Genomic DNA, 57671 nt, shown 5'->3' with positions numbered 1-57671 from the left:
TTCCCTTGCTTACATTCTTCAATCATTTCTTCGGGCCAGATACTTGTCTGAATCTCTCCAATATGTGCTTTTTTCAGGAAGAACATACATAGTCGGGATTGACCTATTCCACCTCCAATGGACAATGGAAGCTCATCATTAAGAAGCATTTTATGCCACATTAATTCTTTTCTATCCTCTGCACCTTCAATCGCTAATTGTTTATTTAAAGCATCTTTATCAACGCGAATTCCCATAGATGAAAGCTCTAAGGCTTCTTCAAGCATAGGGTTCCAAAGAAGGATATCTCCGTTTAGTCCCTTTAGACCATTTTCGGTTTCCGTACTCCAATCATCATAATCAGGAGCTCTTCCATCATGCTTTTTCCCCTCTGGGAGTACCCCTCCAATTCCTATTATAAATACGGCACCATATTTTTTAGCCGCTGCTGTTTCTCTTTCCTTGGAAGAAAGATCAGGATACTGCTCTGCCAATTCCTCTGTGTGAATAAAAGTAATTTCTGCAGGAAGTACAGGCTTTAAATGAGGGTAACGCTCGTAAACAACATATTCTACTCTTCTAAAAATGCTATAAATCTTGCGTACAATATATTTTAGGAAATCAACTGTTCTTTCTTCATTACTGACTACTCTTTCCCAATCCCACTGATCTACATAGATAGAGTGTATATTTGAAAAAACTTCGTCTGGACGCAATGCATTCATATCTGTATATACACCATATCCCGACTCAATTTTTAATTGTGCCAAAGCAAGCCTTTTCCATTTTGCAAGCGAATGAACAATTTCAGCTTCCGCATCATTCATGGACTTTATCGGGAAGGTAACAGGTCGTTCTATACCACTAAGATCATCATTAATTCCAGATCCTTTTTTTACGAATAAAGGAGCAGTGATTCTTCTTAACCTTAATTCTGAAGATAGGCTAAGCTCAAAAAAGTCTTTGATCAATTTAATCGCTTGTTCTGTCTCTTGTATATTCAATTGCGGACAATACCCTTCCGGAATTTGTAATTTATAACTCATTGTGTTAACATTTAATTAGGTGAATAGCACCTCTCTGTTTTTAATTGTAATCAAAAAACAAAAATGCGACAATTAGAAAGAATATCAAAACAGTGTTCAATGAGAAATTATTAAATATTAGACTGTTATAATGAGAATTACTGTCCTTACGATTTATTTTATAAATTTAAAATCCCGTCTTCAAAGGATTTTTTCAAACAATTCACACCACTAAGTACTGAACAACAACACCATACAGTGTTTTCCGATTTTCATTCCCAAAACGGATTTAGGTCAATCGACTGAGAAGGCACTAAAATTAAGTTGAAGCCAATTTGTTGTCAAAAAAGACAAAAAAAGTAAAAAGAAGAAGGCAGTCAATGGTAACAGAGGTATTGGCTTTGGCCAAAAAACAATTTTTAGGTTAGTATTGCCAACTTATAATTTGATAGCCAAGGTGTATGCCTGTTTTACATCTATTAATTCTCGGCATCATGGTTCATTTGCTATTAAAATTTTTCGGTTACAATATAGCTTTCATGAACCTGCAAATCCCTCAATTCCTTTTCCACGGCTTCCATCATCTTTGGAGGGCCGCAGACGTAGAAATATCCCTTTAGATCAGTGTTTTCCTTAATAAAATTGGCTGTAATATACCCGTGAGCGTATTTGTCCGATTCCTCTTCAGATAGGATATTCATGAAATTCTTACCCAACATTTTATTAAATTCTTCCTCCAATATAATATCCGAGGAGGTTTTATTGGCAAAGAGCAGTTTGTTGTTCCCTATTTTCCCATGGGCCTTCAAGTTCCTAAGGATAGCCACAAAAGGAGTGATCCCGGCTCCACCTGCAATAAAGGTGCCTTCGCCTTTATAATTTATTGCCCCAAAAATGTCATTGATAATCAGTTTGTCGCCCGCTTGTAATTTCAATAGCTCCTTGGTAACCCCATTGTGACTAGGATAGGTTTTTATCATAAATTCAAGATAATCCATGTTGGGAAGACAAGTAAAAGTAAATGGCTTTCCCTCGTTTTCCCACCCGCTCTTATCTATAAATATTTCTGTAGCCTGTCCAGGAACAAAATCCACTCCATCTGGTTTTCCGGTAACGATTCTCAACACATCATGTGTAGCGAAATCTATCGATTTAATGCTTACTGGCTTCTTTTCCATACTGAAATAGCTTTTTTAGTTACATTTTTTTACTAGCCCTTATGATTCTTTTAATTCAAGGATTTGCCGGATCATTTGATTGGTAAACCCCCATTCATTGTCGTACCATGTCATCACTTTTAACAAATCGCCATCCACTACCCGTGTCATACTTAGATCTACCGTGGAAGCGAAGGGACTTTTTACTATATCGGACGAGACTATAGGGTCTGTGGTAACAGCTAATACCTTGGCATACCGCTTTGTTTTCGCTTCCTCGCTAAGAATATTGTTTACCATTTCTGGGGTCACCGGTTTCTTGGTCAGAAAGGTAAGGTCCGATATGGATCCTACAGGAACTGGCGTCCTAATGGCCACTCCGTCGAATTTGCCCGATAAGGCAGGAAGGGCTTTTGTGGTGGCTATTGCGGCCCCAGTAGACGTGGGCACAAGGTTAGCGGCGCCGGCCCTGCCCATACGAAAGTTCTTTTTAGAGGGGCCGTCCACTATTCCTTGTGATGCCGTATAGGCATGCACCGTAGTCATAATGGCTTTTTTGATGCCTATCCTACGCTCTAGTATCTCTACTACCGGACCTATATTATTGGTAGTGCAACTGGCGCAGGAAAAAATAGAAACTTTCCCCTTGGCTGAATTAACACCGTGGACCACAGTGGGAGTATCCTGGCTTTTTGTTGGGGCAGAAATAACAACGGTCTTTGCCCCCGCTTTAATATGTTTTTCTGCGTCTTCCCTTAAAGTGAACAGGCCGGTGCTTTCGATAACCACATCAATACTATGGTCTCTCCACGGTAATTCGGCCGGGTTTTTAATCGTAGTATACTGTATCTTGGTATCACCTACTATAAGGGTCTGTCCCTCATGAGAGACTTCTTTCTCATAAATACCATAAACAGTGTCATATTTTATAAGATACACTAGGTTTTCGATAGAGATAATATCGTTCACGGCAATAAGCTTTAATCCTTTGGTATCCATGATTAGTTTAAGGGCGGCTCTTCCGATACGTCCCATTCCGTTGATAGCTATATTCATATTACATAATTTTTATTTTTATACAAAATAGTCCTCGGATAAAGGTTTGCTACTTTTTCTAAAACGTTACCTATGACTATTGGGGGCTTTCCCCGAGTTGGATTTTTTGTTGTCAACTTTTCTAAGCTGTGCCGCTATACGGGGATCAAAGGAATAGATCGTAGCGGAGATCTTATATGTGGGTGGGGGTGATTTTTTAAATATCCAATGGTTGGAAGTAAGCTTCTATTTTTTTAATCGGCTAACTAGCCAGTGTTAACCATAACTCCGATAAAACGGGTATGATACGAATTTACAAGAAGCTGAATTCCATCTTATGTAGGGAGTTCTGCCAAAGGATTCAATCTGCCGATTGTACTCCCACGGATCTCCAGTTAGAGATCTATATGGGAAAGGGTATGTTCATCTAGGGGAACAGTATATAAAATTACGGATTTTTATTTATTAAAGATAAGACTATCCTAAACAATTCATAGTTCCAGGATGGTCATTTAAAAAGAGTCCCTTTTCGAGACGAGAAAAAGCCTTATCTACATAGTGACCTCCTCTTTATTAAGTAGAATTATTTTATCTCAAAACTATAGGTTTTGTCCATTTCTGACTCCGAAATAGCCGAAATAAAGGGAGCCAGCCGAAGCGGAATCAAGCGCCTCAGCTGGTCCTTTTTTTTAAATGCAAATCGTTGCGAACTATAAAATAGTCAGGACTAAAACGAACGGAGTATGGAAACTATAGTACTGTAAAGGCATATACCAACTAGCCCAACACCGTATTTATATTTCTTAGTTCGGCCTCGGAAAATTTTATATTTTTCAATGCCTCTAAATTATCCAACAATTGCTCTTGCTTACTCACCCCTACTAGGACGGTAGAAATCCGTTCGTCTTTTAACAACCAAGCAATCGCCATTTGGGCTAAACTTTGGCCTCTATTTTTCGCAATGGCATTGAGTTGTTCAACCTTTTTCAGAACCTCAGGTGTTATTTGCGCTTCCTTTAAATAACGCCCATCTTTCAATGCGCGACTATCTTTTGGAATACCTCCCAGGTATTTATTGGTTAGGATTCCTTGTTCTAGTGGAGAAAATGCAATAGAACCCATTCCTTGCTTTTCCAATTCTCCCAACAAACCATCTTCAACCCATCTGTCTAGCATATTATACCTCGGCTGATGTATTAGCAAGGGCGTCCCTAGATCTCTCATTATTTTAGCCGCTTTGGCCGTCAAATCTGCCGGATATTGAGAAATACCCGCATACAGAGCCTTTCCTTGTTGTACCAAATGGTGCAGGGCGCCCATGGTTTCCTCCAACGGAGTGTCCGGATCAGGTCTGTGATGGTAAAAAATATCTACATAGTCTAGCCCCATGCGTTTAAGACTCTGGTTTAAGGAAGCCACCAAATATTTTCGAGATCCAAAATTACCGTAAGGTCCAGGCCACATATCCCATCCCGCTTTACTAGATATCAGGAGCTCGTCCCTATATGGCTGAAAATCGTCCTTAAAAATACGCCCGAAATTTTCTTCTGCAGCCCCATATGGAGGACCGTAGTTATTGGCCAGGTCAAAGTGGGTAATCCCATTATCAAAAGCACAACGCAATAATCCACGACCAGTTTCCAAGTCATTGGTATGCCCAAAATTATGCCATAACCCCAAGGAAATAAGCGGCATAAGAATACCACTATTGCCACAACGGCGGAATTGCATTGTATCGTATCGCCCGTCATTAGCCTTATAAGGCCCAGGTCCAAAAGAATCGTTTACTTTCATTATAGCTGTTTTTTCAATCTGTTCATCAACAAAATATTGCTCCTTACAATATCCTAGGAGGTCTCTAAGATAAAAAACTTTTAGGCAGTTGGCTACTAGATTTATGGGAAGATATTTATGAATGTATTCATTTTAAATACCCCGCTTAGCATACTTATTTGGGCGTTCCCTCCTAGGTCGGTCGGGCACTCCGCTATATCCCTTGCTCCGCTTCGGGGATGCCGCTGCGGTCCCTAACGCGGGTTACAACGCACAATTAACGATGCTCTACGTCCCTGATATAGGTTGACCATCAAGAAGTAAAAAACCATAAAGGAAAATGAACGGAGTATTCACAAGCGGCATAAATACTCAGAAGACCCCGTCACTCCAAAGGATCATCAACCAAAAATCATATAGGGGCAGCTATTCCATACGCCGACATAATCCACTAAACGAATATGCTTCGTTAGGACGTACTACCAAAGAACACTTTATTAAGAAAAGGCTTTCCGAGCCACGAATCGGGTTTTGTAGGTTTACATCACATGATTAGGATCATTGGTCAATTAGGATCTAACTACTACCTTAAACGGTTATTAATTTGGAAGTAGCATGCTAAGAATACTGGTATCCTCCTTAAACCTTGGGACTACCTTATTCCTTGTTGCTTATTATTAACCCTTAAAATACAGTATCATGAAAACATTTTTTAAAGTCATCCTATGTTTTCTTCTTCTTTTAGGTCCCGCTGTTATAACGGCACAGGAACAACTTGCAAAGCAATGGGAACTGGACCCACATCATACCTCCGTAAATTTTGGTGTAAAGCATTTCTTTAATACGGTAAACGGTATTTTCCAAGAGAAGGAAGGGACATTTAATTTTGATGAGAGCGATTTAGCAAACAGTAAATTCACCTTTAAAGTCGCCGTTGCCAGCATTGACACCAATAATGAGAAACGCGACAAACACCTTAGATCCGAGGATTTTTTTAATGCAGCCATGTATGAATACATCACCTTTAGTTCTAATAAGATCGAAAAAACGGAAGGCAATAACTATCAGGTGACCGGTGATTTAACCATCAAGGACGTAACAAAAACCGTTACTATACCTTTTCAGGTTACTGGGGAAATGGAACACCCCATGATGGAGGGGACTTTGATTAAAGGACTTTCCTTTAACACCTCTTTAAACCGGACCGATTATGGTGTTGGAACCGGAGATTGGGGTATGACAATGGTAGTCGGAGACAAGGTAAATATTGAAATCAATATGGAGCTTAACAGGAAGATGTAATACTTCCCTAAAGTTTTAAGCCCTGGGTTCAACTCATTAGTCTAGAAATTACCGATTTTAGCTATATAAATTATTCTTTAAAGGATACACCTTATTCTTTTGAAAGTCAACACCTCAACAGGCCTCTCACTCCTAGCAATGCTTCAAGAGGCCTTTTTAAATGAATCAGACAGGACTTTTGAAAATGATTTAGCGCATATGGCTATATATCCAAATTGATATAGTATACCATTGCCCTATTTACTCATTGTTATGCGTTAGGGACCGCAGCGGCATCCCCGCAGCGGAGCAAGGGATACAGCGGAGTGCCCGACCGACGTAGGAGGGAACGCCCACATTAGTATACCATCCAAAATAAATTAAAGAGGTCTCCTCTAAAGGATTATAACGCCTTGCTTTTTCCTTTGATCTTAAAACCCTTCCTGACCCTTGAAGTTGAATTTATTTATCGTTATCTTTAACTAGGGCATCCCCTTTTGCAGGAAATATGTGGAGTTTCTTTTGGCAGGGCAAACTTGGAAAAAATGTTGGTCCACACTCAACCCTTTTTGCTAACATACGAGGACTATTGACCATGAGAAAACATAAACGACTTTTGCTGCTGTTGCTTTCCAATGGCATGCTATTGCTTATACCACTAATTGCAATGAAATTTACTGATGAAGTTAACTGGGAACTATCGGATTTTATGGTAGCCGCAGGGCTTCTTTTTGGAACCAGCCTGCTGTGTGAGCTTGTAATGCGAACCATTCAACGAAAAAGGATGCGACTAGTTCTTTGTTTCTCCTTGGTACTGGTATTTCTAATTATATGGGCAGAACTTGCTGTCGGCATTTTTGGAACTCCCATCTCTGGACATTAGAATTTTATAATATTGATCTTTACCCATCACAACCTACCCTATGGGTAGAACCCAACGCAATAAATTTCTTGGAGAGAAACTCATATTTTTATAATATCGGTAGGGGTTTCGACTAAAATGGTCAGATCGCCTCGCAGGGCAATGGGTTGTTTCATGATTTCGGGATGGTGTCTAATCATCTTTATCCAATCATCCGTGGAAAAATTATGATGCTCAAATTGTGAACTGTAGGAAGAATGTTCCTGATTTACCAAATCGCATACCGGTATATTCAAACGAGTTGCCAGTTCTACTATTTGCGTTCCTGTGAGTGGCGTTTTTAGGATATCTATTTCTTGTATGGGCAATCCTTCTGCCTTGGCGTATGCCAATGTTTGTTTGGCCCTGGTTGATTTAGAGCTGTAATACAAGGTTATTTGTCTGTCCGATGTTGCGATCTCACCCATGCTATTAATAAATTAAGTTACCTATCTCCATCAGCCCTCTGATGCTATTCAGGCATGGACACTCAGAAAATATCATATGTTTTCATGTATAAATTTACGAACTACGCAGAGCAACCATAATGACCAATGTCAGCTGGAAAAAGAAAGTTTTAGGAAGTTAGCCAGCAAAAAGTCATTGCCGTGACCAGATTCTTTTTGAAGAAACAAACGAGGAAATAAGATCTATATCATTAAGAAATCCATCCTCTAGGTGCAATCGGATACACTCCTTGGTCCAATCCATTTTTCTAGTGTGGAATTTGTTCGCCCAATACAATTTATATCCTTGCAGTGGCTTGGGGTAGCTATAGATGAAAAAAGCGAGAGCATAATGTGCCCTCGCTTTTTCCACTCCCTGTAGGGCTATTTTTAAACTAACCATCCTAATGTTCGGAGCAACTTACCATTGGGCTTAAAACTTGCCTTTTACATTAGGAGAATGCATACTGTAAACTCCAATAATTATCAAAAGGTATAAAGCCTACTTAGAATACCTATAATCTATTACAACATCATCGGCATATAATTTACCGTCCACTTCCTTGATTTTTGCTGAGGCCGGAATTAAAACCAATAAAGCCGAAGACTCTGCTGCTACCTGAAAAGTAAAGTCGTATTTCGTCTTTTGAGAAATAAATTTACGTTCAATGGCATCATATATTTTTAAATCTTTGTCGCCTATAGAGATTACCACTTCTTTTGTTTCCTTATTTGGGTTGTAGTACAAGTAACTTGGATATGCTTTGCCACGATAGAAATCTGTTGCCAACAAATCCAATTGAAGAATATTCTCAATATTAGTTTTGGAAATAATGGCCCCAGCAATGCCAACATGTCCACTGCCATATACACTAAACTGTGAAACTTTAGGGTTATCCTTATTCCATTTCATACCATCCCCTATGGCTACGGGAGCCTCTAAATCTAGGTACAGCCCCTCTTCTTCATAATGGGAACTTTTTATTAGCCCTTCATAAGCAATAACCCCCTTTGTATGTTCTTTTTCTTCAGGAATCGTTTGGTGCTCATCAGGGATTTCATAAGGATAAAACAACCTAGAAGCATTCGCCGCATTTAGCATCCATTTCCCTATAGTATTGGCATAGCGTTGATCATAACGCACCATAGGAACAAGGGGCCACATAGTATCGTAGGTGTTCATTAAAAAAGCGAAACCGCCATTATGCGTGGTACTCCCCACTAGCCCGGAAACATCATACCCGTTCCAATTATCAACAAGTACTCCCCATCCCTCTCGGCATACAGAATTCCCGTCGAAGGTCCAATTTAGCCCATTTAAAAAATCATAGTCAGTGCCCTGTTCAGCATTCATTCTGGCAGCAATATAGGCTCCAAAAGGCATTAAAATTTCATAGAAATAATTGTCTTTCTGATTTAAAAGCGCCTCCAAAGATGATTTGGCGCCTTCCAAATACTTTGGGTCATTAAACTTTTGATATGCAGAATAGAGCACGTAAGCGTGCCCTGCGGCTGCATCTTGCTGAGTACAGATCCATGTCTTGCTAGGTGTCATGGTAGCATAATCAAAAAAGGAATAATCGTAGTTGCCATTTAACACGGAGTCAGCCTCATAAAACTTTTCCGCTACGGATCTCAGAATAGTATCGTATTCATCAATCTCTGGATAAAGATCGGCTACGGCATAAAACATCACATTAGGATAAACATCATACCACCAATCCCTGGCATATCCTCCACCAAGCTGAGCCACCTCCGGACCAGTATTGTTCATTATTATATTCCATTTGGTTTCACTGTTGTAATAGTTTTTTAACATTCTTAGATAGTTGTCACCATTTTGGTTGGACTTGTCGATGCCTACTAAACTTGCACCAAGTACAGATCCAATACTGGCCAACGATTCGTGAAAAATGCCCTCATAATGTTCCTTGCCCTGTCTAACATCGCCCATGGCCGTATAGATTCCGTAAGTTTCCTGATCAAAGTTTTTTCTCGAATTATCTGTCCATATTAAAGGCCAATATTTTCCAGTTTGACTTTTATCGTAGACTTTTTTATCATAGTCCTTAGCCAAGGTGTTAAAGTCCATTATTTTAAATGGTTTTGGTAGGTTTGGCATGGAATCTATCCTGTGAATACCTGTCTGGACTATTGGATTGGCTATCTCAAAAAGATTCTCCTTAGGCGACTTTTTACATGCCTGAAAAACAATACTTAAAGAGAATATTAGAACGAGATGTGAATTAAATATTTTCATTTTCTAATGTTGTTTGTTGTTTTAATAATTGTTTTGCGATCACTATAGCCAGTAGTTGTAATGATCCTATAATTAACTTACACAAACTTGTTTTTCTAGCCGCTCTACGGTGTTCGAAGCACGTAGCATAAGACTCTAAAGCACTACCTTCTCATCCATCTCATTGAGGATCTATCCTTTAGGTTAGTTTTGGGTGTAATGAAGGTAGCCCAAACCACAAAAAGGAATATGGATGCCAAATAACACCTATAAATTCTTCGGTGGTATCGGCAAATTTTATCCCTGCCTAAAAGCTTTCCTTGCTTTTTTAAAGAGCATCACTGCCAATAAACACAAAAATCCAATCACTGTTCCGGTAATAAACTCGCCCAAAATGGAAGGGATTCCATCGACCCAGTGATGTAGCCATTCTAGGTTGTGCACAAATATTCCTCCAGACACCAAAATCAAGGCTATGGTTCCTATGACCGATAAACTTTTGATAACCACTGGTAGGGCTGCCACCAGAAACCTGCCAATGGCATTGGTTATACTCCGTTTCTTTCCATTGAGGGAAATAAGCTTTAGACCTAAGTCGTCCATACGTACTATCAACGCTACAATGCCATACACTCCCACAGTTGCCAATAGAGCAATTATGCTGACAACCATTACCTGTGTACCAAGGGGCTGTTTTATCACGGTTCCAAGGGCTATTATCACTATTTCAACAGAGAGAATAAAATCGGTTATTATAGCCGACTTAATTTTTTTTTCCTCCACCGATAAGATTTCCTTCTTACTTAAATGAGTATTCACACGCTCGGCTTTTGGGTGTTTATGGGGAAAAATGTATTCATGAATTTTTTCAGCTCCCTCGTAGGCAAGATAAAGTCCGCCCAACACTAAAATCACCGTGATTGCGATGGGGAAAATAGCACTGAGCAGAAAAGCAACAGGAAGAATGATCAGTTTATTAATAAAAGAGCCTTTTGTAATGGCCCATAACACTGGTATTTCCCTATCGGAGATAAAGCCAGATGCTTTTTCGGCATTTACCGCCAAGTCATCCCCTAATATGCCCGCTGTTTTCTTACCGGCTATTTTACTCATGGCCCCAACATCGTCCATCAAACTGGCTATGTCGTCTAGTAAGGCAAAAAATCCTGATGCCATATCAATTCACTTTGTTTATTAGTTTTCCTTGTTGATTAATTACTATCATAATTCTTCCAAAGGCCAAAGCTCCAATATCAACTACGAGATTAAGATTATTTTGTAAAAAACATAGTCTAATAAAGGAACTATTCTCGCTCCGATCCGCATAATGTCCACCTAGAAAATTGAGGATAAGATGCATTAATAGATTCGAAGGTATCATGACAGCACACCCATACATAATAGTTGGGAAAAATAAAGGTAAAACATATTAAATAGTATTTTTTATTTTTTTCGGACAAGATGAAATTAAAAAGAACTTATTATAGTTTCAGCCTAAGGCCTGTAGAGGGCAACACAAGCCGTTGACCGCATGCTACCTTCCTTTTCTGCTTCGGCTCCAAGTTTTGGATCTGATTTTGATCTTAGTCCATAGCTTGTCGGAATTGGTGCTTCCGTTTTGGTTCCTGTTTTTTCTCATGTTACCAACTGTACTTTTCTAATAAGTTTTTCAACCAGTTTTACGCTCACTTTAACGATAATCAATCTCTATATCAACTCATAAAAAGAATATTTTTCCTACTTTTAGATGTATGTAAACAGATAATTGTCGGCAACAATCTCGGATTACTGAATAATCATAGCTACTGCCGCACTTTGGAATCTGCCTACCAATTGAACCGAAATCATATAAAGAGAAATTAGATACAATTAAAAACTGAATGACAAAGATTGAAAGAGAAGATATTCAGATCATAAGTCGACACAGCAATTTATCTGAAGAAAGTATTGACAGGCTTCTAAGGGAAGAGATTTACAGCGATAAAAAATCCTGGCAAAAATTCCTCAGAGTCCTTTTTATCAGCTTAGGAATTGGGTTTACCACTGCTGGCATCATTTTCTTCTTCGCATATAATTGGACAGATCTACACAAGTTCATTAAGATTGGAGTAATAGAAATTTTAATCCTTACCACCACCCTGTTCATTCTGACATCAAATTTTAAGAGAGAAACAAAAAACATCCTACTCACGGCGGCCTCTATATTAGTGGGTGTATTATTGGCTGTTTTTGGGCAAGTTTATCAAACGGGAGCCAATGCATATGATTTATTTTTAGGATGGACCCAATCCATAGCACTATGGGTGGTAGTTTCTAATTTTGCTCCTCTATGGCTACTCTTCTTGGCATTGATTAATATAACACTCATTTTTTATTCGCAACAGGTTGCCTATGATTGGCCTGGGAGTTTTGTTATAACATTACTTTTCATAATCAATGTATTGTTCTTAGCGGTTTCATTGTTCGGAAAGGAACTTATTAAAGGAATGAAATCCCCTATTTGGTTTACGAAGGTAGTAGCCTTGGCAACCGTTATGTATAGCACTATCGGAATTACACATGGTATTTTTGTCACAAAACATACATCTTTCTATACTTTACTTACGTTAACATCCATCTTATATGTGATGGGCATTCAATATGGACTACAGCAAAAAAGTAGTTTTTATCTTTCCCTTATTTTTTTTAGCATCATTGTTATTATTACCGCCTTCTTATTGGAATTTTCAGATGGAGCCCTTATGCTATTATTCATCAGTATATTCATAATAGTAGGTGTAACCTTTGTCATTAAAAACTTAATCGACCTTCATAAGAAATGGATAGATTAGCTAGTAAAAAGAATCTAATAGACCGTATTCGCTCATCTGAAGGTTCTAAATTTGAGTGTGACGAAGATTCTATTTTAGAAAATTTCAAAAGACAAGAAGAGAACCAATCTAGTATAGCTATTAAGATTCTTTCAACTTTAGGTGGATTTATAGCTGCCTTGGCATTCCTTGGTTTTTTACTCTTGGGAGAAATATATGATTCTGACTTTGGACTATTAATCTCTGGAATAGGATTTATAATTTTAGCAATTTGGTTAAATATAGGGTTTGACAAACTAATTATTGAAACCTTTAGTGCCTCATTATATATTTTAGGTTTTTCAATGATCGCTACAGGTATGGTAATCGGAGGGTCAGATAAAAATGATATTATAACAGTGTTGAGCCTAATAGGACTCAGTGCCTTAATTCTTACTCAAAACTACCTTTTGTCCTTTATTTCTGTACTTATTACTACCGTTGGTTTACTTCTCCTTATAATCTTAAATGATTTATATGATTTAATCCCCTTATATATTGCTGTACATACCCTTCTATTAACATACTTATTTTTAAAGGAAGCAAAAATAATTTCATTGGGTACGAAAATATCAAAATTGTACAACCCAGTCCGGATTGGAGTGTTAGTTTCTTTATTAATCGCACTTATTTCTATCGGTATAGAAGAATTGGTACCCTTACCCCAAAGCCATTTCTGGTTAACCAACATCATCCTTATTCCTGTTTTTATGTATTTAGTGGTTACTATCATTAAAATCAACAACATAAAATCTATTAAAAGCAAAATATCCATTTACACTCTATGCACTTTGATACTAGTATCAACCATCGTGGCGCCTACTATTTTAGTGGCAATAATAATTATTTTACTAAGCTTTTTGGTGAACTATAAAACAGGCTTAGTTATCGGAATACTCTCCATTATTTATTTTGTTTCCCAGTACTATTACAACATGAATTTTACATTATTAACCAAATCTATACTCTTATTTACCTCAGGAATAGTGTTTCTATTGTTCTATTTATTCACTACAAAAAAGCTGACAACCAATGAAAAAATATAGGTGGATATTAATTCTAGTCAATCTTATTATTATCCTTGGGGTATTTAACTATTCAGTTTTTCAAAAAGAAGAATTGTTATCTAATGGGCAACTTATTTTATTAGAATTAGCACCCGTTGACCCTCGTTCCTTAATGCAAGGAGATTATATGAGTTTAAGATATGCTATTACCAACAGCATTAATTCCGACAGTATTTCCAAAACAGGATTCTGTATTGTTACGTTGGAAGATAATGGGGTTGCAAAAATGGCACGAATTCAAGAACACAAAACGCCACGCTATGATAAGGAATACCTTATAGGATATACCTCAAAACAAGGGAGAGGAATACATATAGGTGCCGAATCCTACTTTTTTCAAGAAGGAGAAGCCGACAAGTATGAAAATGCAAAATATGGGGGAATAAAAATTGATCACCATGGCCGTAGCCTCTTAATTGGCTTGTTTGATGAAAATTTAAAAAAAATAGAATAATCCCTCCTTATTCATATACTTCTTATCCCGCCTATTGGCCGGAGTTAAAATCATTATACCCGAATCTGGTTGCTCCTTATAGAAACCATAAAGGAATACGTCCCGAATTACACACTAAACACCTTAATTACAACAAAATACCTACTTAGCTCCCTAATGCACGAAAAGAATATTTTTCCTACTTTTCAAGTAATAAAAACATAAGTTAGTCCGTTAGTTGTCTATGATCTTTGAAGAACGAACCATTGTGTTCGTTTTGTAAAATCCGACCAGCAGTTGGCTAAATCATTTCTAAAACTTTAATCTAAAATTAAATAAACAACTACTAATTATGGGACTACTTAATAAGTTAATAGGGAACGCCAGTGAAGTATCTATTGAATCGTTAAATGAACAATACGGGCGATTGCTTATAGAAAATGAAAAGATAGAATTAGGGTTTAAGCTTTTACGAGACACCTTTATGTTTACCAACAAACGCCTGATTTTAATTGATGTTCAAGGAATAACAGGCAGTAAGGTTGAGTATAAATCTATATCTTATAAAAGTATCTCTAGATTTTCCTTAGAATCAGCTGGGTCTTTAGATTTGGATGCGGAATTGAAATTATGGATTTCCAGTGAAAGCACCCCTTCCGTGAGTAAAAAATTCGATAAAACTATTGACGTTTATGAAGTACAAAAATATTTAGCCGAAAAAGTCTTGTAACAGTCCCAAAAAATAGACCACAGAAACTATTGCTCTGTCCTTTATTTTAAAATAACGACACAGAAACGGCTTTATAAAGTCGTTTTTGTTCTTTTTACGATCAAGTAGGCCTGTTTTCATGTAAAGAAAAGGCAATTAAAAGTCTGCTTAAAATTGTCTAGAGTTTAGCCGATCTTTTATAAGTCGCCCAACAAGTACTATCCACACCTATACAAGGAATACGACCCTTTCTAAATTTACTTCTTTTTTTATCCATGGCACAACTGCTTGCTGACCACCCCTTAACCATGATTATAATCATTTTTATTGTAGTCCCCCTCCCTTATATTTATAATTGGTAGGCCTTAAAAAGTATAGCATAAGGAATACCGGCTAAATGCAGAAAACCAAATTTTAAATGACGGTCCTTGAAAGGAGCTTTTATGTTGGCCCAATGCTGGGTTTAGGGCCTTGAATTCAAAAAGGAGGCAAACCCGATAAGAAGTAATTGCTGGTGCGGATAAAGTACAATATAGGTGCCGTAGCTCCTGCCGATATTATGAACCGCCAAATAAACCATAATCAAGAAAAAAAAATCGATTCAGAACTGTCTTAAATGCTTCCTAAGGTACTTGTACAGAGTAAAACACCTTATAACCGTAAAAAATGAATTCCTGATGAGAAAATATACGCTAAATCTGGCCAATACATTTTACTTTATCTTCATTGTCACGGCAATCATTTGGATTCTTAAGGCAGGAAAGTTTTTTATAGCGCCCTTGATATTTAGTTTTTTTTTGCCTTGATGTTAAAACCCCTTGTCGCTTTTTTTGAACGGAAGTTAAAGCATAGGATCTTGGCGATATTTACAGCCTTCTTTCTATCGGTTGTCCCTTTATTTGGGATATTTTTCTTTTTTTTCAATCAAACCCGAATTTTGTTCAATGAGCTACCACCGGTAAGGGAACGTTTCCATAAAATCATGAAAATATTTTCGGATTGGACCGACCGCATGTTTCAATTAAAAACCGATGCCACTTCTAGTTGGATCACTGACAATATATCGGCAGCAACCGATATCACCTTCGGCTTCATAAAAGAAAGCCTGCAATCTACCACAACCGTATTGGCAAATATGGTCCTAATAGTGATCATTACGTATTTCTTTTTGTTGTATCGGACGGCTTTTAAAAACTTTATTCTACTCCAAGTCACTTCACAAAGAAGAAAATCTACAGTGCAGCTTTTAGATAAAATTCAGCAACTCACCAAACGGTATATGTTGGGCCAAGGACTGGTAATTATCATCCTTGGTTTGCTCATCGGTTTAGGACTCTGGATCATCGGTGTTCCCTACCCTTTCCTTTGGGGCTTCCTGGCCGGTTTTCTCGAAATAATCCCCTACCTCGGAACCTCTGTAGGCGGTTTTCTGCCATTTTTTTACATGCTCATGGTCTCAGATACCTTTTGGCAGCCTATGGCGGTCATTGCCCTTTATATTTTTGTACAACAAATTGAGGGGAATTTTATCTCACCAAACATTATTGGGCAAAGCATACGGATAAATCCTTTGTTCATTATTTTGGGACTTTTTATAGGCGGGGTCATGTGGGGTATATCGGGTATGATCCTTGCCTTGCCCATTTTAGCGGTATCAAAAGAGATTTTCAGAAATTTCGATACCCTGGCACCTTTTAGTTATCTTATGGAACACGGGCTTGCCAGGAAAAAGGATGTTTTCCTTGACCGTTTTGACAATGAAAAACATCGTATTTTCAATTTATTTTTTCAGGAAAAACAAGAATAAGAAAAGAATTGCCACAAGCCTGCTGTCTGTTGTAATCAGGAGGTGGCAATATTGATTCCCTATCGTTTTTACCCGAATATTTTGGGCGTTCCCGCTTATGGCGGGCGGGCCCTTGGCTATATCCCTTGCTTCGCGGCGGGGATGCCGCCGCGGTCCCTAACGCGAAATACGCTGGAGATATTCGCGATGTTGGCCCTAGATTGAAGCCTAGGCTATTTCACTCTTTCCATAAGGACCTGGTACTAATTAAGATATAAATAAAATACAGGCAAAGGATCTTTATTCCTTCATAAAAAATCAAAATCGATACCACCACAAAGAACTTTTACTCCTAAGAGAAAGCCTTTTAGGTACAACATCAAACATTAAGTTCTTTTTCTAGTTTTTTTGGGGCAAACTCTAAGTCCTTACCCTTAAAGAATTGAAATTCACGACTATGACGCATTTTTCGATAAAGGTTTTCGTCCACTTCCACAGGTATCTTTAAATTTGGAAACGCAATTTTGTAATATCCTTTTTCCTTTCCTAAAAGTTTTACCATAATTTGTTTCTTGTTCATTGCTCTCATATTTTAAAAAAAACATAACTACTGTCTGAATCCGATTTTCAATACTTGTTCCGATACGTTTTTGTTCCCTAATTACACAGCGCTCGTATGGATAGGAAAGCCGTTTTATGAATACAATCCCATAAGCCCCAAAACAGTGGTTAACCAATGAGGTCTTACTCAGAATGTATGGGATAACGAGTCGTTATTTGGCTACAATAATTTTTCAAATGCCATACCAAAGTAGTTTGTCACCGATAGCTCGTATTGAAGAGTATATTCATAAAAAACACATTATCAGCCTACTTTGCAATAAAAATCTTTCTTCTTGTAACTGAAACAGCTACTTAAGCAAGGGTGAAAATATGTCATTATAGCTAAACAACCAAATGTCAATATGGCATTATTTTGTGATTTTTATTAAAGTTTCTTTAATAATATTCTTTTTATATTCTTAATAAACATTAAAAAGAGATTTATATAGAATACACATGACCGTTTTGGCATTTATTTTGTCTTTATGCAAGTAGTGCATTTGAATGAATGTTTAATCTTTAAATTTAGTAGTTATGAATAATTTGGTAACCACTAGAAAAAACGGAAATAGGGCAAACCCATAGCGTATGTTTCCAACCTGGTAATCTTGGATATACAAAGTAATCAATCAGGACCTGCCAATCGTTTTGATATCAAACTTTAATACAGGTCTTCCTTTGCCCAAATCCATACCCTAGGAAATGGCGAATGGCCCAGAACTAAAAGAGGAAAACAATTCCTATAAAGAGTTCGGACGACCCTTCTCCCTACCTCAAACGGCTAAAGAAGACTTCCTTAAAGCGGTATACATTGATAGGCTACTCGGCATTCACCCCCTAAGAAAGAAGATACTATCCAAAAACCAGTAAGAAGCGTCCAAAATTTATAATGGCAATTAACGGAGGCCTGTTTTATTGGCCATCCTAAAAAATTATTCCATTGATTTTTAATAATTCACGAACCTTAAAATCACATCTATTATGAAAGTTTTTGGTAAAGAAATTGGAACAAACATTAAGATTCCCCCTTTTATAGACAACTTTTTAGGGAACCTTTTACCCAATAAAAATACGGATACTGAAGAATTGGTAACCATTCCTTCTGCTAATATTAGCGATGAGGAAAAGGCTTTTGAGCTTTCATTGGCGTTGCCTGGCTTGGACAAGGACGATGTAACCATAGAAATACAGGGAAATTATATTATCATCAGCGCCCATAAAGAACAAAGTCACGAAGAAAAACATAAAAATTGGGTCCGTACCGAGTTTGTCAGTAATTCGTTTTACAGGGCCTTTGAGCTACCCCCGAACGCAGATCCGGAGAAAATCCAAGCGAAGATGAAAAATGGCAGACTAGATATAAGGGTGGGTAAAGCAACAAATGCGGCAAAAAAAAACAAGATTATCAAAGTAGAATGAATCTTGTATGGCGCTTTATTATTCCATGAATGAACGGAGTATGAGCTAAAACTGGTCGCAAATACGATTGAAAATATGCGAATTATCTAAGAAAAGATCATAAACTTAAAAAATAAAATAAAATGAAGGCAATTAGAAAATTTGGGATATTGCTACTGATGGTGTTTTTAAGTACAGGTTGCAATAGCCAAGAAAGTAACATTAGTAAAGACTCCGGTTCTGATGAAAAAGTTAGTTCCGAAACCCCAAAAGGAAGTTGGAAGGTTCATAGGGAGTTCAATGACGATGGAGAATTAGTACGGTACGATTCCATTTATAGCTGGTCCACTGAAAATTCTTTAAATGAATTGGGCTCCCTGGATCGCGACAGTATATTACAGTCTATGCAATCTAGGTTTTACAAAAACTTTTCCCAATTTGATTTTGACAAAGAAGGGTTCGGAAGAATGTTCGGAGAGGATTCCCTATTTATTAAACGGTTCTTTAACGAAGATTTTTTTCAGAATGAATTCGGGAAGGATTTTATGGATTTGGACAAAATGTACGAACGGATGGAAGCGAGGAGAAAACAATTTTTGGACAGGTATCACCCTTTGATCGAGCAAAAAAAAGAAGAAAGCTCCTCAGGGCAAGATTAATAACTCATAATACGCTTATGTAATAAAAAGGAACAACAGTTGCCCATTGTTCCTTTTTTATTTTTACAGACAAAATAGGGAGAGAAACGCTATTTCTCTCCCTATTTAACAATAATTCCTTATACTCATAAAATCCTTAAAGATCAGATATCTAATACCCTGGGTTTTGTGTAGTAAGGGGTTTGCCATTATCGTCAGTGCCCCCAGAATCTATTTGACCTTGAGGAATAGGCATATATTCATGTTTCCCTTTTACAAACGTGGCCCCTGTCAAATATCCTCTTGCAATCTTTTCCTTTTCTAAATAAGTATTTATTACCTCTGCAGCAATGCCCCAACGTACTAGGTCAAAGAATCGATGGCCTTCATGAGCCATCTCAAGCCGTCTTTCGGTTCGCAGCGCGGTAACCGCAGCTTCTAGTGAACCAAAGGGAGTATCGTAGGTAGCTATCAGGTAATTCGCTGCATCTCCGGTCCCATCCAAATTCTGAATATAGGCTCCGTTCTGTGCTCGTTCGCGTACCATATTGATATAGATCCTCCCCTCTTCCAAATTTCCCAAGGCTATAGCTGCTTCCGCTTTCCAAAGTAATACATCAGCGTAACGTATAATGTAATAATTGGCTGCAGTTACATATGGCCAAGAGGGCAAATAATTAGGGTCATTGGCCGAAATCACCCTTTTCTTAGGTCCATAAGGACCATAAGTGGCCAAATCCCTTGCCCAATTTTCCTCATAATTAATTCCCAAATCCTTATACGGAATTCCGGGTCTACCAACTATTATATCCAATCTAGGATCTACATTGTCGGTCGCAGTAACATCTATATTGTCTAACAATGGAGCACCTAAAGCATTTGTTTTATAAGCGTTCACTAAATTTTGTGAAGGCCTTAAAAATCCGTACTGGGGATACCTTGGACCCCCAGGAGGCATTAAACGATCGCCAATAGACCCATTGTAATTACTTGGAGAGCCGTCGTTAATTGAATACTGAATAGCAAAAACAACTTCGGGTCCGTTATCATTTTCTGGTAAAAACACTTCATTAAAGTTGGTCATTAAACTATAGCCTCCATTCGTGATCACCTCATCAGCCGCGGTATTGGCCTCCGTCCATTTTTGTTGGAAAATGTAGGTTTTACACAAATAAGCCTTAGCAGCCCATTTTGTAGGACGCCCTGCATCTGTCTGTGTATTGGGCAATACATTAAACGCAGCTGTAAAGTCCTCCTCTATTTTTTCCCATACTTCTTCGGGCGTAATCATAGTGTTCGAAAAGTAATTCCCGTCCTCGTCAATAAAGGAAATACGATTGTATATCTTTTTAAGTTCAAAATAAAAATGCCCCCTCAAAAAACGCATTTCGGCTATCCTTTGATTTTTTATGCTTTCGTCAAACTCTGTAGTGTTCTTTAAAGCTTTAAGAACAGTATTGGCTCTATTTACGCCTTCGTATAGCACACTCCATTTTTGTTCCACATCTTTAATTTGTGAATCCGTGGTGTAGATTTCCATTCGATGGATCTGATTCTGATCTCCGGTTCCACCTCCCCCTTTATAGGCATCATCCGATAAGACATCACCAAAACTCCAGTTGGATGCTGGAGAATTAAAAGCATTGGATGCTTCATTTCCCTGACCGTTTAAAATACTATAAGCAGAAATGGCCAATGGCTCTATATTTTCGGGCATTACCACCTGTTGGTCAGTAAGTTCCCCGAAAGGTTCTTTTTCCAAGAACTCGTCACTACATGATGTGATAAAAATTCCCAACATACTTAGTGCAAAAATTATTTTTTTCATCTCGTTTTTTTTTAAAAATTAAGATTAATACCAAATGTAAATGTTTGGGAACTAGGATAAATCCCCCTGTCCACGCCTATATCTAAATTTCGCTCGTCAGAATCATAATTCTGAAGACCAATCTCAGGGTCTAATCCTTCATAGCCCGTAATAGTTAGTAAATTGTAGGCCTCCAAATATATCCTTACCTGGGATGCTTTAATTCTCTGAGCAATACTTTCTGGAAATGAATATCCTACTTGCAATGTCTTTAATCGTAGATAGGAACCATCCTGTACATAAAAAGAAGAGGGGCGTATATTATTATTGGGGTCATTAAGAGAAACCCGAGCCAAATCGGTATCAGTATTTTGCGGAGTCCATGCATTTAAAATACGCCCACTTTTGTTATAATTTGCCAAATTGAAAAAATCACTATAATAACGCGACAAATCATATATATCATTTCCCTGCGAGCCTTGAAAGAAGAGTGTAAAATCAAAAGCTTTGTAAGAAGCAGAAAAATTTATACCATAAGTGAAATCGGCATGGGGCGATCCTATGTACGTCCTATCAGCATCATTAATCGATCCATCTCCATTCAAATCCCTAAATTTATAATCCCCTGCCTTTGCACTAGACTGACTGCTGGATGCAGCCTCTGTATCAGTTTGAAAAATCCCATCCACCACATGACCATAAAAAGAAGCTATTGGTTGCCCTATTCCCGTTCTGGAAGTTGATTGGTCAAAATTAACATTATGCAAAACTCCCGGATCAGTCTCAATAAAATCTATCCCTTCTCCTAAGGACAATAATTTATTATCGATTACTGAAAAATTAGCCCCTACCTCATAATTAAAGTCTTTTTTTGAATCACTCTGATAACTCGCAGCCAATTCAAATCCTTTGTTTTGCATTTCTCCAACATTCTGCCATTGTCCTCGATTGGTTATACCGGACTGGTCTGCGGGAAGGGTTTTAAATAACAATAGGTCATCTGTGTTTTTTATAAAATAATCGGCTGAAACGGTTATCGAATTATCCAAAATTCCAAAATCCAAACCTATATTAGTTTGTGTGGTAGTTTCCCACTTTAAATCAGGGTTTGCAATTCTAGATAGTGTAAATCCTGTTTGTGTGCTGTTTTGAGAACCATTTATAGCATAATTGGAATAAAAGGGATTACTGCTAAATCCTGAAACAGTTTGGTATGCGGGAATATCCTGGTTTCCCGTTAATCCCCATCCAGCTCTTAATTTTAAATTGGAGACAGCCCCATCGTTATTAAAGAAATCTTCTTCGGAGATCTTCCACCCTACCGACAATGCCGGAAAAGTCCCCCAGCGATTGTTTAACAATTTGGAAGTCCCATCCCGACGCAAAGTAGCTGAAAACAAGTACTTATTGTCAAAACTATAATTTAGTTTGCCGAAATAAGAAAACAAGGAGTACTCTATTTTGTCCCCTGTATTGGTCTGTGTGCCCTGATCACCTGCGTTTAACACACGTATATTAAGCTCATTCGTAGGCAGATCATCTATAGAAGCTGTAGTAACTTCATATAAGTTCTCTATACTTTCTATACCTAACAGTACTTGGAAATTATGTTTTTCATTTACTGTTTTCGAATAGTTGAGCGTGTTAGACCATACCCAATCCCATTTCACTTCGTCCCTGATCGATAAGCTGTTTATTGCTCTTTGGGCATTAGGTTCTTTATAGGAAGGATTAAAAACGGTGCCTTTAAGGGTACTATAATTGATCCCGAAATTAGTCTTGAATGTTAAATCTTTAAAAAGCTGAATTTCAGAAAAAACATTTCCGAAGACACGAAGATTGTCTACATCATTGTATTTGTTACGCTCTAAGTTTCCCAAGGGATTTTGAACATCGGAAAGCGGATATCCGGTAAAATCCCCGTTAATATCATATATAGGGGCAATGCTTGGAATACGGTATGCATCGTAAACAGCATTTCCTAGGAGCGAATTGGTATTAGTACCAACCGAGTTGGAGTATGCGACAGTTAAATTCTCACCAACGGTAACTTTATCGTTAAACAATTTATAATCAGAATTAAGGCGCGCTGTAATTCTTTTAAAATCAGTATTCTTCAAAGTTCCCTCCTGATCAAAGTAACCTAAGGAGAACATAGAACGCGATTTTTCACCTCCTTTAGAAAAGTTCAAATTATATGATTGAATAATTGCCGGGTCAAAAATTTCTGCTACCCAATCGGTATTGGCCGAAGGAATGGTGTTCGCTGCATCCAAAAATGCAGGAATTATTGGGGAGGCTCCATTTCCGTAAACACCATGGGAAGGGGTAATACCATCATTATTAAAGGCTTGCCAGTATACGTCTCCATACTCTTGCGCATTTAAATTATTAGGCAAATTGTTCGCATTTTGTATTCCAGTATGCATGTCAAAAGACACCTTAACAACTTCGGATTTACCCTTTTTTGTGGTGATGATAACCACTCCGTTGGCAGCCCTTGAACCGTAAATACTAGAAGAAGAAGCATCCTTTAAAACTTGTAAGGAAGCAATATCATTAGGGTTGATCAAGTTGATTCCCGTAGTTGTAGGAACCCCGTCAATTACGTATAGCGGATCGTTATTTCTGATAGTACTATATCCTCTGATCCTTAGTGTACTTGCACCTCCAGGAGCACCGGAACTTACTAATTCTACACCCGAAACCCTTCCTTGCAACATATTATCAACACTGGCAACAGGTTGACTTACAACTTCATCCATCTCCACTATGGCTACTGCCCCTGTTAGGTCGCTTTTTCGTTCTGCGCTATAGCCAGTAATAACCACCTCATCCAAGGCAGATGCATCTTCATTTAATAGCACAGAAAGCTTAGCTTGTCCGTTTACCGCTACTTCCTTGGTTGCATATCCAATATAAGAAATAATCAGGACCGCATTTTCATTGGCCACCGCCAGGGAAAAATTCCCATCAAAGTCTGCAGTAACTCCGTTAGTGGTTCCCTTTTCAACAATATTCGCTCCCGGTAGGGGTTGGCCTTGTTGATCTGCAATAGTTCCAGATACCTGATACTGTATTGATGGGTTTAAGGTATTTTCCTTCCCTGATTTTTGGGAAGACTGCATCATTACCTCCCTCTTTTTTAGAATTATTTGTTTGTTCAATACTTCAAAGGCCACATTGGTATTCGCAAACAACTCTGTTAGGATTGTAGTGATCTTTTCCTTCTTTACACGAATAGAAACCTTTCTATTCAGGTCTACGTCCTTCCTGTTCAACAGAAATTTAAATTCGGATACAGCCTCAATTTGGTTGATCACCGTTTCCAAACTGACATTGGAAATATCTAAAGAGATTTCCTTGTTCTGAGAATAGGAATTTGCCTGAGTCTGAAACAAGGATACGATGGTCAACAGTACCGTGAGTTTCATTTTTAAGCTTAGTTTAAAAGGGCAACACAAGGCACCCCATAGATTAAAGAGTTTTTTCATAATTTTGGAATGTTATTTGGTTTAACTGGTTTAAATCATTTTGTTCTTAATCGGGAAATGTGTCCGCATTTTCCGATTTTATTTTCCAAATGATCTGATTGTTGTTCTCTAAAAGGTTCTATTCATTGAGCATGGTTTTAAGGTTGTTGTTAATTATTTTATGATCACTTCATTATTTTTGATAGTGTAGGCTATATCATAGCTTTTACCGAACGATTCTAACACCTCTTCTATGGTCTCAATATCAAACGTGGCGTCGAACACCTGATCGTCTAAAACGGGGTTTTTATTTATGATGGTTAGGTTATAGCGGCGCTCCAGCGCTTTTCTGATAGCTTTAAAACTCGTGTTCCTAAATACCAATTTTCCTTGTACCCATGCGGTATACAGATTGGTATCTACATTTTCTACCGATATTCCGTTTTCGTTTTTGCGCCACTCCCCTTTGTGTCCCGGTGCCAATATGGTGGGACCGAATTGGGAATTTTCACCATTTTTTAGCTGTAGGGATACGGACCCTTCTACTAATACCGTTTGGATATTAGGATCCTCGGGGTAATGGCTAACGTTAAATTTTGTCCCCAACACCTTTACTTCCATATCATTGGCATTCACTATAAATGGATGTTCCTTGTCCTCGGCAACCTCAAAAAAAGCTTCTCCCGTTAAAAAAACGCTTCGTTCCCTACCCTTTACAAACGCCACAGGGTATCTTAGGGAGGTTCCGGAATTTAAAAACACATGGGTACCATCAGATAATATGAGATCAAACTGCTTCCCATAAGGTACCTTTAAGGTGTTATAAACCAATTTTTCTGTTTTTGAGGAGTTGGAATAGACCAGTTTAGATTTGTCCTGGGTACCGATAATATTCCCATTGGCATCCTTTACTTTTTTATTTTCAACCGGACTCAGCGTTTCTATTGCTCCATTCTCCAACGTTATGGTAATAAATTCGTCCTTGGGTTCTAAATTGGCCTCTGATTTTGTAAAAACCTGTAACTGTAAATAATACCCAAGCGATAAGAGCATTACCACAACGGCAGCATATTTCATTGCCGACCTAAGCCTCCTTATCTTTTTATCTCTCCTAATCTTTCGTAAAAGATTGTCCTTTATCCTATCTGTATCGGGTTTGTTTATAGTAGTCATTATTTCCAGATGCGATTTTACATAGGTATCCAACACTTCTTGGTTGCCCTTAATAAGTATCCAGTCTGACAATAGATCCAATTCCTTAGCAGTAGCGGAATTCGATAAATATTTAACAATCAGGTGTTCCATTTCTGGATTCGACATAGCCTTTCTTTTTATAGTAATGACAAAGCAAAATAGCAATACCCTAATCTTTTGTTAATTTTTTTCGATATTTGTAGAAGCCAACACTTTTAATATTGTGTAATATTGTGACTAAACCCCATAATTAACATGAAAAACAATGAAGACAGCCTAGTGATCTATCGCCTAAAAAAGGGAGAAGAAAAGGCTTATGTGTCCTTGGTAGATCTTTATAGCAAGCGATTGTTCGGGTATGCCTTAAGCCTGACCCATGACCACGCACAATCCCAGGACATTGTTCAGAATGTGTTTTTAAAAACTTGGGTAAAACGAAAAAAACTAGATATCCACTCCTCCTTACAGAACTTTTTGTTTAAGTCGGTTTATAACGAATTTATCAATCAATACAAGAAAAAGAGATCTACCATGGTCTTGGAGCAAAAATATTTCAACAGTTTGGAGAAAGCGGTTCTCCTTCAAGACGACCACTCTTTTGAACGGATCCTTGATCAGATTTCAAAAGAAATTTCACAACTACCCCCTAAATGCCAACAGATTTTTATTCTTAGCAAAAAAGAAGGCCTCACCAATAGTGAAATATCCGCATACCTCAACGTTTCCCTTAAAAATGTAGAAGCTCAAATTACCAAGGCGTATGGAATTCTTAGGGATCGTTTGGGAAAAAAATACAAAATTATAATGATGATAGTATTTGGAAAGGATCCCTCAAAAGTAATTTAAGGCCTATGTATTATATATTGGTAACATCTTTCTTGCCTCTACTCTTTTCGTTATCATAATTCACAAGGCTGTGCATATGCTCGCAGACTTTCTCTTCGAGGATCTTATTATTAATTTGGAATCGCTACCAGTCATTCTCTTTTTGGGCTGGATATATTATATACAACCATTTGGAGGAAGGGTATGGTACTAAAGTCATATTCATGAATAGTTAATTCTCAATCAATTAAAATACAATACCTTAAACTTAATATTACGTAGGAACCAAAATAAAGAAAACAATGCACCGCGTAATATTCTAACCAAAGGATTCCGGGCCGAGTATTATAATGAAACCCCGTTCCTATCCAGAGACCTCTTTCTACAAACATACTATATGCTGGAATCTTTATAATACAAATTTTAAATGTTAGGAATCCTTGTCATTCTTGGACGATTTTTACAGGCCTGTTTAATGGATTTTTCTCTACAACGATAAAATAACACCTCCGACAGAATTGTTGATTCTTTTAAACAAAATTGCCGACAAATAAAGTACCTTAGAATCTATGGAAGAGCAGATTCAAAAATTTTTATTCAATCCCACCGTGGGAAAAATTGCTGCTATTTTTATAGGTACAGCGATCATTTGGCTTATTATAAAAGCGATCCAACGAAATTTATTCACTAAAATAAAAGAAAATGACAACAGATACAGGGCTAAAAAGTTCAGTAACTTCATTGGTTACTTTTTTACTATTGTATTAATAACGGTTGTTTTTAGTGACAAGCTTGGCGGTTTAACGGTAGCTTTTGGCGTTGCAGGTGCTGGAATTGCTTTTGCTCTACAAGAAGTTATTGCCTCCTTTGCCGGATGGCTCGCTATATTGTTTGGTGGATTCTACAAACCTGGCGACAGAGTACAGCTTGGCGGTATTAAAGGAGATGTTATGGATATTGGGGTTTTAAGAACCACTGTGATGGAAACAGGCCAATGGGTTGACGGGGATCTGTATAACGGACGAATTGTACTAATAGCCAACAGCTTTGTATTTAAAGAACCCGTTTTTAATTATTCGGGTGATTTTCCCTTCCTTTGGGATGAAATAAAAATACCCATACAATACGGTAGCAACTATGAACTGGCCCAAGAAATATTTGAACAAGTAGGCAATGAGGTGGCCGGAAACCTCACAGAAGAATCAAAAGAAGAATGGACGGTATTGCAAAAGAAATACCGATTGGAAGATGCACAAACAGAAGCGATGGTTTCCTTAATCGCAAACGACAATTGGGTAGAATACACCTTGCGTTATATCGTTAATTACAAAAAACGAAGGAGGACTAAAACAGCCTTGTTTATTCAAATTCTGAAAAAAGTCGAAGCTACCAATGGACAAATTAAGTTTGCTTCGGCAACATTTCAATTGGTTGACCCACCAGAATTTAAGGTGGATGTTAGGAATCGAAAAAACTAACTTATCGATCGCACCAACCGCAGCTACCACCTCTAAACTTTAACATTACTATTCCTTACAAGCTTAAAAAAACAACCCGTATCATCAAACCTTTGGTCTCGGGAAATTTGTGAGATGTTCTTGGATAGTTGTGCATAAGGTCCTAAGCTACTACACCTGTTCTCGTGCATTTAAGACATCCTATTCCTTGTGCATGGGTGTTTTATGTTTCAAATTCTTTACAGTGAAATTATTAATGTTTTTTACCGCAGCTATCATACTTCTTAAACATTCGGCCTGACTTCCTTTTGCATCTGATTCAGGATGCGGGTTGTAATATTCTTTTAGAAAACTATCCACAGGTGACCAAACAGTATGCATGACCCCCAAATATTTTTCAGCCATTTTTGGTGTGGAGTTTTGTATGAACGAATGCATCATGGCAACCTGTTCTTTGGCTACTTCAGGTTTTTTCCATGGACATGCTATTACTCGAAATCCTTTCAGCGCAAAATACGCTGGTGTGGGGATAGCCTTTTCATAATGCCAGTCACATATTACCACTGACTTTGAAATTAGATCAATTGCATCTGCCGTATTGTTCATACTACCTTCCCACATTCCAATTCCCGAATCCGTGCCATCGATAAGACGATCTCCCCAAATCCATAATTCTGTCCCAGTTTTCTTTAGGTGGCTATTCAGTTTATTGACTTCGTTCGCAAACAACTTTGCCGGACTCTTACCATGGCAGCGTGGACAATCGGGATGGGCAAGGTAAAAGACCTCATCCATGCCCGCATGAAAGGCTTTCGCTTCGAAAACTTCCACTATTTCCTCCATGATATCAAAAACAACCTCGTGTACTTCTGGATGTAAGGGGCAATAACTTTTGCAGTATAGCCCATCATCATTGGGCCACTCGTACTTTTCAGGGAGCTTAATAGTGGGCGTTTCATCAAACTGTGGGTAGACCTCCAATAATTTCCCAAGGCTACTGTGCCAAGATTGATGTCCCAATAGGTTTACTTGTGGTATTAGGTTGATATTATACTTCTTACAAACGGCTACCAGTTTTTTAACATCCTCCTTACTCAGCGGGTTGTCCCCTGTCAATTCTGGCCTAGATTCATAAGCATAATTAAAGTCGACCCTAAGAACAAGGGTATTTATACCTCCAGGAGCCAGCTCTCTTTCTATAAAACCAACAAATTCCTCGACTTCGGTCTTTGAAGGTGCCGATATACACAGGCCGTTAACGGAAAAAACAGATTGACCAAATGCTAGGGCCGTACATAGGAACAACAATAAAAAAATATTTCTTTTCATCATAATATTGTATTTAACATAGTTCTAATTTAAATCCCTTTTCCTCCAACATTCCAACAAGAACCACCACTAGCTTGCCAAAAACAATTGACCCAATGGGACGATAAATACCGTATTCTAAATATTTTATCCCAAAATGTTAGAAGCATTTCCGTTCCTAATCTTTACTTTAATTTCTCCCTAAAAAATGCCAAGGTCCTTTCCCACGCCAATTCCGCGGCCTCTCGGTCGTACCGAGGCGTAGTATCGTTATGAAAACCGTGGTGCACCTTGGGATACATATAGGCAGTATATTCTATTTGGTGTTGTTTTAAAGAAGTCTCATAGGCTGGCCATCCTTCGTTTACACGTTGGTCCAGCTCTGCAAATTGCAATAAGAGCGGGGCTTTTATCTGATCAATACCCTCTGTGGGTTGTCCCCCATAAAAGGGCACGGCAGCAGCTAGGTCCGGAATTTTCACTGCCATCATATTAGAAATCCATCCCCCAAAGCAGAACCCTACCACTCCTACTTTCCCGGTACATTCCGAGTGGTTCTTCAGGAATTCAAATCCCGCTATAAAATCTTGTAACATTTCATCCCGGTTTCGTTGTTGCTGAAGTTCCCTTCCGGCATCGTCATTACCGGGATACCCCCCTAGTGGCGTCAGGGCATCCGGTGCCAAAGATATAAACCCAGCCAGGGCGGCCCTACGAGCTACATCTTCGATATGCGGATTAAGACCACGGTTCTCATGCACTACCACAATTCCGGGCAACTTTTCGGCGGTCCCCGCAGGTCGGGAAAGCAGGGCTTTGATTTGTCCGCCTCCTTTGGGGGAGTCATAGGTTATATAATCCGATTTTAAGCGGGCATCGTTTTGCCCAATCTGGATTTTCTTTACATAATCGGGCGAAAGGAAACTCAGTAAGGACCCCACAGTGAGTCCCCCTACGGCATAAGTCCCCAATTTATCTAGAAACAACCTTCTATTAACCCTATTATGGGCATAATCGTCATAGAGGTCAAATACCTCCTGTTTAATGTCTTCTTTGGTTATCTTTTTCATTGCTCTAGGGGTATCATATATTCTTAAAAAATAGTTGAAATTCCGTAGCTTCCGCTGTTGAACCTTTTAAAACCTTCGTCTTTGCCCGGAATATTCCATCGCCTCTCCCTTTCCAAATCCATAACTGAATCCAAAGGCCACGAACCGCCCCCTTTGTCGGGTGTTGTAAATTTCAAATTCCGGTTGCATAATCCGACTCTCATCGATCCTAGAAGCGAATACGTCCCTAACGCTAAGACTGAGGACCGCCTTGCCCTTAAAGAGGCTTTTCCTGAGGCCTAGGTCTAGATATAGGTTGTCGTCTATGGCACTCTGCACCGTTTGGTAACTAGATAGATAATTTCCGGTCATTTCAAGGTCGATATCTAGGGGCAGTTTAACCTTAGACATCAATTTTGCTGACCACTGATCCCCGTTGAAATCGAATACCGAAGTATCAAAAACTCCCTTTCGCTTATATTGACCATAATTAAAATCCCCATTTAAAGTTAACCATTTTGCGGGACTGTATTTGGTATTAAACTCGATTCCTGTAGATTTATTGGTACCGATATTTTCTGGTCTATAGGTACTTACATTGTTTTCGAAGGTAGAAACCCGCTCTATCACATCGGTGGTATACCGCCTATAGATTCCTAGGTTCAAAGAGGTCTTTCCCAGAATATAAATACTGATGATTTCGTAGGAATCCGTGAATTCTGGCAACAGATCGGGATTCCCTTGACGGATGCTAAAATTATTGCGGATATTAAAAAAGGGATTCAGATCCCATAACCTAGGCCTGTAGATACGTTTGGAATAACCCGCTTGCAAGGAAACCCTATCGTTAAACTTATAAGAAGTATGCACACTTGGGAAAAAGTTGGTATACTTTTGATCGTTGGCTTCCCCCGAAGTGGCCAACAAGGTGTTCAGATCGGTAAGCTCTAACCGCAGCCCTGCCTTTACACCCCATTTTTTTCCCTCATAAGCCCCTGTACCATAGAGTCCCAAAACCTTTTGATTGTATTCAAAAATATTGGTTAAGCCCGGATCGTTTACAAACTCACCCTCTATTAGATTATTTACTTCATAATCGTTGCTAACATCGTTCAATACATATTGTGCCCCGGTTTCCATGGTCCATTGCTCCGTAAAGGGATTGGTATAGTCTAACTTATAGGTAAAAACCGCCTCTTTAAAATCGGTACGGGTCTGTTGGGTAGCATCGTTATTTTCCCCGGAAATGGTAGTATTGATAAATTCGGACGATTGGTCCTTGCCAAAAAAATTGCCCAAGGCACTAAATAGCAAGGTATGTTCCTCATTGTCTTTAAAATCTTTTTTATACTGTAATTCATACTGCAGCTTGGGGTTTTTGGCCTCCGTTACCTCATTCCTATCCCATTCCGCATTTGTTTCCCCATTTGCTCCTATAGCTGCAAATGCCGTAGAGGATGGCTGGTCTTCTATTTCCATGGCAAAATTACCCGAAAGGGTAAGTACATTGGTTTCATTGATATGATAATCCGTACCCAAAACAATATTGTAATAGGTCTCATTCCGATATTCGGTACCACTGCTAAGTATAGTACGGTTATTTACAAGGTCTACGTTTCTGGTTACTATGTCATTGGGCAAATTGCGAAGCCCTACCCCTAATTGACTAAAGAGGTTGAATTTCTCTGTGCGTCTGTTCAGGCTCACCCCTATACTATGGCTGTCGGGTGCACCGGTATTTACGGAGATAGAGCCGTTTAGCCCTTTTCGTTCTTCCTTTTTAATAACAATATTGATAATTCCCGAAGTCCCTTCCGCATCGTATTTCGCAGAAGGGTTTGTGATCACTTCTATCCTATCTATCATGTCAGCCGTTATGGTTCCCAAGGCATTACCTTGTTCACTAGCAATGATGGACGGTTTTCCGTTGATCAGAATTTGAACTCCCTGACTGCCACGTAAACTCACTTGCCCTTCTATATTTACGTTTACCGAGGGAACATTGTTCAGGACTTCTAGGGCGCTTGCCCCTGTAGTGCTCAGGTCTTTTCCTACGTTGAAGACCCGCTTGTCCAATTTAAATTCAGTACGGGAAATTTCACCTGCTACTACTACTTCCTGCAACTGTTCCGCATTTTCGGATAGGACTATAGTGCCTAGTGTTATGGCCTGGGTTTGCCCAGGAGGCTTGCCAAAGATCTTGTTTTGGAAGCCCAAAAAACTAATTTCTATATAAAAATCCATGGCATCTGTCTTTAGTTCAAAACTACCGTCGTCAGAAGTGGTCGTTCCTGAGATCGGTTTTTTAGTCTTTACATCGGCTATCATTACGGTGGCAAAGGCAATAGGCTGCTTGCCCCTCTCTTCTACGACCTTTCCGGTTATTGTAATTTTATTGCCCTGTGCGCTGGAAAGAGTGGAGTTTAGTATTAAAAAAAGAAATGATACTAATTGGATAATTTTATATTTCATGATCTTAATGTTAGGACCGCTTTCAAAACATATATAAGTTGTTAATTTACAGTAATTTCTACTTATAATTCCCCAAAAACGACTTAAATTATACCGTGAACAACATAGGTTTACAAAAATAAAGTGGACCCTTGTATAATTGTCCATTGAGGATTGTCGCTATTGCTATTAGAACAAATCGGATCTCTTAGGGTATGGAAAATAGAATTCTATGGAATAAAAGGGGTTTCGCTAGAAGTATTTTTCACTATTCGAAATACCTGCTCATGGTTGCTCCTATTGTGTGATCCATATAGATATTTGGTTATTCTACAAAGATTGCAATCGAAAAAACATTCTTTTATCGAGACATATTCCTTATGATCGATACATACTCGAGGCGTTATCTTTTTCAGGGCCTATGATTACTAACAATAATAATAACTGCTACTCCAAATGCCAACAATACTAATTCGTGTAGGCCTACTGCACTTTGATATAGCATAAAAAATGTCTCTTGACTTTTTAGGGTTAATAAGCAACTTCTTAACATTAACACCCGTAATGTTGTTTTTACTTATTTTAATAGTAGGAAAATACATTTTTAAATTTTACATTGTGCTGTTCTTAATTGACTTAAAAAGGGACAGGTTTACCTCCCAAACTAAAAATAATAATTGATAATTAATATAACATAAAACCAGTCTATGGAACTATTTAACCAACTGAAGGCCTTAGCTGATAAGGTCGACCAACTGAAGGACCAAATCGGTACCGAGGAATCTACTAAACATGCTTTTACCTTGCCGTTCATAAATATTTTAGGCTACGACGCTTTTAATCCTTTAGAAGTGGTTCCAGAATTTACCGCCGATTTAGGTCTGAAAAAAGGAGAAAAAGTCGATTATGCTATTTTTCAAAATGAAACGCCAATTTTAATTGTTGAATGTAAACATTGGAAACAGGATTTGAATGTTCACAATTCCCAATTGTTTAGGTATTTCCACGTAACTAAAACAAGGTTTGCGCTTTTAACCAACGGGATTGTTTACAGGTTTTACACGGATTTGGATGAACCGAACAAAATGGATGAAAAACCATTTTTGGAATTTGATATTACCACTTTAAAAGAAAGTACCGTTAAAGAAATTGAGAAGTTTCATAAATCCAATTTTGATGTTTCAAAAATAGTGGACAATGCTAGTAATTTAAAATATACTAGAGAAATTAAAACTTTGATAGACCAAGAACTTCAATCCCCTTCACTAGACTTTGTTCGTCTATTTGCAAACAAAGCATATAACGGAAGATTAACGTCAACCGTATTGGAGGATTTTAAGGAAATTGTTAATAAAGCATTCATCCAAACCATTAGCGAAAAAGTAAGCGACCGACTAAATGCGGCATTAAACAAAGAAGTAGAGAAACAAAAGACCGAGGAAGAAATTGATATAGAACCAAAAACTAAAATTGAGACAACAGAGGAAGAAATGGAGGCCTATCAGATTGTTGTTGCTATTTTACGAAGGAAATTACAAAAAGAAAGGATCGTACACCGTGATACGCAGTCCTATTTCGGAATCCTATTAGACGACAATAATAGAAAACCTATTTGCAGACTTCACCTTAATGGTGGTAATAAGTACATCAGTATTTTTGATGATAGCAAAAAAGAAATAAAAGAACAAATAGACTCAATTGATGACATTTACAAATTTGAAAAGCAGTTGTTGCAAACTGTAGACAATTACGATGCTTCATTGAAAGTGATGTAATAGCCATCGATAGTACAATCATTTTCACCCATCTGAAAAAAGCAATCAGAAGCTGAAAAATTAGCCTTAATTAATACTTAACAGCCTCTTTTCACCGAAAGAGGTTGTTTCTTACGATATACCAAACTAAGAGGCAATCAATCTCATAACGGACTATAGTTTCAATGCATAGGTGTTATCCAAAGAAGGTAATTTTAATTATTTACGATCTATACATTTTATACTTCCTGTTTTAGGAAGGCTTTAATTGATGCTGGATTTCTCAATGAACAGCACTTAATTCTGTTTTGTTTTTTTTTTGCGTTAGGGATGGCGGCGGCATCCCCGCAGCGGAGCAAGGGATACAGCCAAGAGCCCGCCCGACGTAGGAGGGAACGCCCAAACAATAATTCTAGTTGTCTTTTCTCTCCCGTTAAAAATGCTGCTTTAAGGCGGCATAACCAATGATAAATATGGGTCCTAATTTGTACCCATGAGTACTTCCTTACGCTCGCCTGAATAAAAAAGTGTCCTTAATTCCGGTTTTTATAGTAGTATATATTTAGTTTTGCACCCATTCTTTTATGCAGCCACTTCAATAAAATGAAAAAAAATCACCTCGTTAACAAGACCTCTAAAGCCGTTCTTAATTTAAATACTACGACCAAAGAAAGAATAAGGAGTATTATTGAAGACAATGATTCTAAACCTGGCCGACTCTTTGACATTACCATACAAATACTGATTTTTATATCTATTCTGGTGTATTGTTTGGGAACACTCCCCAATTTATCGCCTTTCTGGACAAGGACTTTAGATATTGTCAATAATGTTTGTTATATAGTTTTTACGATCGAATATTTTGGCAGAATTTATATTACCAACCATAAAATAAAGTACATATTTAGTTTCTATGGTATTATAGATTTACTTGCTATTCTTCCATTCTTATTCGCAAAACAATTTGATTTAAGAGCGATACGAGCATTGCGGATCTTCAGAATCATAAGTGCGCTGAAAATATCGAAGTATAATGATGCGCTTAGACGATTTGCCGTTGCCTTGAGAATCATACGTCCGGAACTGACCTTATTTTTCATTTTAACAGGGATTTTCATTTTCCTATCTGCAGCGGGCATTTATTATTTTGAAAACGAAGCCCAACCAAAAGAGTTTGCTTCTATCTTTCACAGTCTATGGTGGGCCATCATTACTCTTACAACCGTAGGATATGGAGACATCTACCCCATAACCTTAGGAGGTAGAATGTTTACTTTTGTTATACTCCTTATGGGTTTAGGTGTGATTACAATCCCTACCGGCTTAATTGCAAGCGCTCTTTCATCTGCTAGAGATATTGAATTTGAAGAAAACAAAAAGAAAAACAAAAACAAAGAAGAAGAGAAAGCAAATTAATGGTTCCAATCTTTTATATTTCCTTAGACAGATAGCCACCTCTTTGGTATGTTAGGCATGAGAAAATATGAAGGCCCGTTATGACAGTAACCGACATTCTAAAAGTGGTCCCGGGAATACCCGAAAGAATCGCTAGGGTTTTCTTTCAACATCTTATTGGGTAGAATTACAAGGTCTAATCGCATCCGCCAAGGAGAGCGGTTCCCTGGTGTTTTTATTTGGAACCCCTTCCCTATCGGAGGCTTCAATAACAATTGCAAGCCGTCCGTTCGTCAACTGATTGATGTTTTGCCCCTTATAAACACACCTAATCTTTTAAATTTCGATTATTTATACAGTTATTTCTTTCCTCAAAATCAAATGTTCAGCTGAATCCCATTGTTGAGTTGGGGTGATCTGTATTACACCCCATACTTAATCACTTGTTAGAATCTCGAACAGCTCTCTTTTTACCGATCTATAGTCCTGAATACTTATATTATAATCGGTGTAACTACGGAACAAACGAGCGATCAATTCATTATAACGCTTTTCATCTTTTATTTTAAGTAGTTGCAATAATTCATAATCTTCAATACCGACCCTATGGGCTTCAAAGCGCAAGGAAGACAAAGGACCGTTTTTACCGGGATAAATAATATGGGTATCTCCTGCAGGCAGGTAATTGTTGGGGCCAGCTCCAGGAGAGGGGTGTTTTACCGCACTGGTTTGGTAAGGATCTGCCTGATATTGATTTAATCCCCAATGAAGATATCCATCTGTATTATAACGAGCAGCTCCCCAACCGAAATAAACCTGACGCAATTTCTCCATATCCAAGGTTCGGTTAAGCCATTGCCCACCGGGTATCAAACAAGTATAGACAAAAATCTGCTCACCTTTCTGCTCTCTGTTCCTGAAAAAAGCTTCGTTTTCCTGAAAATCATTGATAATAGGACACCAAATGTCTATTGCTCCTGTTAAGTTATCTCGGTCGTTGGTTGCTTCCATAATCAAGGCTTGAGGAAACAGCTCTTTCACCTGATCGGCAATATCTCGGTAGCAGGCTGCATTTACTGCGGTAGGTTCGTCGGAGATATGCTGTAGCCAATTATCTACTATATTGTGTTTTACAGCAAAATCCCGTAAAAGACTTATAATCTTTTGTACATCCTTTTTGCCTGCTTCTGTATAATACCGTTTACCGGTTAGGGCCACTTTCAGTTCTGCATCTCCCCAATCATCATTTGGGCCTCTATTCATCAGATGCGGTGCTTCAAAGAAACGAAACCCATGTCTTTGGAAAACTTGCAGAAACCGCCACATTTTATCTGCTGCCAATTTAATTTCCCCGTTTTCTACATATATCAATTCAGCGGGGATAAGGATGGCATTTTGCCGTCCTTTGGACATCAAACTAGCGTATTTGTCAAGCATCTCAAACCAGGCTTCCGTCCATCTTACGACACCGTGATGATATTCCATTTTGGATAGATTGAACCAATTTGTATAGAAAAATTCACTTTTCGAAGCCGAAGGTATATCGATAGCATGAATTCGTGGTATAAACTCCCCTACATAGGTAGTCTCTTGACTGGTTACTGTAAATTTAATAGTTGTTTCACCGGGAGATTTCCATGATTCAGGCAGGACAAACCTAAAGGCCTGATAGTTTCCGTCACTTATAAAAATTGATTTGTCTACAGGCTTTATTGCCTCATAAATCTTAAAGGGTGCTTTTCTTATAACAAAGGGATTAGGCGCTCCCGTATATAGTTCGGTACGGCTATCGAGACCCGTATTTTGTTCTACCGGAACGTCTATCAATTCAAAAAAAGATCCGTCTGTCAAAGAACGCCCCTCGATCTCTGCGCTTATAGTAAATGGGGTGTTTTTTGGTGTTTTTACGAGTAGGTGCGCGGCTACTTCGGTTTGCATGATAAAATCTGCCGACCAAATCGGACTCCAAGATTTCACATTGTTGCGGTCCGGGTACAGCGCTTCCAACGGATCAACAATCCATATTTGAGAATGAACGGAAACTGTAAAAAAAAGTAACATCAAGCTCGTTAAACATACATTTTTCATGGAAACTTTTATTTAATTTTTATTAAACCTATAACAAACTAAGCAAATATTATGCTCGCCTGACTCATTTTTCAACTATTGTTAAAAATCATCTAGCAGTTTAAATTTTACGGTAACACCCGCATGATCAGAGGGAAACTGTAAAGCATGATCCTCGATAAGTCTTGCTTTTACGGGTTTTAATTGCCCCCCTTTGTAATACACGTAATCTATTCTATCCTTAATATAGGTGTCCGCAGAATTTAAAGGAGACCACGTAATACCGGGATGGGTCTTAACTTTAGGGTACACCACCCGCCACGCATCTTTAAAGCCATTAGCTTCCATGGCCAAGCTGGCTGGCCATGGAACTACATAACCATTATGGGCTTCCTTGTTCTTTTGGGTCCAATCTAAATGGGAGCCACTGTTAAAATCCCCGGATAAAAGAACTGGAACCTTATCGCTATTAGTAATAAAAGGACTGATCTCAGAAAGTATTGTCCGAATTTCTTTCCCTCTGGTCTTATTTTCTTCTACTAAAAAATCGTTCGTATCCCATTTTTCGTCTTTCATAAAACCCGACCAATAGTCTGGTAAATAGTGTAGCCAAACATTAAATATATTAATACGTTTTCCATTGGGAAGGGCTATGGTAGCCCCTCCACTGTTAAAAGAATTATAAACCAAATGTGTATCGACTATAGGGTAACGACTTATAATGGAGAGATTGGAACTTATAAGATACAAATAGTACCCTAAACCGTCTGCTATTTTTTCGCCGGATCCATAGGTCTCTACTAATGCGAACACATCTGAATTGCTTTCCTTGAGCAGTTGCATTATTCTATTAAACCCTGCTTCTTTACCAGACTCGTTACCGCCGTGCCAAATATTAAAACTTGTTAGGGTAAGATCCTCTAAGGAAGCATCAATTTCTGTCTGCTTCTTTCCTGTTACGCTGCTATACATTTCACTAATTTCCATTGGGTCCATCGCATTGTTTGAAAAGCCAATATCATCAATAGCCCCGTAAAAGGATTCCCACTGTTCACTCTTGTATGGTTTTTTATTATCGATCGCATTCCCAATCACCACCTTTTTTCCTAAGTTCACATTTTCTAAACCAGGGGCATTATAAATAGCTAATGGAAGTCCATCATAATAAAAGGACAGATCCTGACTGGTTATGTCATAGCTTACTGCCAATAAATGCCATTTCCCATCTCGAATACTTTGTCGTTCTGGGGTTGGATTATAGGTAAATTGTTTTTCGTTACTTTTAATCACAAAATTCCAGGCTCCATTAGCCTGAATTCCAAACTTCCAACCATCATACCCCATATCCGTTTCCTTTAAAGAGGATACTATAGTGTAGGCCGATCTACCTTCCTCCATAGCTTTTACCCAAACGGTAATGGTAAAATTGGTTTGCTCGTACATTGGATTAGGAACATCAATAGCATAACGTCTGGCCACATCTCCCAAATCGAAAGCTTTTCCCATGATACCATCCGTTACTACAATTCCATCTATGTTTTCAAAATCTATGGTATGATGTGATTGCGCAAAAGTCCACATGCCTTTCATTATAAAAACAAAACAGCATATTTTATGAAACATTTTTTTCATCCTTAACTAGTTTTAAAAAAGTAAATATTTCCTGCAAAATCACATATAAAAAAACCGTCGGCACTTATTGCTGCAGAGGTAATTAAAGGAGCCCCCAAGGCCGTTTTCCACACCAAGCTTCCAGTGACCGCATTCACAACATATACCTTCCCATCCATAGCACCAAAAATCAGATTCTCACCGACTAAGATGGGGGTAGTTTCCAAACTCTGTTGTTGATCAGAAAAATACGAAGGTGTATAAAATAAGGCGGGATCTACCTGGAACTCCCACTGTTTCTTTCCTGTTTTCAGATCAAAAGATGCCACACCGGGATGAGATCCGGAAATAATGACCCTATCTTGGAGAACAATCGGAGCCGAAGTTCCGGTATGCTGCATTCCCGTAATAAAACTATGCACTGTCTTTCCTGTTTTTAGATCCAGTTGATGTAATTTGTCCTGTTCGGCAACCCAGAGGTACTTATCCTTATAGCTCAAAACTCCATCCCTAAAACGCAGTCCGTCATCATTTCTAGACCACAGCAATTCTCCGGTAAACCTATCGTGGGCGTAGATAGCCCCCCAATGACGGGAAGCCAAAAGAACATTATCGGCAATAGTCATGGTGGGGGTAGTCCCTTCGCCTCCTTTCCAGGCCTTATTTTGCCATAAAACCCTTCCTGTATTCACTTCTATTGCCGAGAGTGAATCGGAATATCCGGTATATACAATTTTTCCATCGGTTACCAAACCGGTAATAAACCCTGGAGCTCTATTGTATTTTAAATCCTTATCCCAAACCAGTTTTCCTGAAGCGATATCTATGGCATAGGTATGCCCGATCATATCCGTGGCTATTACCTTATCTTGGGCAATGACCATTTGATTCTTAACACCGTTTTTTGTCTTATACCGCCATAGCTCCCTACCAGCGCTAGCATCCCAACAAACAATAAAGCAGTTTTCTGCATTGCTATCATCAAATCCAGCCGTTAATACATAATTATCCTTAATTACCGGTGAACTCATATATATATTACTACCCACATTTGCAGTCCATTCCATTGTATAAGGAGCTTGCTGTTTCATATCTACCACTGGATGATGCTCCTTGTTTCCTGCTAAATTTGACCATTCACCTTTAGACGCCCGCTTTTCTTTTCTATCTTCCAACCTAAATTTTTCCTTCCTATGAAGTACTTCTCCGCTTCGTAAATAAGCATCTACCACCAACAAAAGATCCTTTTCGGCACTAGGGGGGAACGTTGCACGCCAATTCCAATCTGATGTTTTGACCATCGCTTTCCATTTGGACGTGTTACGGGAGGATTCCCAATTAAACCCTTCTTTACCCCAAATACTATAACGAACGCTATCCACTACAGAACCACTATCATATACATTCACAGAAACCTCTACTTCTCCCTGATTATTTAATGTAAGCTCATTTTTTTGTGGACTGACAATTTGGATTTCGCGTTCTAAGTGACTCCATATTAATTGAGACTTTGTGTTCCCTTCCTTATCAACTTTTATAGCCCTAAAACTAGAGGGAGAATGGTCGATTCCGCCCTTTGCCAAGGTAGCCGTGCTATAAGACACTACTCCTGAAGCCCCATGGGTTTTTACCATATTAATATGCCAATGACCATACAACCAAGATTTTAAATTGTAATCCTCCAGAACTATAGATTCGTTGTCGTTCTTCTTAAAAACAAAACTTTCCCCATCGGTCAACAGGTCATGGTTAAAAAATATTTTGGGTTGATCCTTGTCATAGGCCTTCAGTAAGTTTTGCAACCACCCCCCAATATCCTCATGATTAAACCCAGGAGGAAAATCGCCTCCCATCATTGGAGTAATTACAAAAAGGGTATTCCCTTCTTCGACAGCATACCAAGCAGGACCAAATTTCTCTTCAAAAAACTGCTCCCCATAATCGCCTTTAACCAAGTCGTGGTTACCAAGACAATAGTAAATAGGCACGCCCAATTCTTTTTCCGTTAAGTTATCTGCATGCCACTCCATGCCTGCCTTATAACAGATATCCCCGGTATGTACTACAAAATCTGGCTTATGTACTTTTATGTATTTTTTTAGATTATCGACCCAATCACCGTATTCAAAGGTTTCGGTATCCGAAATCTGCAAAAAGTTAACCTCTTCCTTTTGCTTTTTAGTTTGTACGGGGAAATCATAGGACTTAAGCTTGGAAGTAATTGGAATAAACCGTTTTTCCGAGTTAAAACTTCCATTAGGGTAAATGGTTACGAATCTTTGCTTTTCCCATCCGGGCAATTCAAAATTCCCTTTATCATCAGTGCGCACCACATGATAACCATCGGAAACCACTGCGTTTCGCACCCCTTTTTCTTTAGATTCTTTAATCCCGTTCTTATTATGGTCTAGAAAAACCTTCCCTTTAAGCTGACCGTAACCAAAAAAGGTACTACCGAAAAGGAGCATGCCTATGACTACTAATTTAATCTTCATGTAATTTATTTTAAACATTTATTATCTTCCGTTCTATGATATTAGAAGATTTGCCTATTACTACACCTATTGTTGTTCCTCTCGTTCATCGGAGGTGCTACCATTTATAACTAGAGCGTAATTATGCAAATCTTTTGTTCTGTTATCTCTTATTCCTATTTAACCACAACTTCAATCGAACCATATATATCTTAAAAGCTTACCTTTCTATCACTTATCGAGGCAGAAAGACGTGGCGCATCCGGATGGTTCTTTTGTGTCGGCGTTGGTTCTATAAAAGAGCTGTTCTTTCCTTCGATGGTAATTTCTCCAGAGGGATCTAGGGTGATAAAGGCAAAAATAGAATCCTTATACATGGCCTTACTGCCTTCGGAACCATAGCCCTCTCCTACATAATAATAAGAGGCACTGTTCATCTGAAAATAATGGACCTTATTGATATAACTGTGGTCGTCTACATGATGGTGCCCACAGAAACACGCAATTACCTTTTGATAACCGGTACTGTTATTGGCATCATCGATCACTTTCCGCACTGCAAACCGACTTGGCGAAGACCAGCCGTCCCAAATTTCGTCAAAGGCCTGGTGCGAAAAGATAATTGTTTGCTTGTTCGTTTTTTCCAAATCTTGACGTAACCATTCTATTTGTTCCGGGTTCACCAAACTACGATTGGCTTGTTCAATATAAAAGTTTGCATGCCCATAATCCACGTATTCACCATCCTTTGTAATATAATTACCATCAAGGACTACAAAATGAAAATCGCCCTTATCAAAAGAATAATAATTACTTTCCATTCCAAAGAAATCCATCGCATCTTTTTTACTTCCCTTATCCATATCGTGGTTTCCCAACACATGGTACTTTTCTCCCGGATAGGAATTCCAAAGATCCATGCATTCCTGGGCCTCGGTTGTAGGGTGACAAAAATCGCCGCCTTGTATTATAAAGTCTGGTTTTCGGGAAGAAGCTTCTCTTATAAAAACCTCCAAACGATCCTGCGCATCTGCACAATAGCCATGGTGTAGATCGGTAATAAAACCAACCTCAACACTTCGTTTTTTTATACCTTTAGATTTCGGGCTAAAGGCAAAAGAAGTTGTATTAGTCAGCCCCATAGCAACCACACCCATGCCTAAATTATTTATAAACTGCCGTCGTCCTTTTTTGGTTCTCCTCATATATTAAAATTGTTATATTTTAATTAATAAAAGGCCCAATTACTATCCGAAGTAGTAATAGGCCTTTTAAATTAATTACTCTTCCTATTTTTTGCTTTTATTCCCACCCCGGAGATTGTGTCAGGTTGTTATTCAATAAAATTTCTTTTCTAGGAATTGGCCTGTAATAATATTTGGGTTCCTCAAATATTTTAGGATTGTCCCTATCCGTATTAAACATGATACGTCCATTATTACCATTTTCTAAATAAAATGCATTGTCCGAAACATAAAATTTTGATAAATCCTCTTTATTGGATAAACCATCTATTGGGCCTGTTTCGTCAGGAGAATTTAGAATAGCCACATCCTCTACCCCATCCCCGGTAACATCATATGCTCCAAAGGCTGGAATAAAAATACCTTGTTGAGAATCTTCTAATAGTTTCCCTAAATTCCAACGCATCAAATCGTCAAATCGGAAGCCTTCCGTCGCTAGTTCAACCCTCCTTTCCCTACGTATTTCTAAAAGCACTCCATTTTCCCCTGCATTAGAATATCTATCTGCTAAAACAGGATCGATTCCGGCATTGGCTGTCCCCATATTTAAAGGAGGCATTTGGACCCGGTTTCGCAATATATTAATGCTTTTATCCAAGTCTGTTTGGGCGAGTGTTCCTAATTCCGCCAAGGCTTCGGCATTGATAAGCAATATTTCTGCATACCTAAAAATTGGCAGATCATTGTAGGATCCGTTCCAAGTGATACCATCCTCATTGGAAGGAAAAAATTTGGTTTGCACATACCCTCCTAAACTCAATTTCATCCTATAAGGCTCTTTAGAATCGGCCTTCACAAACCCAGGCGACATAATGGTCTGCGCCAACCTTGGATCTCTGTTCTCAAAAATCTCTTTAAAAGTTTTTGTTTCGTTTCCCTGCTCTGAAGTAAAAGGTGTCCCATCTCTTTTCAAATATGTATCTACCAATGACCTGCTCAAGGCGTACTCATAATCCATTACGGTTTGTGAATTATGAAAACGTTTTAAAACCTTGTCATAGTCTGCAAACAAAATCATTTCATTATTGGCAGATAAATCCAAACTAGAAAAGAGATCGCGGTAGTCATTTTGGTAATCTCCCGTAGTATAAATGGCAAAACGTCCACTATCCATAATTTCTTTAGATGCAGTAGCAGCTCTATTTAAAAAACGAGAAGCATCTTGCAATCCCAATTCCGTATGATATTTTCTGTAGGTCCCTTCATGCAGGGCTATTCTTGCCAACAGGGCCAATGCGGACCATTTTGTTATTCTTGTTTTAGTAGGTGCGTCCTTAATGTTTGTCGCTGCAAATTCCAAATCCCCCATTATAGAATCGACCACCATAGCCCTAGGGTCTTTGGCTTTGTAAAGTAACTCTATATCATCGGTTTGCAGATCTTTGGAGTACCATGGCACATCTCCGTACGTTTTAACTTTGTTATAATATAGCAAGGCCCTAAAGAATCGTGCAACTCCTACATAGTGGTTTATGTCCTCTGAAGGTCCGGCAACATTTTGATAGCGATGCATAAAAAAATTTACTTTTCTTATTCCGCTCCAATCCCAACCACCGATATTATCTTGGTTAATATCACCTCTTAGCAATTTCTCGATATCGCTACCTGAATTATGGTGTGAGATATTATCGGACCCTAAATCATTATATCCGGCTCCTATGTATCCATATAGTCCATTGGTATATGCTTCTAAATCCATGACAGATTTAAAAAATTGGCCTTCAGTAACAGCGTCTATTGGTGTTCTGTCTAGAAACTCATCCTCGCACCCCACTATGATTAGTATAGCTAGAATTGTGAAACTTATATTCTTTATAAATGATTTCATTTTCTTAAAATTAATGATTAAAACATAATATTTACGCCTAATGAATACGCTCTTTGAAAAGGATAAGATCTTCCATCCAAGCCCTCAGGATCCAATCTTTTAACCAGTTTAGTAAGTTCAAAAATGTCTTCTCCACTTACATAAAACCGAAGCTTATCCATGCCGGCCTTATTAGCTGCTTTTTTAGGAATTGAATATCCTATGGTTATGTTTTTCATTCTAAAATATGCTGCATTTTGTAGGTATTTGGTTTGTGAGATACCTAAATCACGTCCTGTTTCAGCTATATATGATTTCAACCTCGGAAAATAGGCATCGCGATTTTCAACTGACCAGTTGTCTAAGTGAGCGGCATAAATATTAGACCAAGGTTGGGCATATATTCCCCAAAAATAGTGTTGACCTGGTCCAGGATAATAATCTCTTTTAGCGACTCCCTGCATATAGGCCCTAAAATCGAAGCCTTTATAATCCCCTGAAAGATCTAAGCTATAGGAATACCTGTTATTGTTGTTACCAATAACCTTATAATCACCGTGATCTTCTAAAGTCCAGTCCCCCCAATTAACATAGCCATCGCCATTGAGATCTTCAAATTTTAGATCTCCTGGTTCAATAGGTCTCGTCCCCGGGTAACTTGTTACGGCTGTTTGATCGGCATGATTGTCAATCTCTTCTTGAGTTTGAAAAAAAGATGGCGCATTGGTAAGCCCCCATATTTCTCCTAATTCCTTCCCTACATAAAAGTCATCTAAGGTTCCGGTTGGATTTTCAAATTTGGTAATAAAGGTTCTGTTGTCCGACAAAACAAATCTTGCGGAAAAATTTAAAGGATTTGCTCCTAATTGAAAACTATTTCGATAGGCCAATCCAAGCTCGAACCCCTTTGTTTTCAAATCGGCTGCATTCTGTACTGGTACTGGGGCTCCTAAAACTCCCGGCAAAGATTGGCCTTTAGTTAACATTCCCACAGTTTCGCGCCTGTACAGATCAAAAGAAGTAGTAAGTTTATTGTTCATGAAATTAATATCAACCCCATAGTTTGTAGTTGTTACTTCTTCCCAAGTAATATTGGCATCCACTAATCCCGGAGGACTCATATATACAGGTTGTGCACCGTCAAGAATCACACTAGTTCGCCCACTCCCCATGTTAGGTATATAGGAATATTCACCTACATTTTGATTTCCTAAAGTTCCGTACGACCCTCTCAGTTTTAAATGATTTGCCAAAGGAACGGCATCTTTAAAAAACGGTTCATTGGAAACGATCCAAGCTACCGATCCCGAAGGTGTAAATGCCTTTCTACTACCTTCTGCAAACCGAGAAGAATAATCTTCCCTAGCATTAAACTCCAAAATATACTTAGATTTAAAGGTATAATTTAGGCGATAAAACATACTGTTTATTGCCCATTCCCTTGTATCCGTTTCTACGGTCGGATCGTCTATTGCCAGATCTACACTTGGAATACTATAATTTAAAAGACCACCTCTATTTATTGCATTGTTCCCAAAGCGATTGAACTCTCTGGACACTCCTAATAAACCTTGAACCTCATGGTTCCCAAACGATTTCGTATAGTCTACATATCCATTAAAAACAAAATAACTATCCCTTGAATTAATTTCACCTACAGACGAATTTCCGTTATTAAGTTCTTTTACCACAGTAGGTCCTAGTTTATATTCTACTGGTACTCTAAAGCTTTTAGTATAACTGTTCATTGTTTTACTAGAGAAATCTACATTCAGTGATAAGGCCTCATCTTTTAATGGTGTTGCCTTTAGTCCAGTAGTGAGTTGAACAAAACTGCGATCTTCCTTTCTTCTACCTCCATCAGAAAGCCTTCCAAACGCCCACGCTCCATCTTGTGTCCATGACCCGTCCGGATTTTTAGGTACGGACAATGTTGGTATCCTATTTATTCCGTGAAAATAACTCCAAGTACCATCGACAGGCTCTTCATACCTACTGTGCATATAGGAGATATTAGAATTCACTGCTAACCATGGAGTAAGGTCTATATCTAATTTGGCACGAAGATTCGTCCGAGTCAACACATCTTCACCGTATTTAAAAGCACCTTCTTGATTAAAAAACTGTCCGGACAAATAGTAGCGAACATTATCACTTGCACCAGAGATGGTTGTATTTACGTTTTGGCTATAGGAGCTGTTTTTGTAGGCCTCTGACATCCAGTCTGTAGTTCCGTAATACATCCAATATTCTTTGTTTTGTTCATTTAAAACAACCGCAGGAATACTTGGATCATCGGAACGCATTTGGGCATAATCTAAATGATCTTGATTGTATAAATTATACCACGGTTTAGCCATCACATTTTTATAAGACATTACCGTATAGGGATCGGTAATCAACTTTGGCAACCGTCTAATTGAACGAATGGTATTATAACCGTTTACAGTTATTTTTGGTTTATTAACATCGCCTTCTTTTGCCGATTTTGTCGTAATTAACACCACGCCAAAAGCTGCCCGTGCGCCGTATATTGCTGCAGAAGCCGCATCTTTTAAAACAGACACACTTTCAATATCATTAGGGTTCAACCATGATACTTCTTGCTCACTTACAGCTACATTATCAACTAAAATCAAAGGATTTCCTCCTCCACTTAAAGTTCCAAATCCTCTTACATTGATAGCGGGCGCATCGGTAGCTCTTCCACTACCTGGGGCAATGTTCAAGTTTCCAATACTTCCTTGTAGTGCGGCTGCTACACTGTTAACAGGTCTATTTTCAATAATTTTTGAATCAACGACCCCGACGGCTCCAGATAAATTTATTTTTTTCTTTACCCCATATCCCACAACTACCACTTCCTCTAGTTCATTAGAAGATTCTAATATTATATCTAAATGTATTTGGTCTGTTATAGTAATCTCCTTGGTTTTAAATCCTAGATATGATATCACAAGCTCATCACCTTTTACAACTTCGATACTAAAATTCCCGTCAAAATCAGTAGCCACGCCATTAGTGGTCCCTTTTATTAGGATAGAAGCTCCACCTAATGGCAAATTATCGGTATCCACTATTGTTCCGGTAATTTCATATTGTTCATTTTGAACAATTTTCACTTCTTGTTTTTCTCTAAAGGGGAGTTTTTTCTTTTTACCTTTACTATAGAGGTGAATTTGCCGGTCTAAAATTTCATAAGCTGTAGAACCCTCCTTTAAAACCTCATCCAATATAAAAGGCACCAACTTGTTATTGGCCTTTACTGTCACTTTTTGCTGTAAATCAACATCTTTTAACTTATAAACAAATCTAAAATCTGTATTGCTTTCAATATGTTCCAGTAATGTTTCCAATGGAACATCTTTAATGTTTAAGCTTGTCTTGGTACGCTGGGCATAAGTAGTATTGGCCTGCATCATAAAAAAAGATGCAAACATAAAAAGGGTACTTAACTTCATTTTTAGGCTGAGTTTACTTAATGCATAGGGGCTGCTGCTTCTTATTAGAAGTTTTTTCATATTTTTGTAAAATTAAACTGTGTTTGTTAAATAATTAATGACCACGTCTATTCAGTCGGAAAATGTGCCAGCATTTTCCGACTTCTTTTTATTCCCGTTCAGGAACAGTATATGATCGATACTTAAGTATTGTTATTCTTTTTTTACTTCATAGGCACATGGATTGGTTTTCTTATTTAATGGTTATTTCGTTATCACTTATTGTATATTGTATTCCATAAAAAGTTTTAAAATATTCCAGGATCTTAGGAAGTGAATTATCCTTAAAACTAGCATTAAACTTTTCTTTAGCCATCACTTTATTTTCATTAAGAATTGTCACATCAAATTGTCTTTCCAATTTTTTAAGGATATTATTAAAAGTCACTTCCCTAAAAACAAGCTCCCCATCCATCCAGGAGGTGTATATATTCGTGAGTACTTTTTCAGTGGTAAAATCCCCTTTCTCTTTATCAAAACTCCCTTTAAAGCCTGGTTCCAAAATAGTAGTTTGGCCGTTTTTCAGTAACTCTTTATTGGCGGACAATTTCACAGACCCTTCTACAAGAACTACTTGACTGGCTTGATCTTCTTGGTAAGAAGCCATATTAAATTTAGTCCCCAATACGGACACTTTTAAATCGTTAGAATTTATCATGAAGGGATGCAAAGAATCTTTGGAAACATCAAAAAAGGCTTCCCCGCTCAAGAATACCTGTCTTTCTTTTCCTTTTAAAAATTTAATTGGAAAAGTTAAAACGGTTCCCGAATTAAGGAAAACCTTGGTACCATCTGAGAGTTCTACATTAAACTTTTTTCCATATGGGACCCTAAGGGTGTTAAATTCCAATTCTTTGACATCGTTTGTGTTGCTATAACTTAACTCGTTTCCTTTTTGAGTACCAACGATATTTCCAGGTTTGTCGGTAATCTGAACGGTCGTATTCTGCTCAAGGACTTTTATTTTCCCATTATCCAATTCCAAGGTAACCGATTGGTTTTTAGGTGGTGAAAAATTCTCGGATTCATTAGAAATAATGTTTTGTTTAACAACCAATCCAATGAATAGCAAAATGGTCGCCGCTACGGAGGTGTACTTCCAAAGCCGTGTACTCCTTCTTTGTACTATAGGACCATCCTTTGAATTTTCGGGACTTATAATGTTATTAAAAATACTGTCGGCCGCAATGTCAGTCATTAATGGTTGTGCCTCTAACAGGACTTTGACTTCTTCAACCGTTGGTAATTTATTTGAAGCCTGAGATTCCTTAATATATGAGATTACCCTTTCAACTTCGGCCTCATTACATTGGTTCAAAACAAATTTTCGCAACAATACTTGAGTCTCTTTATGCTCTAGCTCCAATTTTTTAATTTGATTTAGCGTTCTATATATAATACAATTAGATAATAAAAAAGTACTATCGGCTTGTAAACTTTTTTATCACCTCGCTAAAAAAAACAAATACAACAAACTCATAACATGAGTGTTATACATTTAAAACAATTGTTTTATTTTAGAAATTGAAATTTATGATTGGAAGACTAAAAATGAAACTAACAGCGTTAGGTCACTATTATAGGTTAAAAAAGTACGAATACTAGAAAGTGCTTTATTCATTTGGCCTTTAACTGTACTCACTGAAATCCCTAACTCCTTGCTTATGTCTAAATAGCTTTTATCCTCTTCCCTGGACATTTGAAAAATGCGCTTACGTTTTGTTGGAAGCTGATCAATGGCTTTTTTTCGAAGAATTTCGTATTCTGCCGTATATATTTGATCTTCAAGGGAACTATCCAAGTTTTGACTTTGATAAAAAACAGCATCTTTTAGTTTTTTATCGTTTACCGCTTTTTTCAGAAAATTAAAAGTATGGTTCCGTGTAATCGTAAAAATAAATGCTCTAAATGATAACTCCGGATTTAAAGTTTCCCTGCCTAACCAAACCTTTAAAAAAACCTCTTGTACAATTTCTTCGGCAATCTGTGAATTTTTAACCAAACTGTAACTATAGGTGTAAATATCATTGCGATACGTGTCAAAAAGTTTTCGAAATGCTTTATTATCACCATTTCGTAGGTTCACTACCCATAATTTTTCAAAACAATCTTTGTTATCCAAACTTACTTACAATTAAAAATATTTTGACACTATTTTTATACATCTCTAATATCTAACAGTCAAAAATACTGGATCGTTAATTAAAAGTTAATAAACTTATAACATAATTGCTTTTAAAAAAAATACAAGGCATTTTTTATATTCTAAAAGATAAAGAGATATATAAAAATTCAAAACTAAACGCTATTTGAAACCTTAGCATGAAATTAGCGGTAATTAAATATTATTGTTTTGTTAAGTACCTATTCTGATCATACAATTCGTCAAAGGCCTTATGAGTCTTATGGGATCTCAATACCCTTTAATAAAAATATTATAAACAAAATGTATATATTATTAAGCTTTTCAACAAACAGAAGAACAGGAATTAGAACAAAAGCAGTTGATGCTAATTATCATCTATTCTGTTGTAAACATAGGTATCCCAAAAGCATAAGGTCCTGTATTTTTGTTTTATTCCGTGTACTTATTACTAGCACTCCATGTCCACCACCAATCCCAATGGTGTTTGAAAAAAAACGGCCTTATTATATAAAATAAGACCGTTTTTAAAAGCGCCTCTATTTTTAAAGGCTAAGTTCTAAAACCTCTCCCGGGTCCGAATTCCATATTAGGATATCATTTTTCCATTTGAGGTTATTGCCATGAAAATTTATGTCTTTGGTTTTAAAGGGGTTCTTTAACCGCAATTCCCCTCCTTTTTCGGCGGTTATCTTTACTGTTCTCACTTGTCCTGCTTCTTTCTGGGCAGATACTAAGAACGCCCCCTCGGTCCGTAATTTCCTAAAACCAACGGTTTCCCAATCAGCGGGAATAGCCGGAAATATATGCACTGTTCCCGTATGGCTTTGGAGCAACATTTCTTGGATTCCCGCAGCAAACGCAAAGTTACCTTCCAAGGTAAATGGTCTGTATGTGAAGTTAGATTTACCTGTCCCGGATTGATCCCCATTGACGTGGAAACTGTTGGGAAGAACAAAGGAGGTAGCAAAGTCCCTAAGGGCTTTTGCAGCGCCTTCCCCATCAAAAGCCCTAGCTTTAATGTTTCCAAGCCAACTAAAAGAATATCCAGTCCAGGCACTAGACCCCGTTTTTTCTATATTACTGATAGTTTTATCTATGATATGTTTATCGGCATCCCCCTTAGAAACATCAATAAGACCTAAGGGGTGAATTGCCATTAGGTGGGAAAAGTGACGGTGCGATTGGTCAAACTGAGCATCTGGTGTTAACATAAGACCACTATCGTCAACCGCAAAATCGGGCCATTCCTTTAAAATATTCTTCCACTGCCTAGCCTCTTTTTTGTTCCCAAGCTCTAAAGCCAATTCTGCTGCATGAGCATAGGTCCACCTTACCAGTGCTAGATCAAAATTGGTCATTTTTCCAAACCATGCATCTCGGGAGTTGTTATGCACCTCTGGACTAGAACTTAGCGGTAATTTTCGCTTGCCATCGGTTCCTATAACCGAAAGCTCATTAAAATGTTGTGCGACCTCCTTTACCCAAGGATAAGCATGGTTTTTAAGAAACTCCCTATCCATACTATACCGCCAGTGCAAGTAAAGGTGTTGTCCTAGCCAAGCTCCAACTGTTGGACCAAAAGAGTACTGAATCCACCCTCCCATAGGTTCTCCGGTCAAAGTTGTTACTCCGGGCACATTTAAACCACTAGTACCGTAATAATCTTTAGTGTATTTTTTAAAGGTGGGCTTATATTTTAGCAACCAGTCTATAAAACCTTCTTCCAGTTCCAAATGGTTTCCAGAATAGGTGGGCCAATAACTTAACTGGGTATTTAGGTCATGATGAAAGTCGCCCTTCCATGGTGGTAATTTCCCATTGTCGGCCGTCCATACGCTTTGTAAAGAAATTGGTGGTGCATCCTTTCTAGCGGCAGATCCTAATTTGTACATTTCCATATACCATTGATTTTGTAAAACTGGATCGGGAATACTTACGCTAGATTGTTTCCAAAAGTTATTCCACCAAGAAATATGACTCCCTTTAGAATTCTCCATTCCCTTTAAAGAAGAAGCGGCAAGGACTTCTTCTGCGGGTGTAACTATTTCCTCGGCTGTTTTTTGCGAACTAATACTCCAACTTCCTTCAAGATAGTCTGCTCCTTCTTCCCATTTGGTATATACTTGAAAATTAAACTCGTTCCATCCCTTTTGATTATAGGTAATAGTATTTCCTTTTTGGGTTACTTTTCCAGCTTCGTATTCCAATCTTCGTAGGTCCTGTCCGGTTACCGGATTATCTACCCCTGATTCTTTGGATGTAAAATAAGCTGGAGGAACAATGATAGGACGAATTGGGTTTTTCAAATTCTCAAAGCGATACCATCCTATAGGTTCTGTGGCATGGACAAAAGTTTTTAATACAACACCATTTTTCCATCTTACCTCACAGGTCGCCGTTTTTAATTCAAGCTTTACAGAGGCTATTTCTCCAAGACTGCTGATATCGAACTCCAACGCTCCTCCTGGAATTTTGGAAGGGGCTGGGGAATGGTCGTAGGGTACATCATATTTGTCCTGAACATTTTTATACGTATTGTTCTTCCATTGTTCAAATACCCAATTAAAATCGTACTCTTCAAAATTCAAATTTTCCATGGGTCGAAGGTCCCAAAGATCGGCTCTGTCCAAGGACATTCTAAGTTTTCCTTCTTTTTGCCATACCAAAGCACCTACGGTAGCATTTCCTAGAGGAATACCCTCGTCCCAACTGCTCGCTAGATTGGGAAAACGTAGCTCGTATTCCGGTAACATGGAACCATTTTTAAACTGTCCCTTGGCATTATAGCTGCCCAGTATGGAAAAAGCTATTAATAGGCATAAAATATTTTTCTTCATTTTTAATATTTAGGTTGATTAGTGAATTTTAAACCAGTTATAACCATGAGCCGGTATTTTTACGGTAATAGGAACACTATAATCGCGCTCTAGTTTATAAGTCTTCACCGGACCTTCTTTTTCTTGTATACGGGCTACCTCTGTAAGCCCTGTATAATACAAGGGCAGCTGAATAGTTTGTGTAATCTCCTCATTGGTTGGGTTAAAAAACAAGGCCATCCCCTTTTCCTTTAATTCTGGGTTTACATGCATTATGCCATCCATTTCCCTTCCATTGGCTCTTTTAAGGTGAACGATGGGGGAATTGAGAATATCGCGATATTTTTTATACCAATCTACCACTTCGATAACCATCGATTTAGTTCTCTCGGTATCGTATAAACGAGGCCCTCTATAACAAGCCTGTAACCCCATGCCATAATTCTGTATCATATGAGCTTTGTAAGCCTTCAAATGTGTATCTAAGGGCTCTATGGTTGCTGCGGCTCCTCCCCCATGATATTCGGTAAGCGGAACAAAGGTCCAGCTCATACTAGGAAGTCTATCATAGGTGCCATCGAACATATTTTGTCTGCCCAAGACCAATTGTCGCTCTCTAGGCAAAGACCAATTTACCTCGCGATATCCTATACTGTTTTTAGTACTACCGCTTAGGTAATACCAATCTGGGATATTAAGGGAAATCCCTTTTTCGTTGCACCATTTATAGAAATCACTAATGCGTTTCCAAGATTTCCATTGGGAATCTTCCAAGCCACGGTGGCCTACGTGAGCTGTTGATGCACACAATTGACCCGGGTAAGAACCATCGTGTTCCAAAAGGTCGAAGCCCGTTTTTTCAAAGAAAACTTTTAATTTTTCAAAATAATCAATACCCCATTGGCTATTTAAACAAGGAGAACTCCCGTGTATTACGCCTCCTCTTTTCCCTGTTTCGGGATTAATAACATCGACCTCATCACTAATCCAGCGACTAGACAAGAGAGAGTAGCCTCCCAGTTCTATGCCCTTGGCATGGGCATAATCTGCCAAAGCCTTAAATTTGGCAATATTACCTTCGGACAGGTCTTCCATATCGAGTCCACTCCCAAAACTTAGGATCACCATTTCGTAACCTGTTTCTGCACATTGATCTATGGCCGCCTTAACTTGGACATCGTCGGTAGTTGTTAAATGTAAGAATAGCGGATTTTCCGTAACCCAGGGTGCAATTTTGGCATACATAGCATTGGTATAAAGCCCTTTACGCTGTTTATCATCACTATCGAAAGGCAATTCCCAAATTCTAAAAGATTCAAATGTAGCAGTAGGAGCAATGGCTTCATTAGGTCCTATAGGCAATTTACACTCCAACAAACAGGGGGTTGCCAATAAATAGCTTGCTTGTGAGGTGTACCGTGGATCTTTTTCCCAATGCACTACCTTATTGGCATTTTTCATGGACATGGAATGAAACGCATAATCGCTTTCTACATGAATATTAGGAGTCTCCCATCCTTTTTGTTTCTCCACGGCGCTCTCTGCTTCAACCATAGCCAGTATTTCACTTTTAAAATTATTTAAGACAATGGTATGTGAACTCTTATTTGTTATGGTGAACCATTTACTGATTAGAGGGATTCCATCATAAATATTATAGTGTACCTGGACTTCAATATCCTTCAACTGACTATGACCATAGGTAAACGAAATGCTTTTTCCTTTTTGTGGTTGTTTAGACTCCAATGACCATCTTTTGTTAGGCCATTCAATTCGTTTTTGAATATCCCCTATGGTAAAAGTCGACAACTGAAAAGAACCATGCGGACTCCATAGGCCATCTAACCATTCCTTTTTTAAATATCCATACTCCTTTTGCCCATCCAAGCCACCGACCGCATATTCTTGCCCGTCAATGGTAAGCACGGCTTCTGGGCTAACACCACGGAGTAAAGATTCGCCTGTCGTCAAGTTTTTAAAATCTACCGTTGCGCAATTGGGGCTCAGTCTAAAAGTTCTGCTTACCAAGCCATTGGACATTACTATTTCTTTCCCATTATCCTCCTTATAGATATTAGAAAAAAGTGATACCTTTTCGACCAACCAGTCCTTGTTTACCCCTGTCTTTAAAGCAGCACTCCCAACGGGAAGTAGTTCGATTAAGGGTTTTATGTTGTTGTTAAAATTATTGTCAACATTTTTTAAGGTATGTATATAATTGGCATCTACTAATATTGGTTTAAATGAAGAATAGGTTATTTCTGGATTTCCCCAAACGGCATGGTCTCCTGAAATCCCGTCTCCACCATCGTTTACTGTCAGCTCTAAAACTTTAATCCCTTTTAAACTTAATGATACCGGTGTTGGTCGTTGACCACCCTTTATTTTTTTGCTTCTCCATAAAAGCTTGCCATCGCCTTTAATAACAAAGTACACACTCCCGTTCCCCATGGTCTTTTCGGAGTTAGCTATACCAACAAATTTTTTACCGGTTTCGTCTTGGGTATAAAACAATTTTGAGCCATCACTGAGGGCGTTGTATTTTACCGATTTAGGAAATGGAGAGGGATCTTGTAGTCCCACTTCCGTTTTAAAAGTATCGCCTTTTCCATCCAAAAAAATATAAACACTACTTTCCGATAAGGTTCCTATTCCTTTTTTAAAGTTCGTTCCAGCTATTGTAAGGGGAGCTCCGGTAATGGCCTTGTTTTTTTGTAATGGCCACCAAGGCTGAACAGACTTATCCAATTCAAGTTCAGAGAGGGATAGTACCTCAGCGGGAGATTGTTGTGCGACTGTATAATTTAAAGAACAAACAAGAAAAATAAGTAACAGTAAAAGGTTATACTTATAGTCTCTTGTAGGTAGGGGCAAGTAAGAAGTAAATTGCATGGCTTTATAGTAAGGATATTTATAGTATTATCTCAATTGGAAAATTAGTTGCTTAGCTTCCTTGAATCCACCGATAATTTACCATTTATTGATATTTTTTTTCCATATAAGCCCTAAGACTATTCCGTTTCTAGGCAAATTGACCTTGAGAAACACGAATTATCAACGTTTAGCCTTAGACCGTATCCTTTGTTTCTTTAATCTTCAAGAATTAAAACCACCTTGCCTTTCGCTAGTGTTCCATCTTTCTTACTGTCCATTGACACTTTTAGAGATGCACCGTTGTTTGCCCTAATTCCTTGTGGTAATTCCGGAGAAAATATCGCGGTAGAATGCTCCCGATCTAGAACACTTTGCTGTAAGCCTGTATATATAGGCTTACCATCGGCAATTAATGTTACATCTTTTATACTGACAGGCGTATTTCCGCTAGTATAAATGAATTTAACCTCTTTAATTTTTGGCAAATCCGCTCTATTAATAGGCCATTCCATGGTATTATCCTTTGAAGACCATTCGCCCACCACAATATCATCCTCATGTACGATTACAGGAATAGGTCTTTCAATAGCTTGTTTTACCAACTTCCTTGCCGACTCCAATGGATCTTTAAAAGGCTCTATTTTACTCACCCCTTTGTTTCTTACCCAAGCGTCCTCAAATGCTCTATGATCATAGGTTTCGTTTAAACGTAAGCTTTCTAACTTAGCTGCCATTCTTTCGAGATAATAATCACGGATCAGACCTCCCCACATTCTAGCGGCATAATCATTAACCCCTAATTTAAGTTTTGGTGGGCCCCAAACGGTCAAAATTCTTCTTGCGTCCTCTTCATACTTATCCTGTTGATTTGTATCGGTACTTGTTGCTCTGGCAAAATCAATCCATCGTTGTAGATTTAAAGTTGGATGGTTTTCCAACAACCTGTCAGCGTCAGCTAGTAGCCGCAACGCCCATTCTCCAGCTTTATCCCGCGTTTCAAAATCTGAATTTTGATGCGCATTATAGGCATAGCCAAACCAATCTTCAGCTTTATGGCATAAGGCAGTTGCTGCAAATTCAAGGGCATCTGCTTTATAAAG

General features: G+C 38.2%; 38 protein-coding genes (1 of these 38 running past the window's edge). 13 read left to right on the top strand and 25 right to left on the bottom strand.

Annotation, left to right across the window (positions count from 1 at the left end):
- The 4 genes from asnA to mgrA all read right to left on the bottom strand — a co-directional run.
- Positions 1-1025, bottom strand: partial view of an aspartate--ammonia ligase gene (gene asnA, locus HCG49_RS13685; protein ID WP_168470100.1) — the 5' portion only. The gene continues 19 nt to the left of window position 1, outside the view; the window shows 1025 of its 1044 coding nt (coding positions 1-1025); its start codon is at positions 1023-1025; its stop codon lies beyond the left edge, outside the window.
- A gap of 488 nt (positions 1026-1513) precedes the next feature.
- On the bottom strand, positions 1514-2182 hold the full coding sequence (locus HCG49_RS13680; RefSeq protein WP_168470099.1) for a flavodoxin reductase: 669 nt from the start codon (positions 2180-2182) through the stop codon (positions 1514-1516).
- A 39-nt stretch (positions 2183-2221) separates the two neighbouring features.
- Positions 2222-3217, bottom strand: coding sequence for a type I glyceraldehyde-3-phosphate dehydrogenase (locus HCG49_RS13675; RefSeq protein WP_168470098.1), 996 nt, complete (start codon positions 3215-3217; stop codon positions 2222-2224).
- Between the two features lie 756 nt (positions 3218-3973).
- Complete coding sequence (mgrA, locus tag HCG49_RS13670) at positions 3974-4990, bottom strand: L-glyceraldehyde 3-phosphate reductase (protein ID WP_168470097.1); 1017 nt, start codon at positions 4988-4990, stop codon at positions 3974-3976.
- A gap of 678 nt (positions 4991-5668) precedes the next feature.
- Between mgrA and HCG49_RS13665 the strand changes: the two genes are divergently transcribed.
- Together HCG49_RS13665 and HCG49_RS13660 are read left to right on the top strand one after the other, a co-directional pair.
- Positions 5669-6271: a YceI family protein gene (locus HCG49_RS13665; protein WP_168470096.1), complete on the top strand. Its 603-nt coding sequence runs from the start codon at positions 5669-5671 to the stop codon at positions 6269-6271.
- Positions 6272-6917: 646 nt separating this feature from the next.
- Entirely contained in the window at positions 6918-7133 is a 216-nt protein-coding gene (locus tag HCG49_RS13660) for a hypothetical protein (protein WP_240938701.1), read from the top strand.
- An 80-nt stretch (positions 7134-7213) separates the two neighbouring features.
- On the opposite strand, the gene HCG49_RS13655 is transcribed toward HCG49_RS13660, so the two are convergent.
- The 3 genes from HCG49_RS13655 to HCG49_RS13645 all read right to left on the bottom strand — a co-directional run bounded on the left by HCG49_RS13655 (position 7214) and on the right by HCG49_RS13645 (position 11012).
- The gene (locus tag HCG49_RS13655; protein WP_168470095.1) at positions 7214-7579 is read right to left on the bottom strand and encodes an arsenate reductase family protein; all 366 of its coding nucleotides are present in this window, start codon (positions 7577-7579) and stop codon (positions 7214-7216) included.
- A gap of 520 nt (positions 7580-8099) precedes the next feature.
- Positions 8100-9857 (bottom strand): hypothetical protein, encoded by a 1758-nt coding sequence (locus tag HCG49_RS13650; protein WP_240938700.1) that lies wholly within the window; start codon positions 9855-9857, stop codon positions 8100-8102.
- Positions 9858-10133: 276 nt separating this feature from the next.
- On the bottom strand, positions 10134-11012 hold the full coding sequence (locus HCG49_RS13645; protein WP_168470094.1) for a DUF808 domain-containing protein: 879 nt from the start codon (positions 11010-11012) through the stop codon (positions 10134-10136).
- Between the two features lie 704 nt (positions 11013-11716).
- Here HCG49_RS13645 and HCG49_RS13640 point away from each other — a divergent pair.
- The 5 genes from HCG49_RS13640 (at position 11717) to HCG49_RS13620 (ending at position 16701) form a co-directional block, all read left to right on the top strand.
- On the top strand, positions 11717-12667 hold the full coding sequence (locus tag HCG49_RS13640) for a DUF2157 domain-containing protein (protein ID WP_168470093.1): 951 nt from the start codon (positions 11717-11719) through the stop codon (positions 12665-12667).
- Complete coding sequence (locus tag HCG49_RS13635; protein WP_168470092.1) at positions 12655-13731, top strand: DUF4401 domain-containing protein; 1077 nt, start codon at positions 12655-12657, stop codon at positions 13729-13731. The genes HCG49_RS13640 and HCG49_RS13635 overlap by 13 nt, the downstream gene beginning before the upstream one ends.
- The gene (locus HCG49_RS13630) at positions 13718-14206 is read left to right on the top strand and encodes a GDYXXLXY domain-containing protein (protein ID WP_168470091.1); all 489 of its coding nucleotides are present in this window, start codon (positions 13718-13720) and stop codon (positions 14204-14206) included. Before HCG49_RS13635 ends, HCG49_RS13630 begins: the two co-directional genes overlap by 14 nt.
- Positions 14207-14537: 331 nt before the next feature.
- A complete protein-coding gene (locus tag HCG49_RS13625) occupies positions 14538-14915 on the top strand; it encodes a PH domain-containing protein (RefSeq protein WP_168470090.1) in 378 nt (125 codons plus the stop codon).
- A gap of 781 nt (positions 14916-15696) precedes the next feature.
- A complete protein-coding gene (locus HCG49_RS13620; RefSeq protein ID WP_317167500.1) occupies positions 15697-16701 on the top strand; it encodes an AI-2E family transporter in 1005 nt (334 codons plus the stop codon).
- A gap of 358 nt (positions 16702-17059) precedes the next feature.
- Here HCG49_RS13620 and HCG49_RS13615 read toward each other — a convergent pair whose 3' ends face one another.
- A complete protein-coding gene (locus HCG49_RS13615; protein ID WP_168470088.1) occupies positions 17060-17260 on the bottom strand; it encodes a hypothetical protein in 201 nt (66 codons plus the stop codon).
- A 1004-nt stretch (positions 17261-18264) separates the two neighbouring features.
- Here HCG49_RS13615 and HCG49_RS13610 point away from each other — a divergent pair.
- Together HCG49_RS13610 and HCG49_RS13605 are read left to right on the top strand one after the other, a co-directional pair.
- The gene (locus HCG49_RS13610; protein WP_168470087.1) at positions 18265-18702 is read left to right on the top strand and encodes an Hsp20/alpha crystallin family protein; all 438 of its coding nucleotides are present in this window, start codon (positions 18265-18267) and stop codon (positions 18700-18702) included.
- A gap of 122 nt (positions 18703-18824) precedes the next feature.
- Complete coding sequence (locus HCG49_RS13605; protein ID WP_168470086.1) at positions 18825-19340, top strand: hypothetical protein; 516 nt, start codon at positions 18825-18827, stop codon at positions 19338-19340.
- Positions 19341-19491: 151 nt separating this feature from the next.
- Here HCG49_RS13605 and HCG49_RS13600 read toward each other — a convergent pair whose 3' ends face one another.
- From HCG49_RS13600 to HCG49_RS13590, 3 genes are all read right to left on the bottom strand, one after another.
- Entirely contained in the window at positions 19492-21147 is a 1656-nt protein-coding gene (locus HCG49_RS13600; protein ID WP_168470085.1) for a RagB/SusD family nutrient uptake outer membrane protein, read from the bottom strand.
- Positions 21148-21158: 11 nt separating this feature from the next.
- Positions 21159-24620 (bottom strand): TonB-dependent receptor, encoded by a 3462-nt coding sequence (locus HCG49_RS13595; RefSeq protein ID WP_205764405.1) that lies wholly within the window; start codon positions 24618-24620, stop codon positions 21159-21161.
- Positions 24621-24773: 153 nt separating this feature from the next.
- On the bottom strand, positions 24774-25919 hold the full coding sequence (locus HCG49_RS13590) for a FecR family protein (RefSeq protein WP_168470084.1): 1146 nt from the start codon (positions 25917-25919) through the stop codon (positions 24774-24776).
- Positions 25920-26048: 129 nt separating this feature from the next.
- Between HCG49_RS13590 and HCG49_RS13585 the strand changes: the two genes are divergently transcribed.
- Positions 26049-26639, top strand: coding sequence for an RNA polymerase sigma factor (locus HCG49_RS13585; RefSeq protein ID WP_168470083.1), 591 nt, complete (start codon positions 26049-26051; stop codon positions 26637-26639).
- A gap of 548 nt (positions 26640-27187) precedes the next feature.
- Complete coding sequence (locus HCG49_RS13580) at positions 27188-28096, top strand: mechanosensitive ion channel family protein (protein ID WP_168470082.1); 909 nt, start codon at positions 27188-27190, stop codon at positions 28094-28096.
- A 180-nt stretch (positions 28097-28276) separates the two neighbouring features.
- Here HCG49_RS13580 and HCG49_RS13575 read toward each other — a convergent pair whose 3' ends face one another.
- The 3 genes from HCG49_RS13575 to HCG49_RS13565 all read right to left on the bottom strand — a co-directional run bounded on the left by HCG49_RS13575 (position 28277) and on the right by HCG49_RS13565 (position 32904).
- The gene (locus HCG49_RS13575) at positions 28277-29407 is read right to left on the bottom strand and encodes a family 20 glycosylhydrolase (protein ID WP_168470081.1); all 1131 of its coding nucleotides are present in this window, start codon (positions 29405-29407) and stop codon (positions 28277-28279) included.
- Between the two features lie 161 nt (positions 29408-29568).
- Complete coding sequence (locus HCG49_RS13570) at positions 29569-30453, bottom strand: dienelactone hydrolase family protein (protein WP_168470080.1); 885 nt, start codon at positions 30451-30453, stop codon at positions 29569-29571.
- A gap of 66 nt (positions 30454-30519) precedes the next feature.
- Positions 30520-32904, bottom strand: a complete 2385-nt coding sequence (locus HCG49_RS13565; RefSeq protein WP_168470079.1) for an outer membrane beta-barrel family protein — start codon at positions 32902-32904, stop codon at positions 30520-30522.
- Between the two features lie 686 nt (positions 32905-33590).
- On the opposite strand from HCG49_RS13565, the gene HCG49_RS13560 reads away from it, so the two are divergent.
- Both HCG49_RS13560 and HCG49_RS13555 read left to right on the top strand, forming a co-directional pair.
- Complete coding sequence (locus tag HCG49_RS13560; RefSeq protein WP_168470078.1) at positions 33591-34658, top strand: type I restriction endonuclease; 1068 nt, start codon at positions 33591-33593, stop codon at positions 34656-34658.
- A 582-nt stretch (positions 34659-35240) separates the two neighbouring features.
- The gene (locus HCG49_RS13555; protein WP_168470077.1) at positions 35241-36053 is read left to right on the top strand and encodes an ion transporter; all 813 of its coding nucleotides are present in this window, start codon (positions 35241-35243) and stop codon (positions 36051-36053) included.
- 414 nt (positions 36054-36467) lie between these two features.
- Here the strand turns inward: HCG49_RS13555 and HCG49_RS13550 are convergent, their stop codons facing one another.
- From HCG49_RS13550 to HCG49_RS13500, 11 genes are all read right to left on the bottom strand, one after another.
- Positions 36468-38120: a DUF4091 domain-containing protein gene (locus HCG49_RS13550; RefSeq protein ID WP_205764404.1), complete on the bottom strand. Its 1653-nt coding sequence runs from the start codon at positions 38118-38120 to the stop codon at positions 36468-36470.
- Positions 38121-38201: 81 nt separating this feature from the next.
- Positions 38202-39731, bottom strand: coding sequence for a LamG-like jellyroll fold domain-containing protein (locus tag HCG49_RS13545; protein ID WP_168470075.1), 1530 nt, complete (start codon positions 39729-39731; stop codon positions 38202-38204).
- 2 nt (positions 39732-39733) lie between these two features.
- The gene (locus HCG49_RS13540; RefSeq protein ID WP_168470074.1) at positions 39734-42205 is read right to left on the bottom strand and encodes a PQQ-binding-like beta-propeller repeat protein; all 2472 of its coding nucleotides are present in this window, start codon (positions 42203-42205) and stop codon (positions 39734-39736) included.
- A 191-nt stretch (positions 42206-42396) separates the two neighbouring features.
- Positions 42397-43389 carry a metallophosphoesterase family protein gene (locus tag HCG49_RS13535; RefSeq protein ID WP_168470073.1) on the bottom strand — a complete coding sequence of 331 codons (993 nt, stop codon included), beginning with the start codon at positions 43387-43389 and terminating at the stop codon, positions 42397-42399.
- 97 nt (positions 43390-43486) lie between these two features.
- Positions 43487-45256: a RagB/SusD family nutrient uptake outer membrane protein gene (locus tag HCG49_RS13530; protein ID WP_168470072.1), complete on the bottom strand. Its 1770-nt coding sequence runs from the start codon at positions 45254-45256 to the stop codon at positions 43487-43489.
- Between the two features lie 17 nt (positions 45257-45273).
- A complete protein-coding gene (locus tag HCG49_RS13525; RefSeq protein ID WP_168470071.1) occupies positions 45274-48696 on the bottom strand; it encodes a SusC/RagA family TonB-linked outer membrane protein in 3423 nt (1140 codons plus the stop codon).
- A gap of 232 nt (positions 48697-48928) precedes the next feature.
- Positions 48929-50101: a FecR family protein gene (locus HCG49_RS13520; RefSeq protein ID WP_168470070.1), complete on the bottom strand. Its 1173-nt coding sequence runs from the start codon at positions 50099-50101 to the stop codon at positions 48929-48931.
- 165 nt (positions 50102-50266) lie between these two features.
- Complete coding sequence (locus HCG49_RS13515) at positions 50267-50857, bottom strand: RNA polymerase sigma-70 factor (protein ID WP_168470069.1); 591 nt, start codon at positions 50855-50857, stop codon at positions 50267-50269.
- A gap of 566 nt (positions 50858-51423) precedes the next feature.
- Positions 51424-53718 carry a glycosyl hydrolase family 95 catalytic domain-containing protein gene (locus HCG49_RS13510; RefSeq protein ID WP_205764403.1) on the bottom strand — a complete coding sequence of 765 codons (2295 nt, stop codon included), beginning with the start codon at positions 53716-53718 and terminating at the stop codon, positions 51424-51426.
- Positions 53719-53736: 18 nt separating this feature from the next.
- Entirely contained in the window at positions 53737-56589 is a 2853-nt protein-coding gene (locus tag HCG49_RS13505; protein WP_168470068.1) for an NPCBM/NEW2 domain-containing protein, read from the bottom strand.
- Between the two features lie 197 nt (positions 56590-56786).
- On the bottom strand, positions 56787-57671 hold an 885-nt coding region (locus HCG49_RS13500; protein WP_205764402.1), incomplete at its 5' end, for an alpha-N-acetylglucosaminidase C-terminal domain-containing protein.

Source organism: Arenibacter sp. 6A1, from assembly GCF_012272855.1.
Taxonomy (GTDB): domain Bacteria; phylum Bacteroidota; class Bacteroidia; order Flavobacteriales; family Flavobacteriaceae; genus Arenibacter.
Note: the sequence above shows the minus strand (reverse complement) of the source record. Positions and strands in the feature narration are given on the sequence as shown.

What these genes read in the sequence shown, in the direction of transcription:
- HCG49_RS13505 (WP_168470068.1), bottom strand. Translation starts at nt 56,589, where the DNA reads ATGCAATTTACTTCTTACTTGCCCCTACCTACAAGAGACTATAAGTAT.
- HCG49_RS13595 (WP_205764405.1), bottom strand. Translation starts at nt 24,620, where the DNA reads ATGAAAAAACTCTTTAATCTATGGGGTGCCTTGTGTTGCCCTTTTAAA.
- HCG49_RS13545 (WP_168470075.1), bottom strand. Translation starts at nt 39,731, where the DNA reads ATGAAAAAAATGTTTCATAAAATATGCTGTTTTGTTTTTATAATGAAA.
- HCG49_RS13640 (WP_168470093.1), top strand. Translation starts at nt 11,717, where the DNA reads ATGACAAAGATTGAAAGAGAAGATATTCAGATCATAAGTCGACACAGC.
- HCG49_RS13585 (WP_168470083.1), top strand. Translation starts at nt 26,049, where the DNA reads ATGAAAAACAATGAAGACAGCCTAGTGATCTATCGCCTAAAAAAGGGA.
- HCG49_RS13615 (WP_168470088.1), bottom strand. Translation starts at nt 17,260, where the DNA reads ATGAACAAGAAACAAATTATGGTAAAACTTTTAGGAAAGGAAAAAGGA.
- HCG49_RS13660 (WP_240938701.1), top strand. Translation starts at nt 6,918, where the DNA reads ATGAAATTTACTGATGAAGTTAACTGGGAACTATCGGATTTTATGGTA.
- HCG49_RS13560 (WP_168470078.1), top strand. Translation starts at nt 33,591, where the DNA reads ATGGAACTATTTAACCAACTGAAGGCCTTAGCTGATAAGGTCGACCAA.
- HCG49_RS13575 (WP_168470081.1), bottom strand. Translation starts at nt 29,407, where the DNA reads ATGATGAAAAGAAATATTTTTTTATTGTTGTTCCTATGTACGGCCCTA.
- HCG49_RS13510 (WP_205764403.1), bottom strand. Translation starts at nt 53,718, where the DNA reads ATGAAGAAAAATATTTTATGCCTATTAATAGCTTTTTCCATACTGGGC.
- HCG49_RS13555 (WP_168470077.1), top strand. Translation starts at nt 35,241, where the DNA reads ATGAAAAAAAATCACCTCGTTAACAAGACCTCTAAAGCCGTTCTTAAT.
- HCG49_RS13630 (WP_168470091.1), top strand. Translation starts at nt 13,718, where the DNA reads ATGAAAAAATATAGGTGGATATTAATTCTAGTCAATCTTATTATTATC.
- HCG49_RS13600 (WP_168470085.1), bottom strand. Translation starts at nt 21,147, where the DNA reads ATGAAAAAAATAATTTTTGCACTAAGTATGTTGGGAATTTTTATCACA.
- HCG49_RS13570 (WP_168470080.1), bottom strand. Translation starts at nt 30,453, where the DNA reads ATGAAAAAGATAACCAAAGAAGACATTAAACAGGAGGTATTTGACCTC.
- HCG49_RS13605 (WP_168470086.1), top strand. Translation starts at nt 18,825, where the DNA reads ATGAAGGCAATTAGAAAATTTGGGATATTGCTACTGATGGTGTTTTTA.
- HCG49_RS13540 (WP_168470074.1), bottom strand. Translation starts at nt 42,205, where the DNA reads ATGAAGATTAAATTAGTAGTCATAGGCATGCTCCTTTTCGGTAGTACC.
- HCG49_RS13610 (WP_168470087.1), top strand. Translation starts at nt 18,265, where the DNA reads ATGAAAGTTTTTGGTAAAGAAATTGGAACAAACATTAAGATTCCCCCT.
- HCG49_RS13635 (WP_168470092.1), top strand. Translation starts at nt 12,655, where the DNA reads ATGGATAGATTAGCTAGTAAAAAGAATCTAATAGACCGTATTCGCTCA.
- HCG49_RS13665 (WP_168470096.1), top strand. Translation starts at nt 5,669, where the DNA reads ATGAAAACATTTTTTAAAGTCATCCTATGTTTTCTTCTTCTTTTAGGT.
- HCG49_RS13525 (WP_168470071.1), bottom strand. Translation starts at nt 48,696, where the DNA reads ATGAAGTTAAGTACCCTTTTTATGTTTGCATCTTTTTTTATGATGCAG.
- mgrA (WP_168470097.1), bottom strand. Translation starts at nt 4,990, where the DNA reads ATGAAAGTAAACGATTCTTTTGGACCTGGGCCTTATAAGGCTAATGAC.
- HCG49_RS13550 (WP_205764404.1), bottom strand. Translation starts at nt 38,120, where the DNA reads ATGAAAAATGTATGTTTAACGAGCTTGATGTTACTTTTTTTTACAGTT.
- HCG49_RS13590 (WP_168470084.1), bottom strand. Translation starts at nt 25,919, where the DNA reads ATGTCGAATCCAGAAATGGAACACCTGATTGTTAAATATTTATCGAAT.
- HCG49_RS13625 (WP_168470090.1), top strand. Translation starts at nt 14,538, where the DNA reads ATGGGACTACTTAATAAGTTAATAGGGAACGCCAGTGAAGTATCTATT.
- HCG49_RS13680 (WP_168470099.1), bottom strand. Translation starts at nt 2,182, where the DNA reads ATGGAAAAGAAGCCAGTAAGCATTAAATCGATAGATTTCGCTACACAT.
- HCG49_RS13655 (WP_168470095.1), bottom strand. Translation starts at nt 7,579, where the DNA reads ATGGGTGAGATCGCAACATCGGACAGACAAATAACCTTGTATTACAGC.
- HCG49_RS13650 (WP_240938700.1), bottom strand. Translation starts at nt 9,857, where the DNA reads ATGAAAATATTTAATTCACATCTCGTTCTAATATTCTCTTTAAGTATT.
- HCG49_RS13645 (WP_168470094.1), bottom strand. Translation starts at nt 11,012, where the DNA reads ATGGCATCAGGATTTTTTGCCTTACTAGACGACATAGCCAGTTTGATG.
- HCG49_RS13565 (WP_168470079.1), bottom strand. Translation starts at nt 32,904, where the DNA reads ATGAAATATAAAATTATCCAATTAGTATCATTTCTTTTTTTAATACTA.
- HCG49_RS13580 (WP_168470082.1), top strand. Translation starts at nt 27,188, where the DNA reads ATGGAAGAGCAGATTCAAAAATTTTTATTCAATCCCACCGTGGGAAAA.
- HCG49_RS13535 (WP_168470073.1), bottom strand. Translation starts at nt 43,389, where the DNA reads ATGAGGAGAACCAAAAAAGGACGACGGCAGTTTATAAATAATTTAGGC.
- HCG49_RS13530 (WP_168470072.1), bottom strand. Translation starts at nt 45,256, where the DNA reads ATGAAATCATTTATAAAGAATATAAGTTTCACAATTCTAGCTATACTA.
- HCG49_RS13675 (WP_168470098.1), bottom strand. Translation starts at nt 3,217, where the DNA reads ATGAATATAGCTATCAACGGAATGGGACGTATCGGAAGAGCCGCCCTT.